General features: G+C 59.3%; 47 protein-coding genes (2 of these 47 cut by a window edge). 23 read left to right on the forward strand and 24 right to left on the reverse strand.

Annotated features, from left to right (window positions below; all coding sequences use genetic code 11):
- The 3 genes from HYPMC_RS18385 to HYPMC_RS23430 all read right to left on the reverse strand — a co-directional run.
- Nucleotides 1–728 carry the 5' portion of a CmpA/NrtA family ABC transporter substrate-binding protein gene (locus tag HYPMC_RS18385; protein ID WP_013949575.1) on the reverse strand. It extends 496 nt beyond the left edge of the window, so 728 of the gene's 1,224 nt are visible here — the first part of the coding sequence; it begins with the start codon at nucleotides 726–728; its stop codon lies off the left edge, out of view.
- Between the two features lie 2 nt (nucleotides 729–730).
- Entirely contained in the window at nucleotides 731–1,342 is a 612-nt protein-coding gene (locus tag HYPMC_RS18390; RefSeq protein WP_013949576.1) for an ANTAR domain-containing response regulator, read from the reverse strand.
- A 147-nt stretch (nucleotides 1,343–1,489) separates the two neighbouring features.
- Nucleotides 1,490–2,497, reverse strand: a complete 1,008-nt coding sequence (locus HYPMC_RS23430) for a helix-turn-helix transcriptional regulator (RefSeq protein ID WP_013949577.1) — start codon at nucleotides 2,495–2,497, stop codon at nucleotides 1,490–1,492.
- A gap of 283 nt (nucleotides 2,498–2,780) precedes the next feature.
- On the opposite strand from HYPMC_RS23430, the gene HYPMC_RS18400 reads away from it, so the two are divergent.
- Nucleotides 2,781–4,037, forward strand: a complete 1,257-nt coding sequence (locus HYPMC_RS18400) for a DUF1254 domain-containing protein (RefSeq protein WP_244420922.1) — start codon at nucleotides 2,781–2,783, stop codon at nucleotides 4,035–4,037.
- 134 nt (nucleotides 4,038–4,171) lie between these two features.
- Here HYPMC_RS18400 and HYPMC_RS18405 read toward each other — a convergent pair whose 3' ends face one another.
- The 3 genes from HYPMC_RS18405 to HYPMC_RS18415 form a co-directional block, all read right to left on the reverse strand.
- Entirely contained in the window at nucleotides 4,172–5,623 is a 1,452-nt protein-coding gene (locus tag HYPMC_RS18405; protein ID WP_013949579.1) for a porin, read from the reverse strand.
- A gap of 176 nt (nucleotides 5,624–5,799) precedes the next feature.
- Nucleotides 5,800–7,398 (reverse strand): sigma-54-dependent Fis family transcriptional regulator, encoded by a 1,599-nt coding sequence (locus HYPMC_RS18410; protein ID WP_041301111.1) that lies wholly within the window; start codon nucleotides 7,396–7,398, stop codon nucleotides 5,800–5,802.
- A gap of 101 nt (nucleotides 7,399–7,499) precedes the next feature.
- Nucleotides 7,500–8,843: a CmpA/NrtA family ABC transporter substrate-binding protein gene (locus HYPMC_RS18415; protein WP_013949581.1), complete on the reverse strand. Its 1,344-nt coding sequence runs from the start codon at nucleotides 8,841–8,843 to the stop codon at nucleotides 7,500–7,502.
- A 430-nt stretch (nucleotides 8,844–9,273) separates the two neighbouring features.
- On the opposite strand from HYPMC_RS18415, the gene HYPMC_RS18420 reads away from it, so the two are divergent.
- The 6 genes from HYPMC_RS18420 to cynS all read left to right on the forward strand — a co-directional run bounded on the left by HYPMC_RS18420 (nucleotide 9,274) and on the right by cynS (nucleotide 14,849).
- Nucleotides 9,274–9,825: an OsmC family protein gene (locus HYPMC_RS18420; RefSeq protein WP_013949582.1), complete on the forward strand. Its 552-nt coding sequence runs from the start codon at nucleotides 9,274–9,276 to the stop codon at nucleotides 9,823–9,825.
- A 60-nt stretch (nucleotides 9,826–9,885) separates the two neighbouring features.
- A complete protein-coding gene (locus HYPMC_RS18425) occupies nucleotides 9,886–11,061 on the forward strand; it encodes an acyl-CoA dehydrogenase family protein (RefSeq protein WP_013949583.1) in 1,176 nt (391 codons plus the stop codon).
- Nucleotides 11,058–12,404: an FAD-dependent oxidoreductase gene (locus HYPMC_RS18430; RefSeq protein WP_013949584.1), complete on the forward strand. Its 1,347-nt coding sequence runs from the start codon at nucleotides 11,058–11,060 to the stop codon at nucleotides 12,402–12,404. Before HYPMC_RS18425 ends, HYPMC_RS18430 begins: the two co-directional genes overlap by 4 nt.
- 70 nt (nucleotides 12,405–12,474) lie before the next feature.
- Nucleotides 12,475–13,383: a nitrate ABC transporter permease gene (ntrB, locus tag HYPMC_RS18435; protein ID WP_013949585.1), complete on the forward strand. Its 909-nt coding sequence runs from the start codon at nucleotides 12,475–12,477 to the stop codon at nucleotides 13,381–13,383.
- A gap of 55 nt (nucleotides 13,384–13,438) precedes the next feature.
- Complete coding sequence (locus HYPMC_RS18440; protein WP_013949586.1) at nucleotides 13,439–14,359, forward strand: ABC transporter ATP-binding protein; 921 nt, start codon at nucleotides 13,439–13,441, stop codon at nucleotides 14,357–14,359.
- Nucleotides 14,360–14,399: 40 nt separating this feature from the next.
- Nucleotides 14,400–14,849, forward strand: a complete 450-nt coding sequence (gene cynS, locus HYPMC_RS18445) for a cyanase (protein WP_013949587.1) — start codon at nucleotides 14,400–14,402, stop codon at nucleotides 14,847–14,849.
- 85 nt (nucleotides 14,850–14,934) lie between these two features.
- On the opposite strand, the gene HYPMC_RS18450 is transcribed toward cynS, so the two are convergent.
- The 7 genes from HYPMC_RS18450 to HYPMC_RS18480 all read right to left on the reverse strand — a co-directional run bounded on the left by HYPMC_RS18450 (nucleotide 14,935) and on the right by HYPMC_RS18480 (nucleotide 27,398).
- Entirely contained in the window at nucleotides 14,935–16,005 is a 1,071-nt protein-coding gene (locus HYPMC_RS18450) for a cytochrome-c peroxidase (RefSeq protein ID WP_244420923.1), read from the reverse strand.
- A gap of 121 nt (nucleotides 16,006–16,126) precedes the next feature.
- Entirely contained in the window at nucleotides 16,127–16,660 is a 534-nt protein-coding gene (locus HYPMC_RS18455; protein WP_013949589.1) for a hypothetical protein, read from the reverse strand.
- A gap of 61 nt (nucleotides 16,661–16,721) precedes the next feature.
- Nucleotides 16,722–18,935 carry a TonB-dependent receptor gene (locus HYPMC_RS18460; RefSeq protein ID WP_244420924.1) on the reverse strand — a complete coding sequence of 738 codons (2,214 nt, stop codon included), beginning with the start codon at nucleotides 18,933–18,935 and terminating at the stop codon, nucleotides 16,722–16,724.
- A gap of 389 nt (nucleotides 18,936–19,324) precedes the next feature.
- Nucleotides 19,325–22,672, reverse strand: a complete 3,348-nt coding sequence (locus HYPMC_RS18465; protein WP_013949592.1) for an error-prone DNA polymerase — start codon at nucleotides 22,670–22,672, stop codon at nucleotides 19,325–19,327.
- Nucleotides 22,669–24,210, reverse strand: a complete 1,542-nt coding sequence (locus HYPMC_RS18470; RefSeq protein ID WP_244420925.1) for a DNA polymerase Y family protein — start codon at nucleotides 24,208–24,210, stop codon at nucleotides 22,669–22,671. Before HYPMC_RS18470 ends, HYPMC_RS18465 begins: the two co-directional genes overlap by 4 nt.
- A complete protein-coding gene (locus tag HYPMC_RS18475; protein ID WP_013949594.1) occupies nucleotides 24,134–24,781 on the reverse strand; it encodes an ImuA family protein in 648 nt (215 codons plus the stop codon). The genes HYPMC_RS18470 and HYPMC_RS18475 overlap by 77 nt, the downstream gene beginning before the upstream one ends.
- 118 nt (nucleotides 24,782–24,899) lie before the next feature.
- A complete protein-coding gene (locus HYPMC_RS18480) occupies nucleotides 24,900–27,398 on the reverse strand; it encodes an EAL domain-containing protein (RefSeq protein ID WP_013949595.1) in 2,499 nt (832 codons plus the stop codon).
- Nucleotides 27,399–27,876: 478 nt separating this feature from the next.
- Here HYPMC_RS18480 and HYPMC_RS18485 point away from each other — a divergent pair, with 478 nt between their 5' ends.
- Entirely contained in the window at nucleotides 27,877–28,287 is a 411-nt protein-coding gene (locus tag HYPMC_RS18485) for a hypothetical protein (protein WP_013949597.1), read from the forward strand.
- Nucleotides 28,288–28,373: 86 nt separating this feature from the next.
- Here HYPMC_RS18485 and HYPMC_RS23870 read toward each other — a convergent pair whose 3' ends face one another.
- Nucleotides 28,374–28,547, reverse strand: coding sequence for a hypothetical protein (locus tag HYPMC_RS23870; protein WP_013949598.1), 174 nt, complete (start codon nucleotides 28,545–28,547; stop codon nucleotides 28,374–28,376).
- Between the two features lie 223 nt (nucleotides 28,548–28,770).
- Between HYPMC_RS23870 and HYPMC_RS18490 the strand changes: the two genes are divergently transcribed.
- From HYPMC_RS18490 to HYPMC_RS18515, 6 genes are all read left to right on the forward strand, one after another.
- The gene (locus HYPMC_RS18490) at nucleotides 28,771–30,054 is read left to right on the forward strand and encodes an FAD-binding oxidoreductase (protein ID WP_013949599.1); all 1,284 of its coding nucleotides are present in this window, start codon (nucleotides 28,771–28,773) and stop codon (nucleotides 30,052–30,054) included.
- Nucleotides 30,055–30,120: 66 nt separating this feature from the next.
- Complete coding sequence (locus tag HYPMC_RS18495; protein ID WP_013949600.1) at nucleotides 30,121–31,017, forward strand: ABC transporter permease; 897 nt, start codon at nucleotides 30,121–30,123, stop codon at nucleotides 31,015–31,017.
- Nucleotides 31,014–31,838, forward strand: a complete 825-nt coding sequence (locus HYPMC_RS18500) for an ABC transporter permease (protein WP_013949601.1) — start codon at nucleotides 31,014–31,016, stop codon at nucleotides 31,836–31,838. Before HYPMC_RS18495 ends, HYPMC_RS18500 begins: the two co-directional genes overlap by 4 nt.
- 41 nt (nucleotides 31,839–31,879) lie before the next feature.
- Nucleotides 31,880–32,944, forward strand: a complete 1,065-nt coding sequence (locus tag HYPMC_RS18505; protein ID WP_013949602.1) for an ABC transporter substrate-binding protein — start codon at nucleotides 31,880–31,882, stop codon at nucleotides 32,942–32,944.
- Nucleotides 32,945–33,001: 57 nt separating this feature from the next.
- A complete protein-coding gene (locus tag HYPMC_RS18510; RefSeq protein WP_013949603.1) occupies nucleotides 33,002–33,628 on the forward strand; it encodes a cupin domain-containing protein in 627 nt (208 codons plus the stop codon).
- The gene (locus HYPMC_RS18515; protein WP_013949604.1) at nucleotides 33,618–34,706 is read left to right on the forward strand and encodes an ABC transporter ATP-binding protein; all 1,089 of its coding nucleotides are present in this window, start codon (nucleotides 33,618–33,620) and stop codon (nucleotides 34,704–34,706) included. Before HYPMC_RS18510 ends, HYPMC_RS18515 begins: the two co-directional genes overlap by 11 nt.
- Before the next feature lie 22 nt (nucleotides 34,707–34,728).
- Here the strand turns inward: HYPMC_RS18515 and HYPMC_RS18520 are convergent, their stop codons facing one another.
- A complete protein-coding gene (locus tag HYPMC_RS18520) occupies nucleotides 34,729–35,502 on the reverse strand; it encodes a DeoR/GlpR family DNA-binding transcription regulator (RefSeq protein WP_013949605.1) in 774 nt (257 codons plus the stop codon).
- Nucleotides 35,503–35,635: 133 nt separating this feature from the next.
- Here HYPMC_RS18520 and HYPMC_RS18525 point away from each other — a divergent pair, with 133 nt between their 5' ends.
- From HYPMC_RS18525 to HYPMC_RS18540, 4 genes are all read left to right on the forward strand, one after another.
- Nucleotides 35,636–37,219: an amino acid permease gene (locus HYPMC_RS18525; RefSeq protein WP_013949606.1), complete on the forward strand. Its 1,584-nt coding sequence runs from the start codon at nucleotides 35,636–35,638 to the stop codon at nucleotides 37,217–37,219.
- Between the two features lie 90 nt (nucleotides 37,220–37,309).
- Nucleotides 37,310–38,689 (forward strand): NAD(P)/FAD-dependent oxidoreductase, encoded by a 1,380-nt coding sequence (locus HYPMC_RS18530; protein ID WP_013949607.1) that lies wholly within the window; start codon nucleotides 37,310–37,312, stop codon nucleotides 38,687–38,689.
- Nucleotides 38,689–39,963: an NAD(P)/FAD-dependent oxidoreductase gene (locus tag HYPMC_RS18535; RefSeq protein ID WP_013949608.1), complete on the forward strand. Its 1,275-nt coding sequence runs from the start codon at nucleotides 38,689–38,691 to the stop codon at nucleotides 39,961–39,963. The genes HYPMC_RS18530 and HYPMC_RS18535 overlap by 1 nt, the downstream gene beginning before the upstream one ends.
- The gene (locus tag HYPMC_RS18540) at nucleotides 39,954–41,378 is read left to right on the forward strand and encodes a glycerol kinase (protein WP_013949609.1); all 1,425 of its coding nucleotides are present in this window, start codon (nucleotides 39,954–39,956) and stop codon (nucleotides 41,376–41,378) included. Before HYPMC_RS18535 ends, HYPMC_RS18540 begins: the two co-directional genes overlap by 10 nt.
- A 75-nt stretch (nucleotides 41,379–41,453) precedes the next feature.
- Here HYPMC_RS18540 and HYPMC_RS18545 read toward each other — a convergent pair whose 3' ends face one another.
- The 3 genes from HYPMC_RS18545 to HYPMC_RS18555 all read right to left on the reverse strand — a co-directional run bounded on the left by HYPMC_RS18545 (nucleotide 41,454) and on the right by HYPMC_RS18555 (nucleotide 45,493).
- Nucleotides 41,454–42,941 (reverse strand): amino acid permease, encoded by a 1,488-nt coding sequence (locus tag HYPMC_RS18545; protein WP_013949610.1) that lies wholly within the window; start codon nucleotides 42,939–42,941, stop codon nucleotides 41,454–41,456.
- A 306-nt stretch (nucleotides 42,942–43,247) separates the two neighbouring features.
- A complete protein-coding gene (locus tag HYPMC_RS18550; protein WP_013949612.1) occupies nucleotides 43,248–43,862 on the reverse strand; it encodes a response regulator transcription factor in 615 nt (204 codons plus the stop codon).
- A complete protein-coding gene (locus HYPMC_RS18555; protein WP_013949613.1) occupies nucleotides 43,859–45,493 on the reverse strand; it encodes an MASE1 domain-containing protein in 1,635 nt (544 codons plus the stop codon). The genes HYPMC_RS18550 and HYPMC_RS18555 overlap by 4 nt, the downstream gene beginning before the upstream one ends.
- A 616-nt stretch (nucleotides 45,494–46,109) precedes the next feature.
- Between HYPMC_RS18555 and HYPMC_RS18565 the strand changes: the two genes are divergently transcribed.
- From HYPMC_RS18565 to HYPMC_RS18585, 5 genes are all read left to right on the forward strand, one after another.
- Nucleotides 46,110–46,346 (forward strand): hypothetical protein, encoded by a 237-nt coding sequence (locus HYPMC_RS18565; RefSeq protein ID WP_024276448.1) that lies wholly within the window; start codon nucleotides 46,110–46,112, stop codon nucleotides 46,344–46,346.
- Nucleotides 46,347–46,462: 116 nt separating this feature from the next.
- Nucleotides 46,463–47,830: an FAD-binding oxidoreductase gene (locus HYPMC_RS18570; protein ID WP_013949616.1), complete on the forward strand. Its 1,368-nt coding sequence runs from the start codon at nucleotides 46,463–46,465 to the stop codon at nucleotides 47,828–47,830.
- Between the two features lie 65 nt (nucleotides 47,831–47,895).
- Nucleotides 47,896–48,906, forward strand: coding sequence for an LLM class flavin-dependent oxidoreductase (locus HYPMC_RS18575; RefSeq protein WP_013949617.1), 1,011 nt, complete (start codon nucleotides 47,896–47,898; stop codon nucleotides 48,904–48,906).
- Nucleotides 48,907–48,912: 6 nt separating this feature from the next.
- Nucleotides 48,913–49,581, forward strand: a complete 669-nt coding sequence (locus HYPMC_RS18580) for a sulfite oxidase-like oxidoreductase (protein ID WP_013949618.1) — start codon at nucleotides 48,913–48,915, stop codon at nucleotides 49,579–49,581.
- A 131-nt stretch (nucleotides 49,582–49,712) separates the two neighbouring features.
- Nucleotides 49,713–51,677, forward strand: a complete 1,965-nt coding sequence (locus HYPMC_RS18585; RefSeq protein WP_013949619.1) for a hypothetical protein — start codon at nucleotides 49,713–49,715, stop codon at nucleotides 51,675–51,677.
- A gap of 31 nt (nucleotides 51,678–51,708) precedes the next feature.
- On the opposite strand, the gene HYPMC_RS18590 is transcribed toward HYPMC_RS18585, so the two are convergent.
- The 6 genes from HYPMC_RS18590 to HYPMC_RS18610 all read right to left on the reverse strand — a co-directional run.
- Complete coding sequence (locus HYPMC_RS18590; protein WP_013949620.1) at nucleotides 51,709–53,082, reverse strand: FAD-dependent oxidoreductase; 1,374 nt, start codon at nucleotides 53,080–53,082, stop codon at nucleotides 51,709–51,711.
- A 280-nt stretch (nucleotides 53,083–53,362) separates the two neighbouring features.
- The gene (locus tag HYPMC_RS24350) at nucleotides 53,363–53,569 is read right to left on the reverse strand and encodes a hypothetical protein (RefSeq protein ID WP_013949622.1); all 207 of its coding nucleotides are present in this window, start codon (nucleotides 53,567–53,569) and stop codon (nucleotides 53,363–53,365) included.
- A gap of 2,080 nt (nucleotides 53,570–55,649) precedes the next feature.
- Nucleotides 55,650–55,787, reverse strand: a complete 138-nt coding sequence (locus tag HYPMC_RS24355) for a hypothetical protein (protein WP_157135472.1) — start codon at nucleotides 55,785–55,787, stop codon at nucleotides 55,650–55,652.
- Between the two features lie 314 nt (nucleotides 55,788–56,101).
- A complete protein-coding gene (locus HYPMC_RS18600) occupies nucleotides 56,102–57,022 on the reverse strand; it encodes a PfkB family carbohydrate kinase (RefSeq protein WP_013949624.1) in 921 nt (306 codons plus the stop codon).
- Nucleotides 57,023–57,052: 30 nt separating this feature from the next.
- Complete coding sequence (locus tag HYPMC_RS18605) at nucleotides 57,053–57,409, reverse strand: chaperone modulator CbpM (RefSeq protein WP_013949625.1); 357 nt, start codon at nucleotides 57,407–57,409, stop codon at nucleotides 57,053–57,055.
- 3 nt (nucleotides 57,410–57,412) lie between these two features.
- On the reverse strand, nucleotides 57,413–57,671 hold the final stretch of the coding sequence (locus HYPMC_RS18610; RefSeq protein ID WP_013949626.1) for a DnaJ C-terminal domain-containing protein. The gene runs 689 nt beyond the window's last position; only the last 259 of its 948 coding nucleotides appear in the window; its start codon lies off the right edge, out of view — the gene reads right to left on this strand; it ends in the stop codon at nucleotides 57,413–57,415.

The following is a 57,671-nucleotide window of genomic DNA, read 5'->3' on the forward strand; positions in this document are numbered from 1 at the left end:
AGCGCGCGCAACAAGGCGGACAGCGCTTCAGGATTCTCTTGCGCCCAGTGCGCGCCGGCGGCGAGAACCTTCTCGGGGCTCGACCGCCAAATGGCGGCCTTCACGGTCGCTATATGGCCTTGCCCAAGGAGAGCCGCGGCAGAATTCCACGGCTCGCCGACGCAATAGCCGTCAATCGTGCCGCTCGCGAGAGCGTCCACCATCAACGGCGGGGGCACGATGATAATCTCGATATCGCGCGATGGGTCAATGCCGCAGGCGGCCAGCCAATAGCGAAGCTCGTAGTTATGCCCTGAGTGTGGATGGACGACCGCGAACCGCAACGGCGTCTTGTTTTGGGCCGTGCGCGTGCGAACGACTTCCTTTAGAGCCTTGCCGTTCGTCGCAGGATCGAAGTCAGCCTTTGCGCCGTTAGCTGCCATCGCGTCCCACAGGGCATTCGACACGGTAACCGCGTTGCCGCCCAGACCGAGCGCCATCGGAACGATGGTTGGAACCGCCAGCGGTGTCAGGCCAAGATTGCAGGCAATTGGCATCGGCGCCAACATGTGGGCGACCTGGAAATGCCCTACCGCCAGCCGATCGCGAATATTGGCCCACGACATCTCGCGCACGAGCGTCAGGTCGATCTCCTCGGCCTCGGCAAAACCCACTTCCTTTGCGGTTAGGAGAACCGCGCTGTCGAGGAGCGGCATGAACCCGGCAGTGATCTGATAAAGGCTCGCCATCGTCACTCCTCCTCGTCGGGTGGGGCGAGAAGCCCGGCTGCCGTTATCAAACTTTCGGCGATTTCGGAGAGCTTTCTATTTTGGTTCATCGCGGTCTTGCGCAGCAAGGCGTAAGCCTGGGGCTCGGAGAGACCGCGCGTCGTCATGAGAATACCCTTCGCCCGGTCGATGAGCTTGCGGTTTTCAAGCTCCGAACGCGCCTCTTCAAGTTCCCGGGTCATGCGCGAGAAGGCGTTAAAGCGACTGATCGCCATTTCGAGGATCGGCTTAACGCGCTCCTGCTTCAGTCCGTCAACGACGTACGCCGATACCCCCGCTTCGACCGCCGCCTCGATCGAGGCACTGTCCGAACGGTCGACAAACATCGCGATGGGGCGCTTCACGGCACGAGAAAGCTGGAACATGTTCTCGAGCATATCGCGGTTGGGATTTTCGAGATCGATGACGATGACGTCCGGCTCGATCTCGGAAATACGGCGCGCAATTCCCGTGACGTCGTGAACGACGGTGAGGTGATCATAGCCAGCTTCCCGCAGGCCCGCTTCGATGACCGAGGCGCGCAGACGGTTTTCATCTATGACCAAGATGGAAAGTCGTTTCGGCCCTGCGTGCATGCCCGTGTCCACCAAGAAGACTGTCTCGGGTACACGATTTCCGCGCGCGGTCAACTGCCTGCAAATTCTCAGGGCCGGAACTAGGGTCGCGACAAGGTCGGACGACGGACCGTTAATTGCACAGAAATTCGCGTCGGGCCGGTCTGCTCAAACGGCGCTGTTCCGATACCGTCGCGGCGATACGCCCGTCCACCGGCGGACGGCGCGGACGAAAGAGGGCTGCCCGGAATATCCTAGATCCGCGGCAACGTGGGTGATCGATTTCGAAGAACCGCTCAAAGCAACGAGCGCGCGCGCCCTTCGCGCTTCATCCAGAAGATCCGAAAAGCTCGTGCCTTCGGCCGCAAGTCGCCGCTGCGATGTTCGCACGCTGAAGCCACTCGCTTCGGCAAACCGCTCAACGGTCGGTTCGCCATCATCGAGCATGAAATCGATGAATGCCCGCGCCGTACACGCGAAACTGTTTGCGCTGTAGAGCGGATCCCAATGATCTTTAGGCCAATCGCCTCCAAACTTCCGGATGGAACTGGGGAACGGCCGATCCAGAACGTCGTCAGATATAAAGACTGTGAGCGCATTCGTGTCGCTCGGCGTCGGGTGTGGTCCGAGGCACCCGTTGAGATGCGACAAGCCGAATTCCGGATGCGGCGTGATCTCGATTTTGCTGAGCGGCTCGCCTGCGTAACCCGTCATTTTACAAAGTGAACGGATCAGTGCGGCCAGGTATTGTTGTACAGTGTGCCGCGTGACATCGTCCACATCGAGAGTGAGTTCCTCACGAATGAACGCTCCTTCGGCGGCAGACGTGATCGTTAGAAATTCGTGTGTACAATGACGGGGCATCGCTTCACAGACAAGAGTGAGTGCCTCGCGCGGCGTCCTGCCGCCAAGCATGAGCTGACCCAGCTCTCCGAGATCGAGAATGCTCGTGTCTGTCACGACGCGCGTCGCGATGTCGGGTCCTTCCTGTAGGGACAGCATCCGCATTACTGAAAGAGCTTTGATCAGGGAAATCGGGCGGGAGGTTGCGTCCCAAGGCGGGGCTGATAGCCCTCCGCACGCGAGCACGTCGTCGAGCGACCGTCCGTTTTTTTGAACCCATCGAACGAACGGCGCGATATCGGACGCGCGCACCAGCGGGAAGCTTGAGATCATGCGAGCAGCGATTCAAACAAGCGGACCTTAGCTATTTTACACCGTCTGGCGCATAAAGCGAATTATTACTCCGCTCGCACCGTACTCTCTCTGGAAAAATGTGAAATGGAGAGACAGCGTGACAATAAAAAATCAATTTAAAATTGCGTCGGCGACTCTCATGAGTGCCGCTTTTTTTTCATGCGCCGCTCACGCCTTGACGGTGGATGAGTCCAAAGCGATTGCGATGGATGCGTATATTTATGGATATTCGCTAATTACGACGGAAGTTACGCGCGTTCAAATGACGAACGTTGACAAGCCCGACGGCACGCGGGGGCCGATGGGCAAGTTCGTTAACATTCCGCGTTATCCGCCCGCGGACTATCGCGGCGTATCAGCGCCGAATGCCGATACGCTTTATTCTCTCGCCTGGATAGATTTGGAAAAAGGTCCGACCGTTTTCTCTCATCCGGATATGGGGAAGCGATACTATCTGTTTCCCATGTATAGTCTTTGGATGCCTGTGATCCATTCACCCGGCACCCGCACGACGGGCGGCGCAGCAGAGAAATTCCTGCTGACCGGCCCGGGATGGAAAGGCGAGGTGCCGTCCGGCATGACGGAGATCAAATCTCCCACGCGTTACATGCTGATTCTCGGACGGACGTATGCAGACGGAAGCGAGGCCGACTACAAAGCCGTGAATGCTCTGCAGGCTGAGTACGACCTGCGGCCGCTCTCGGCGGTCGGCGCTGATTACACGTATGTGGCCCCGCCGGTGGATCCCAATCCGGGCTTCTCCATGACCGACAAACCACAGGACGTCATTCTTGGCCTTGGAACCGAAGGCTACTTCAACATGATGGCGCGGCTGATGTGTAAGGATGCGCCACCAGCGGCTGAGGATGCGCCTATCCTCGCAGAGATGGCGAAAATCGGCATCGAGCCGTGCAAGACATTCAGCTTGGCTAATCTCGATCCCAATGTTCAGGCAGCGTTGAAAGCGTTGCCGCAGCAGGCGCTCGATAAAATCGGCGCGAACAAGGCTGCGATGGGAGTGGAGGTCAAGAGATGGATCTTCACCAAGGGGCTTGGTGCATATGGCACCGACTACATGAAGCGCGCGCTCGTTGCGGCTTTTGGATGGCCGGCCAATTTGCAGGCTGACGCCGTCTATCCTTATACGGAGGTCGACAACGCCGGACAGCCGCTCAGCGGCGCGGACAAATATACGCTGACGTTTGCAAAGGGCCAGGAGCCGCCGGTCAACGGTTTCTGGTCGATCACGATGTACCAAATCGATCAAGGGTGGTGGTTCGTACCGAATGCGCTGAATAAATTTACGGTCAGCCCGCGCAACGATTTAAAGGCCAATCCCGACGGCTCCGTTACGCTTTACTTCCAGAATGAATCGCCGGGCGCCGATAAAGAATCCAATTGGCTCCCGGCTCCGAAAGGTGCGTTCCTGCCGATGCTGCGGATGTATTGGCCTAAGGAAACGAGCCCTTCGATTCTGGATGGGAGTTGGAGTCCGCCCGAGGTCGTGAAGGTAAACTGAGCCGCACTCATCGGAATGAAAGATCGCGCATACGGCATTGACCTTGATAGCCTGGAGTTCATCAAGCACCCGCGAGCAGCCCGGGATTTAGCTGCTCGCTGGCATTCCGCCGAAGTTGCGGAAGAAAGCTTCGATCAAAAATTGATCAGTCCACCGAAGCTGACGAGGTCGAGGCCTTCGAGGTCGGATAGACTGGACACACCCGACACATCCGCATCGTAGTGCTGATATTTGACGTAGACCGTCATCGCTGCTGCGTCGATCTCCTGGGCTATGCCACCGCCGTAACGCTGGAACGAGCTCCCCGTGGCGCCAAGCGCCAGCGCAGCCGGTCCAAGCTGGTCATCGTATTCGGCATAATCGCCATAGACGATCGTCGCACCCAGCGGCGTCCAGTTCCGGCGAATACCCGACTTGATGTACCAGTGATGGCTGTCGGGTGCGGTCGCGCCGTTCACAAGCTTTGCGTCGTTGTTGTCCTCACGGCCGTACGCGCCGTGGAAGAACAGACCCGTCGGCATATGCTCGATGTAGCCGCCGGCCTGGAAGTATTGACTGTCCTTCGAGGTCAAGACTGCCGTGCCGCTGATGCGCTCATCAGAGTTCTCAGAATAGCCGACGCCAAGGTTGACCTTGAAGTCGTTCCACTTGCCGGCATAGCGCGCTGCAAGTTCCCAGTCGTCGTCTTCGCCCCAACTCGCCGAGACAGAGAAGCCGCCGAACACAGGTGAATCATAGCGCACCGCGTTCATCACGATGCCATCGCAATCGCCGCCGATCGGCGCATCCTGCGAATAACAATAAGACAGCTGCCCCCACGTCATGTTGCCTGGTGCATAGCCGCCGCCCTTCTGGCGCAGCTTGAACTGCGGAAAGCCGTCGAAGAACGTGTAGTTGTCGATGACCTGCGTGCCGGATTTGTCCGTGAACATCGCCGCGCTTTTTGAAGCGTTCGCCTGACGGCCGACGCTCAAGCTGCCCAACTGGTCGCTCTTCAAATACCAGAACGACATCTGGACATTGAGGCCTTGGTTGAAGTCCGCCGAGTTCTGGTTCATGGCGTCGCCGGTCGAGGCGTTGCGGCCAAACGGATTATCCGCAAGGTTCTGGATGCGAATCAGGTAGCCGGCGGTCCATCCAGGCAGGATCTGCGCCTTGCCGTTGAAGATCACATGCGTGGCCTGCGTCGGGCCGAGGCCGTGCAGGTAGACGTTGCTTTCAGCACCATCGTCCCACCAGGTCATCTCTTGAGCCACATAGCCTGAGATCGTCAGCGAGACCTTGCGGTTGCCTTTGCGCGCCGTCGTCGCTTCAAGCTCGGCAACGCGTTCTTCCAAATCCGCGCAGCAATCACCGCCAAGGTCGGCTGCCCGAGACGGGGTAGCCGCGGCGACACACGCTCCTGCGATAACGGCAATGCAAAGAAGTTCGGTAGCTCGTTTCAATGATCGACTCCGCGTCCAGATTCCATGCTTCGATTTGTGTCTGGCGGCAGTGTCGATTATCCGCTCGTTGTCGAGAGGCAGTAGCGGGCGATCAACCGACTCTCGGCTATCGAGAGCGGTGATCTCTGTGATGGCGTTCATGCTGTACCCCCCGGTTCATCCGTCGCCTGAGAGAGGGAGGTTGCAATCGATGTGCCAATTTTGGCCGAAGTGGCGGCAGCTTGTAATGCCTGAATTCAGGCGCTTATCAGTGAGCTTTTCGCGATGGCCGGCATTGTCTGCAAGACAAAGTGTCGACAATGTCAAAGTTTGTCGACTTAGAATTTCGTGCCTTCGGCCTTGAACTTGCGAAGCCGATACGAGAACTGTCGCTCCGTCAAACCGAGCCGTTGCGCGGCTCGCGATTTGTTACCCCCGGAGAATTCGAGCGCCCGTTTCAGATCGTCTGGTCCGTGCGACGCAGCCGGAAGATAGGGGCGAACGGGCATCACGGATGACATCGGTTGCCGCGTCTGATGGCGCTCGCTCGGCGGACTGATATCGAAGACGCGATCGGTCAACAAGGCGGAAACCTCGACACGTCCGAGAACTGGTGCGCTCGCGAGAAGAACGAGACGTTCGATGAAATTCGACAGTTGACGGACATTTCCCGGCCACGGCTGTTCGACGAGATAATGCATCGCGTCGGCGGTCAACGCGACCTCCCGCTTGTTCGCGACGTTCGCGCGGCTCAAAAAATGACGGACGAGTTCGGGAATATCGGACTGACGCTGCGCGAGCGACGGTAGAAGAATAGGAATGACGTTAAGACGGTAATAAAGGTCCTCGCGAAAGTCGCCGCTCTCCACCGCTCCGGCAAGATCGCGATTGGTGGCCGCCACCACGCGCATGTTGACCTTGATCTCCCGCTTACCGCCCAAGCGGACGACTGTTCCCTCTTGCAGCGTACGCAGCAACTTAGTCTGCATGAGCAGCGGCATCTCGCCGATCTCATCGAGAAAGATCGTGCCGCCGTTGGCTTGCTCGAACCAACCCATGCGGGCTTCGCTCGCGCCGGTAAAGGCGCCGCGCTCGTGCCCGAAAAGCTCCGATTCAAACAGTGTTTCGGGAATGGCTGCGCAATTGACTTTGATAAACGGCTTGTCTTTTCGCGGCCCGGCGACGTGTAGCGCGTGGGCGAAAAGCTCTTTTCCGGTTCCTGACTCGCCAAGCAGCAAAACGCTCGCGGTGGCGTCCGCGACCTGCTCGATCTGCGAGATCGCGCGCAGCAGTGCCGGCGAGCGTCCAACAATGCCGTAATGTGTTGCCTTGTCGCCGGCCGGTGCCGACGCTGCATCGCGCGCCTCGATGGCCCGCATCCGCCGATCAATGCGATCGTTGAGCGTTAGAAATTGACCGAGGATCGCAGAGAGAATTTTAAGAATGCGAACATCGTCCTGCAGCGGACGATCCCTATGGCGTATCCTGTGACAGGCGAGCGCACCGACGGTGCGGTCCTCGACGCGGATCGGGCAGGCAAAGAACGAGACGACGCCTTCCGGCAACTTGCTGCGTTCGACCGCGCGGCCAAGAAAGCTTGGGTCTTTATCAATATCCTGGACGATAATGAGTTGGCCGGTCTGAATGACGTAACCCGTGACGCCTTCGCCGAGTGCATATCGGCCGCGCGCAGCTTCTGCGGACGTCAACCCGTAGTAATAAGCGATGCGGTAGATGTCTTCGTCAGGCGACTTCAGCACGATGCGGCCGCGGTTCAGCCCAAGCATCTCCGAAAGCAGGTGCAGCACCCCGCGCGCAACCTGATCGAAGTAGAGCCCCTTCCCGATCAGGTTCGCGACTTCCTGAATCAGATAAAGCTCCTGAGCCCGCCAGAAATTGCTGCTCTCGCGTTGTGATTTCTTCTCGCTCGCCGTCATAACGCTTTCGATTGCATCTCCGGACCTTTCATAACGCGAAATCGCCCGCGCCGACGATGCGGCGCGGGCGTCCAGTGCCGAAAGATCGCGGATCGAGCGTTTCACCCGGCGCGACTTATTGCAAAGGACTTCAGATATTCGTCCGGCTTGGCGGGATCGAACAGCTTGCCCATGACACTGAACGTCTTTGTCGTTGCTTGTGGCGGCGTCAAACCTGCTTGTTTCATGGCCTTCGCCGCATCGGTCACAAGGTAGACCTCGCGCGCGACCGATTGATAGTCAACATCGCCCTTGATCTGGCCCCAGCGCTTCATCTGTGTCAGCGTCCAGACGGCGAAACTTTCGTAAGGGAACGGATCGAATGCGATGCGAGCCGGGTCCTTTTTAACGCCGCCGAGACCATCAGCGTAAGTCCCAGTCAATACCTGCTCGACCACAGTCAGCGGCTGATTTAAATAGTTCGTTGGTGCGATGGCCGCAGCGATCTCCTTGCGATTTTCCGCCTTCTGCGCATACGCCGTCGCCTCCATGATGGCGCGCAGCAACGCTGCGGACGTGTTCGGCGTCTCAGCGATCATCTTGCGCGACAGCGAGAAGCTGCAACAGGGGTGACCGTCCCATATCTCTTTGGAGAGAATGTGGATGAAGCCTACGCCGTCGTATACGGCGCGCTGGACGAGGTTATCTGGTGCCAGGAAGCCGTCGATGTTGTTGGCGCGCAGGTTGGCGACCATTTCCGGTGGCGGCACCAAACGAAGCTGCACGTCGGTATCGGGATCGATGCCGTGCTCCGCCAGATAGTAGCGCAGCAGATAGTTATGATTTGAGAAATCGTAGGGTATTGCGAACTTGAAGCCCTTCCAGTTCTTCGGATCGCGATTGTTCTTGTGCTTGTTGGCCAAACAAATGGCCTGACCATTGATGTTCTCGATTGCGGGCGAAACGAACGGTGCTTTCGTCGATCCGAGCCCGAGTGAGATCGCGAGCGGCATCGGCGCCAGCATATGCGCCGCGTCATATTCGCCGTTGATCGTCTTATCGCGGACGATCGCCCAACCCGGCGTCTTCATGAGCTGCACGTTGAGCTTCTGTTTGGTGTAATAGCCCATCGGCGCGGCCATGATGATCGGCGTTGCGCAGGTGATCGGAAGAAATCCGATCTTGAGGTCGGTCTTTTCCGGCTTGCCGGTTTCTTCCAGCGCTTCGGCCGCGGCCTTGACCGGAAAGAGATGATTGAGTGCGGCCGCAGCCGTTGTCGCGCCGACAGCCTTCAGGAAGTTGCGCCGCTCCAGTGGATTGGGAAACACAGCTCTGAAAAGTGCGCGCTCAGTCGTTCGCTCAAGGGCGCTGGCTTGGCCCGATGTCGCAATGTCATGCGCGGCTTGATCGTCGTGCCCCCCGCACGAACATCCGCTTCGACCGCCTGGCACTTTGTCTTTATCCATATTGCACCCCAGTTGTTGCATGGATCGGCGCTTCGCAACAGCTGTGCCAAGGCCTGGAGTTTTGAAATAGACGCGCAGAATCAATTGACTAGGTGAGGGCGACGCTGTGACCGGGTAGCCAGCCCCTGCCTCTTGTCGACCTTCGTCGACATTTTGTCAGCGCCTTGGCCATGGCTGGGGGCAGCCATCTAGAACTCCTCTCGCATGCCAATCCGCCAAGCAAAAAGACCGTCGACATTGTCGACAAATTGTTGGCGAGAGAGGCGCATTTGAAATGCGCCAGATATGGCGCCACAGTCAAGCTAACAAATTGAATATGTTTATGAATTTTTAGTTGTGTACGATTACTTGCGGTCTTGGCACGTGGCTTGCGGATATCCCCTCGAAGGCGACGGAAAGACCGTCAATCCACGAGAACCGAGGAAACAGCATGACCGCCTCTGCCCAGACCAAGACCATCGAAACCTATCTTCGGCCGATCGACCGCGACGGCCTGATGGCATTCGCCGAAAAGGGCCGTAACAACCCCGGCTCCCGCGGCACCAATGTCGTCAAGACGGTGTGCGAAGGCCAATACCGCACGCTCAGCTATGTCGGCGACCACACGCCAGTCGTCGTCGACGAGCCTCTGCATCTCTTCGGTCAGAACACCGCTCCAGCTCCGGGCGAGATCGTGCTCTCAGCGCTTGGCGGCTGCCTTGCCGTCGGCATCACGGCCGTCGCGACCTGGAAGAACGTGCGGCTGTCGAAACTTGAGCTGAAACTTGAAGGCGACATCGGGAACCCTGCCGCATGGGGTGCAGGCGGTGCCGAGCGTGAACCGTCGCAGATGGGCTTCCAAGAGATCCGCGTCACGGTCGACGTCGAGGGCGACGCCAGCCGCGAAGAGCTCGCGGAAATCGTGCGTCACGCGAACTATTTCTCGCCGGTCGCCAACACGATGCGCAACCCGATCCCGTTCAAGATCGCAGTCGCCGACTGATTGCCGATGAAGAGACCGGTGGCCCGGTCTCTTCCCCATTTCCTCAGCGGGAGTTCCACCATGCAGACTGTCCTCGCGTTAAAAAAGAACGCGCCGAGCGGCGATGCAGCTCCACCCGTAAGTGCGCGGCCAGACGACGAGATTCTGTCGCGCACGCGCACGATTGCCGAAGGCCCTTTGCGCGACCAGGCCAACGCCATCGACAAAGGACGCTATCCTCTCGACATGATGCGCGCCTTGGGCGAGGCCGGAGCTTTTTCGGCGCACCTCAAAAGCGGCGGTGAGCGCTTCGGCGTCGCCATCGAGGCGATGCGGACCGTCAGCAAGTCGTGCGGCTCGACCGGCTTTCTGACGTGGTGTCACGACGTATTTGGTCTCTATCTCGATCAGTCGCCGAACCGATCGCTAGCCGACCGAATGCTTTCCGCCCACGCGATGGGCGAGACCTTCGGTGGCACCGGCCTGTCGAACCCCATGAAGGCCTTCGCCGGGATCGAGCCAATGGCGCTGAAGGCCGTGCGTGCTCCTGGTGGATATCGCGTTTCGGGCACGCTGCCGTGGGTCAGCCATATCGGGCGCGGCCAATATTTTGGCGCGATCGCGCAAGTCTTCGATGGTTTTGGTGCCCCATTGCACGAGATCATGTTCGTGCTCCGCTGCGACGAGCCCGTCGAGTTGCGGGAGTGCCCGGCATTTTCGGGTATGGAAGGCACGAGCACGTGGAGTGTGCGACTGACGGACGTCTTCATCGACGAGTCGGATTTGATTGCCGATCCCGCGCGCCCGTTTATCGGACAGATTCAAGGGGCGTTCATTCTTCTGCAGTTCGGGATGGGACTCGGCGTCATTGACGGCGCGATCGAGTCGATGCTGGACGTCGAAGGCGTGCTTGGTCACGTCAATCAGTATCTTGCCGATCGTCCGGCAGACATAGTAGCGGAGTTTCAAGAGCTTTCGACCCGCGCATCGAAGCTTATCGAAACCCCATTCGAACGATCGAAAGACTTTCTTCTGGATGTCATCGACGTCCGCGCGCAAGCAGCGGAGCTGGCGTTGCGGGCGACGCAGTCGGCGCTGATGCATCAGGGCGCGCGCGGCTATCTGATGTCGGCCGCGCCTCAGCGCCGCATCCGGGAAGCGCATTTCGTTGCTATCGTCACCCCAGCGATCAAGCATCTGAGGCGCGAGATGGAACGCCTGTCGAAAGACGTGCAGCCAACGGAAGCGCAACCATGACCACCAAAACACGATCGATCGAACCAACCGACGGCCGCGGGCCGTGGAAGCGTTTCATCTGCCGCGTCTGTGGATTGATTTACGACGAAGCCGAGGGCGACATCGACAGCGGACTTCCGCCGGGCACGCGTTTCGAGGACATTCCAGACGATTGGGAATGCCCGATCTGTAACGTCACCAAGGTTGATTTCGATCCCTACGTGCCGCGTGCGATTACGGATATGCCCGCATCGACTGCGGTGCGGTCGCGCGAAACAGGCGTCGTCATCGTCGGCGCGGGTGCTGCCGGATGGGCAGCGGCGGAAGCCATTCGCGCCCACGACGGCACGCTTCCGATTACCGTCGTTACCGGCTGCAGCGGGGATGTCTATTATAAGCCTGAGCTTTCAATTGCATTGACGCGTGGTGCGACGCCCGAAAGCCTGACGCGAGAAACCGGCAGCGAGGCAGCCGCGCGCCTTGGCGTTCAGTTGCTGCCGCAGACCTATGCAGTCGGTCTGTCGCCAAATCTCGGAATGCTGCGGACCACGCGCGGCACGCTGCGTTTTACCGATCTCATTCTCGCGCAAGGAGCGCGCTCGGCAGCGCCCGATTGCTTGCCGCCGGAGCTCGTTTGGCGCATCAACGATCTTACCGCGTGGAGCGGCCTTTATCGCGCGCTCTCCACCGGTCCTCAACGTGTCGTCATCGTTGGCGCTGGAATGGTTGGATGCGAATTGGCCGAAGATCTTGCGCGTGCAGGCCATCACGTCACGCTCTTGGCGCCGGACAATCTGCCAATGCGGCCCTTTTTACCGGTGCCCGCTGCCTCGCGGCTTGCCGCTGGGCTTAAAAGCGTCGGCGTGACGTTCCTGGGCGAACAGACTGTAAAACGCGTCGCACGAAGTACCCACGGTAAACTGCTCGTTGCGACCATGAAGGGCGACACGATCGCAGCCGACCATGTCGTCGCCGCTACCGGCTTGGCAACGGAGCAGCGGCTATCGCGCAGCGGCGGCATTGCATTCGACCGCGGCGTCATCGTCGATCCGAAAACGATGAGAACGAGCGCTGCGCACGTCTACGCGCTCGGAGACTGCGTGACCATCGGCGGCGCGCCATGCCGCTATATCGAGCCGATCCGCGGCCAGGCGGAGGCAATTGCCAAAGCTATCCTTGGACATGAGCACGAGGGCTACGTTCATAAAACGCCGACCGTTCGCCTGAAGACGCGATCGACGCCGATCGTGCTTGAAGGATGGATCTCGGCCCATGGCGAGTGGCGCATCCTGCGCGATGACGCAAGTGCGCTGATCATGGAACAATGGGTCGGAAGCGAACGCGTCGCCAAGCTCGCCGCATGACGTTGCCGCTCACCGTAGACACGCAATCTCCCGCTAATGCTGCGCGGGAACTCCCACGGAGACTTTGAAGATGGCCACGACAGATATAGCCGACTCCGCCGCTTCCTTCCGGCGCAAAGAGCGCGGAGGCCTGCCGAAGTTTCCTCTTGGCATACGCGCAGCGTGCCTATCGCTTGTCATCCTCGCCCTGCTGGTTGGCGTCTGGCAGCTCGCAACGGCGCCGGCCGCCAGCGTCGCGACAACAGTCGATCCTGAATACGCTGCTCTCGTTTCCGGCGCCGCTGCCGAAGGACAAAAGACCGGCTTTCCGACGCCAGCCGATTTTGTCTCGACGCTCTGGGGACAAATCAAAAATCCGTTCTATGTTCATGGCGCCAACGACCAAGGCATTGGCATTCAGCTCGGCTACTCGCTGGGACGCGTGCTGCTTGGCTATTTTCTTGCGGCAATCGTCGCGATTCCACTGGGGTTCGTGATCGGCATGTCGCCGCTCATCCACCGCGCGCTGGATCCCTTCATTCAGATCCTGAAGCCGATTTCGCCTTTGGCCTGGATGCCGCTCGCGCTCTACACGATCAAGGATTCCAGCATTTCAGCGATCTTCGTGATCTTCATCTGTGCGCTCTGGCCCATGCTGCTCAATACCGCTTTCGGTGTCGCAAGCGTGCGGAAGGAATGGCTGAACGTTGCCGCGACCCTTGAGGTCAGCCCGTTGCGCAAGGCGTTTCAGGTCATCTTGCCCGCGGCCGCGCCCACGATCATGACCGGCATGCGGATTTCGATCGGTATCGCGTGGCTCGTTATTATCGCAGCCGAGATGCTCGTTGGCGGTACCGGCATCGGATACTTCGTCTGGAACGAGTGGAACAATCTCTCGATCTCCAACATCCTGACCGCGATCTTGCTGATTGGTCTGACCGGCATGGCGCTGGACGTCATCCTGGCGCGCGCGGCCCGGCTGGTCGCCTATCGGGAATGACGTCCGCCAGCGGAAGATTGCAATCACTCACCCCAGGCCCGAACACGAGGACGCTATGGAAAAGCCACTGATCTCCATCGAAGCCCTGGCTCGGCGCTATCCCAAGCATGGCGGCGGCGAGACTACCGTCTTTGAGAATATCTGGCTGCCGATTGCGAAGGGCGAGTTCGTCTGTCTCATCGGGCATTCGGGTTGCGGCAAGACGACAATCCTCAACGTTCTAGCGGGCCTCGACAAACCGTCCGATGGCGTGGTGATCGTCGACGGCCGCGAGATATCGGGACCGAGCCTCGATCGTGCTGTCATCTTCCAGGGGCACTCGTTGCTGCCGTGGATGACAGTCCAGCAGAACGTCGCATTCGCGGTGAAGTCCCGTCATCCCGATTGGCCCAAGGCGAAAATTCTTGCGCACTGTCAGACGTATATTGATGTTGTCCATCTCAAAGGTTCTGAACAGAAGAAACCTGCCGAGCTGTCGGGCGGCATGAAACAACGCGTCGGCATTGCCCGCGCGCTCGCCATCGAGCCAAAGATGCTGTTGATGGACGAACCGTTTTCGGCGCTCGATGCGCTGACGCGCGGCTCGTTGCAGGACGAAGTCCGCCGCATCTGCACCGAAACGCAACAGACCGTCTTTATGATTACGCACGACGTCGATGAAGCATTATTGCTCGCCGACAAGATCGTGCTGATGACGAACGGTCCGCACGCCAAGATCGCGGAGATCGTCGAGAATACGCTGCCGAAAGACCGACAACCGGCGACGATGCATCGGCATGCCAATTACTATCCGATGCGGAACCATCTTCTCGATTTCCTCGTCAGCCGCTCGAAGGCATTCGACCAGGAAATCGCGGGCAAGGCCCACAATCCCATGCGGCCTCCCATCGTGCGCCCAACGGCAAAACCAATGCGGGTCGATGCCGAGAAAGATGGAGCCGCGTCCGCCGTCGACCGCGCTGCCGTAACAGCCTGAACCGAAATCCTTAGCCATCCAAACCAAAGGAGTGACGCGCATGAACCGCGCCGAAGTGACCGAACTTGTGCTTTCCGCAAAACGGATGAAGGGCCTGACGTGGGCAGAGATTCAGCAAACCGTGTCGGTCTCGACGTCACCGATCGTCGTCACAGCGGCTCTTCTCGGACAGATGCGTCTGGAGCCTGAGGAAGCCGAGCGTGCCGCGAAGCTGCTGGATCTTCCCGAGGAAGCAAAGATCATTCTGACGGAAATTCCCTACCGCGGATCGCTCCCGCAAGTGCCGCCGACCGATCCGCTGATCTACCGCTTCTACGAATTGGTTCAGGTCTATGGTACGACGTGGAAGGAACTCATTCAGGAGGAGTTCGGCGACGGCATCATGTCGGCAATCGATTTCGATATGACGCTGGAACGTCAGCCCGACCAGAAGGGCGACCGGGTGAAAATCGGCATGTCCGGAAAGTTCCTCGGCTACCGCCGCTATTAAAGCGGCGTGACCGCTTCCGCCCTCGCACGACAGGACGGATCAAACAGGGCCATCGCACGGATTTCCGCGCGATGGCCATTTCGTTTCAGTTGTCGACGAGAGATTCGTAGTTCCGGTCCGTCAACGTCTTCAGGAACGCGATCAAAGCATCGACGTCGGCGTCTGACAGCGGTCGCGCCTTCAGATTGGAGATTGCGAGATTGGCGCCGTCTTCCGGTGCGTTCCACGCTGCTCCGGTTTCCGGATTAATCTTCCCGACGCGGCCGTCTGAAAATCTCAAGTGAAACACGACGGCGGTGCGCAGCTCCTGAAAGGCGCCGTTGTGCATGTAAGGGCCGGTGACGGCAATATTGCGTAACGTCGGGACCTTAAACGCACCGTCATAGGTCGGGTCATTCGCTGCAGGATTTTGCATGAGACCATGGTCGACGCGTTGAGCGGCGCTTCCGTTCAGACGGCGAACCGCAACATTCTCCGGAACTCCCAGATTATAGTACCGGAAGTTCGTGAATGCGTCGTTGCGCGAATCTGCGACGCCCGTGCTCGAATGACAGCGGGAGCATCCCGCCCCGTTCGCGGCGAAGAACAAGTCGCGTCCCTTGGCTTCGTTTTGCGAGAGCACCGCTTCGCCTCGGAGCGACTTGTCATACCTGGAATCGAACGGCGCGAAATCGGACGTCTTCAAATAGGCGGCCAATGCGGTCTGAAGTGCCGCGAATGCCTTTGGCGTATCGTCCAAGGCGCCAGGTCCGAAAACTGCAGGAAAGGCCGCTTGATAATCCGCGCTTTCGCGAAGCCGCGCGACGACGCTTGCCTCATCTGGCATGCCCATCTCTATTGGATTGAGGATTGGGTCGCGCACTTGATCCGTTATGGTTCGCGCTCGGCCGTCCCAAAACATTCCACCTGCCGCCGTGTGCTCTGCCGAGATATGAAACGGTGGCGTCATCATGATGTAGCTGAGTGTCGGCGAATTTCTATCGCCGAGCGAGTGACCGTCTCCTCCGCGAGAAACCGCGCCTTGCACATCTCCTAGCGCACGTGGATCGGTGAACGCCAACTCCGGCGAATGACAGCTTACGCAGTTCTGCTTGCGGCTGAACGAAAGGTTTCGATCTGCAAAAAGCGCCCGGCCAAGTTCGATCGGCGTACGCAAGCTTGCGGCCTCGACAGAACGGGATGCTACCGCGGTCGCGATTGATGTGGCCGCCAAGAAGCCGATGAAGGCCCACCGTCGGCTCTTACATGCCACTGCTATGCTGCGGGACGCATTCACTTCATTTTTTTTCCGCGGCATGGATGGTCAACTTCATGGATTTATCCGGCGCCCCGCTGATCTGAATGATCGCAGGCCCAGCGCCAAGATCGTACTGCACGCTCTTGCGCAAACTTTTACAATTCTTGTCGCCGGAAAATGCGACCGTGGAAACCAACGCATCGTTCTGGACGACATCAATCCAGGCGTGGCTGGGAATCGTGATTTGATAGAGCCCGGGCTTGCCCACATCGGCAATCGAGAACCAGCCGGAAAAGCTGTTTTTCGCTATGGCTTGTTTCTTGATGCCAGGTGTCGCCGGTAGCTTGACTGATGGCGAGGGTTCGAGCGTCAGCTCGATCGCCTTATCAGGGATCGACACGATCTTGCCGCCTGTCTCCACCGCTTCCGCGTCCGGCGCGGCGACCCAACTCAATTCGGTCGCAACGGACCATTTAAAACCGGTGCATGTCTCGGCGGAGGCTACTCCGGAAAACGCCGCCACCAAGGCCGCGATCGGTAAAAGAGATTTCAGTAATGGAAAATTGCGCGACATCTCTATTCCTTATCGAAGGCCGGCGCTATCGAAGCGCCGGCGATATGTTGAGATCGTGATCCTAGAATTGCGTGCGCATGCCGACGTAGAAGTTGCGTCCCTGCTCGGGATAGCCGTCCGTCAGCGTGTAGTTCTCGTCCGTCAAGTTGCGAGCGTTGAAGATAAGGCTCGTCTTGTCGTTGATGTCGTATTCGGTCTGAAAGTTCGCCAGCGCGAATGCCCCAGTTTCGTAATACACGGTGCCGGCGGTGTTGACCGTCCAGCGATCAGTGGCGAATTCAACGTTCGGCGTGATGCTCCAGGCGTTGGTGATCTTGTACGTGGCGTAAGCAATGCCCTTCACCGCCGGCAGGCCGGTCAGCTCGAATGATGGGTTCTCGGGATTATGCACGTCACGGCGGATCCAGGTGATGTTGCCACCGACGAGCAGCGAGTCGTTCATCGCATAATCGATTGAATATTCTATGCCGTAGTAATGGCCGTCGCCGACGTTCTGGCTTTGAGTCACTGCCTGCCCATCATAGATGAACGGCACCGATTGAATGAGGTTGGTGACATCGCTGTAGAACACAGCAGCCGACATCTGGCTGTTGCGCGCGAAATTGTTGGCCCAGCCCACTTCGTAATTGATCGAACGCTCAGGCTGAAGACCCGGATTCGACGTGGCGCCGCCGAAGCGTGAGCTGAAACGCTCGAAAATCGTCGGGAATCGAGTGCGGTCGGAAACGCTTGCGTGCACCGTGCCGGTATCGTTGTAGCGATAGACGATGGCCGACTGCCAATTGAGCGCGTCGGTATCTTTCTTTGGATATTCGAACAGACCGTCGGTCGTCGTGAACTCCTGGGCCTCGTAAAGCCTGCGCCAGTCGTAGCTGATGCCAGACACGATATCGATGCGATTGGTAGCGCGGAGCGTGTTCTCGAAGGCGACGGAATAGGTGTCTTCCAGATCAGTTTGATCAGGTTCCCAGAAGCAGGGCGTGGTTTTACCGCAAGATACGCCCTTGACGTTGTAGCCTTGCGATTCCGTGTGGTTATCGCGCCGATAAAGGAAGGTTGACTTCAGCGTGTCCCACGGCGTGATGTCGAGGCCGTACAGGATGCTGCCGCCGCCCGCCCAGTCGTTATAAATACTATCGAAGGCTTTTGGAGTCTTCTGCGTGGTCTGAGCCGCATCGTCGTAGCTCATCAGGTTATCGCTGAAAGTCGTGTAGTAAACTTTGGTTTCGACGAACGACGCCGGAGAGAGTTTCGTATGTGAAAGCCAATAGATGTTTTGCTGCGTGGTGTCCGGCCAATCCCAATAGCGCTGCGTCGAGACGGGATCCGTTACGTGGTAGGGCGCGCCCTTGGAATTGTTCATTCGCACGTAGTTGATCGAATAATCGTCGGTCGCATTCGGGGTCAAACCGATTTTGGCGTTGGCTTCCCAATTGCTCTTGTTGGAATGATCGCGCTCGCCGCCGTTTTCGACCGACGTCGGCTTGAAATTGTCCGACAGGTACCAGCCATCCAAATCAAGCACAGAACCGCTGACCTGCGCATAGTATCCGCGCTGCCGCGTTCCGAACGACGCGTAGGTTCTATAACCCTCGTATTGTCCGTCACCGCCGAACATCATGCCGCCTTCGATCTGGCCTTCGAACGGTTTGGTCGGCTTTTTGGTCACCATATTGATCCAGCCACCCATGCCGCCGGGTCCGTTGAGAACCGACGTGTAACCCTTCGCAATCTGCACTTCGGACAGATTGGCGGTCAGGAAGCTTGAGAAGTCGATGCGGTTATCGGCGGGACGATAGATCGGGATACCATCTATCGAGATCGGAACCTGCCAGCGGTCAAAGCCGCGGACGAAGATCAGCTGTTCGTTGCGCGTGCCGCCTGAATTCGATGCGGCGACGCCGGGAGCCAGCGACAGCGACTGATCCAAGGTCGCTTTCGAGAACGTCCACATAGCGTCGTTCGTGATCGCCGTGCCACCGACCATATCGATTTGGCCGAGGGTAAAGACGCCTGCCGATCCTGGCAGGCCCTGACTGGACGCTGCGGTATCGGTGCCGCCGTCGGCTTTTTTAGATTTGCTGGCTGTACCTTTCGACTTGCCGTCGTCGGTGCCCGCGGATGTGCTGCTGGGCTTTTGCGAAATGCGCTGTTTCGGAGCTGCCACCACGACGGGCGGCAAGGCGACGGACGATGCATCCTGAACGTTTTGTGCGGCTTCTTGGGCTTTCAGGTTTCCAGCAGATGACATCGCAAAGGCAGTGAACGCTAACACACGAACTTTTCGCCGGCACATTCGCTACTTCCCCCACTCAAATTACGCAAACGATATAGCCGAACGACTAGGTCGAAAGTTGCGGGGATGCAATACGCATGGCCAAGGCGATGGCGCCTATCGGATGCAGTGTGGCCGTTTGGTGTCAATGAACAGATTCAAATCAGTGAATCGAAATGTTGCTTCCACGTTGCCCACTTGCCGAAGACTGCGTGTGTTCGTTCGCAGTCGAGGCATGCAACTGGGTCACGGCTTCGACGACCCGCGGTGGCGTCCTGTTGCTCTCCGACACGTACTTGATTTCTACGAGCCACATGGTCCTGCCTGTTTCATGGCGCCTGCGGCTGTGATCTTGGGAGGCCAGGTCCTTCGTTGAAAGGGGCGTTCGATTAATGAAAATCTCGCGAGCCCGGCAGAATACGGACGTCGCGGGGATGGCGTGCGCGGGATGGCTGCGGATGCAGGAATTCGTCGGCGCTCGATATTTCGATCGTCGGTTCGTAGGCATCTGAAAGGCGAGAAAGCTCCGCCGTCCGGTCGATGACGCGCGCCGCCATGAGATGGATGACGTTTTCGGGACTGCGCTGCACCTTGCCTTCGATCAGCAGCAGCCGGGCGCCCATCACCTCCTTGCGGAATTTCTCGAACGTACGCACCCAAAGCACGGCGTTCGTAATTCCCGTCTCGTCCTCCAAAGTTATGAAAATGGCATTGCCCTTGCCCGGTCGCTGACGCACGAGAACAACTCCGGCGACGCGTCCTCGGCTGCCGTCACGTTGAGCTGCAAGCTCGGCGCAGGTGGCAATGCCTTCGCTGCGGAAGATATCGCGCAGACATTCCATCGGATGGCCTTTGAGCGACAAACGGGCGGTCTGGTAGTCCACCGCGATGTTTTCGCCGAGCGACATTGATGGCAATTGCGCATTAGGCTCGTCACCCAGATCCGGCTCGCGTGCGGCAGCGAACAACGGCAGTTCGTCCGCTTCCGGCAAGCGCCGCGCCGCCCATAACGCGTCTCGGCGATGAATGCCGACAGAGCGGAAGCAATCGGCATCGGCAAGCACGCGCAGCACCCGCTGCGGCAGACGGGTGCGCTGCGCCAGGTTATCGAGGTCGGCATATCCGTTGCGGCGCAGATCGATCAGCCGTTTGCACCACGCCTCCGACAAGCCGTCGACTTGCCGGAAACCGAGACGCAGCGCCGTTTTCCCGTCGCTCCCGGCGCATAGCGTATTGTCCCAGTCGCTTTCATTGACATCGACCGGATAGACTTCGACGCCGTGATCGCGCGCGTCGCGCACGATCTGTGCCGGGGCATAAAATCCCATGGGCTGTGCATTCAAAAGCGCGCACGCGAAAGCTGCCGGATAGCGGCATTTGATGAAAGCAGAGATATAGACGAGCCTGGCGAACGCAGCGGCGTGACTTTCGGGAAACCCATATTCGCCGAAGCCTTTGATCTGCTCAAAGCAGCGCTGTGCGAAATCGCGATCGTAGCCGCGCTCGACCATACGCTCGACAAGCATCGACTCGAATTTATGGATCGTGCCGACATTGCGGAACGTCGCCATTGCGCGGCGAAGCTGATTGGCCTCGGCGTCGGAGAACCTTGCCGCGACCATCGCAAGTTGCATCGCCTGTTCCTGAAACAGCGGAACGCCAAGCGTTCGCGACAGCACGTTGCGAAGCTCATCAGGATCGTGCGGCGGCGTGGGCGATGGAAAGGTTATCTCTTCCGTATTTTTGCGTCGGCGCAGATAGGGGTGCACCATGTCGCCTTGGATCGGACCGGGCCGCACGATCGCGACCTGGATGACGAGATCGTAGAATTCTTTCGGCTTCAGGCGCGGCAGCATGTTGATCTGCGCCCGGCTCTCGACCTGAAAGACGCCGATGGAATCCCCCTTCTGCAGCATTTCGTACACCTCCCGCTGCTCGGCAGGAAGATTTGCGAGATCGAAGCTCTCGCCTTCGTGCAAGCGGATCAGGTCGAACGCCTTGCGAATGCAGGTCAGCATGCCCAGCGCGAGAACGTCGACTTTCATCAGGCCGAGAACGTCGATGTCGTCCTTGTCCCACTCAATGAAGGTCCGCTTATCCATCGCGGCATTGCCGATTGGAACGAGGTCATCCAGCCGTCCCCGAGCCAGCACGAAGCCGCCGACATGCTGCGAGAGATGGCGCGGAAAACCGAGGATGCGTGTCGCAAACGCGATCGCCTGGCCGATAACCGGATTGCGCGGGTCTATGCCGGCTTGCCGGAGATGCGCTTCGGACAGTTTCGATCCCCCGCTTCCCCACACGGTTCCGGCGATGCGGCTGGTGATGTCTTCGCTCAAGCCCAGAACTTTGCCCACTTCGCGAATGGCGCTGCGCGGGCGATAGCGGATCACGGTCGCCACGAGACCCGCGCGCTCGCGTCCATAGCGCTCATAGATGTACTGGATGACCTCTTCGCGCCGTTCATGCTCAAAGTCGACGTCGATGTCCGGCGGCTCGCGCCGCTCGCTCGAAATGAAACGGGCGAAAAGCAAGTTATTGCGCTCAGGATCGACCGACGTGATCCCGAGCACGTAGCAAACGGCGGAATTCGCCGCCGAGCCTCGTCCCTGACACAGAATTTTCTGTTCATTGGCGTAGCGGACGATGTCGTAAACGGTGAGAAAGTACGGTGCATACTCACGCTCCGCGATGAGTTTCAGTTCGGCCGCCACCTGATTGCGCACTTTATCCGGGATGCCTGCCGGATAGCGCTCGGCCGCCTTTTGCCACGTCAGATGGTCGAGCCATCCTTGCGGGGTCCAACCGGGCGGAACGGGCTCGTCGGGATACTCATATTTGAGCTGCCCGAGTGAAAAGGTGATGTTTTGAAGCAATTCCTGCGTGGCGGAAATGGCGGAAGGACAGTCGCGAAATAATTGCACCATGTCCGCAGGCCGCTTGAGGTGGCGCTCGGCGTTGGCTTCCAGCCTCCTTCCTGCCGTTTCGATGCGCAAGCCTTCGCGGATGCACGTCAGGATGTCTTGAACCTCCCGTTGCTCCGGGATGTCATACAGCACGTCGTTCGTGGCAATCAGCGGCACATGCGTTAAAGCAGCGACGCTCATCAGATGATGCAGCTCTTCCCGATCGTTTCCGCGCAAATGCATTGCGGCGGCAAGCCATGTTTTTCCGGGCGCTGCTGCCGAAACAGTCCGAACATGCGCTTCAAGGCCATCGCGCACCAACGGCGGCATGACGATCAATTGCAGATCGGCGCAATCCGATAGCAAATCTTCACGTTGCAGGCTGCAATCGCCCTTCTTGGCCTTTAGCTTGCCAAAGCTGAGCAGGCGGCAGAGCCGCGCCCAACCGGCGCGGTTTTCCGGATAAGCGATGATATCCGGGGTGCCGTCGATGAAGACGAGGCGTGCACCGACGAGCAGCTTGAAATTTTTTGCGCGAGCTTTGACGGCTTCTGAAATGCCGGCCCAATCGTCGGCGTTTGCATCGTCGATCCAAGCGTATTCGCCGGGACCGGAGCCTTCGCGGACTTTTTGCGGAGCGGGCAATCCTTCGTTCCGCAAGTCTTCGAGAGCGCCGTAAGCTCTGACGACACCGGCGAGCGTATTGCGGTCCGCAATGCCTATCCCCGTATGGCCAAGAAGGACGGCGCGCGCGACGAAATCCTCAGGGTTCGATGCGCCGCGCAGAAACGAGAAATTCGTGGTGGTAGCAAGTTCGGCATAGGGCGTCATGGAAACACTCCATGCAGGAACCACCGAGGCTGCCCATCGGCCGCCGTTACGGCTGCGCGGAAAATCCAGAAGCGCCGCCCTTCAGAGCTTTCGACACGATAGTAGTCGCGCACGCCATAGTCTGACTGTGGGCGCCACCATTCTTCGGCGATGCGCTCCGGACCGATCGCGTTCGCGATGCGATGCGTAACGCGGCGCCAGCGGACGCTTTCCAGCCTATCGTTTTTATCGGCTTCGACGTCGATCGGATGCGGACGCGCATAGATCAGCGGCGGACGCAAACCGACCTTGCCCTGGATCGTCCCCTGCTCCCATTCGTGTGGCGACGCGGGAAGTGCAGCCGGAACCACAGCCTGCGCCCGTTCCGGAATATGGCTATCGACCGGCTGCAATCGCATTACGCGCTCACGTCCGAACATGATGCTTAGCCGGTCGATGAGCTGAGCGACCTTGTCTTGCTGGTCGTCTTGCGCATTGAACGTGCCCTGGCTCTCAGTCCACGGCTCAGCGCGCGTCGCCTCGAAGCAAATGAGGTCGAAGCCGAAGCCAGGATCGAGCGGGTCGGCGAGGCCATCGAGACGGTCGCGGTAGAGGCGCAAGATCACTTCAGGATCGCGTGTCGGGCGGCTGGTCTCGACGCGGATGCGGCGGATAGCGCCGTCAGCCCGAAAAAAAGTTCCCGTAAAGATGCGGCCGCCGACGCTTCGCGCTGCCAATTGATCGCAGACAGACGCAGCCAGATCGGCAAGCATATTGGCGATCACCTCATGGCTCGCCACCGGCTCGGCACAGCGCTGCTCGGCCCTGTAAGGCGCAGGCTGGCGGCGAGGCGCGATGCGCCTGTCTTCCTCTCCGAGCACGCGGGCGAGTTTGGCCGTGAAAGCCGACGAAAAACGGGCGGTGAACAGCAGCGATGGCCGGTCGGCGATCTCGGCGACAGTCCTCAGCCCGGCGCGCCTCAAGGCGGTTGCGTCTTCTTCCGCGCATTCGAGTGCCGCGACAGGAAGTGTCCGCACAAGCCTAGCGTCCTCGACAAAGCATGGATTGACGGCAGAGAAGCGCGCCAGTGCGCGCGCCATATCAGGCGTCGGAGCGACGGCAAGTTTCGCGACTGAGATGCCGGCCGTGTGCAAAACCTTCTGCAGGCGCGCGGCAAGCATCGTCTCGCCTGCGAAGAGATGGCTGCATCCCGTGATATCGAGTGCCAGACCGTCCGGCAGATCCAAGGTGACCGACGGCGTAAAAGCCAGTGCCAGATCGGCAAGATGCGCAACGAAAGCGGTATCGGCTGAGGGATCGGCCTCAATGGCGCGCAATCGCGGCATCCGCGCCCGCGCGTCGGCGAGCGTTATTCCGGCTCGCAGGCCGACGGCTAGAGCCCGGGAATCGACGGCGGCCAATTGCGAGACGCCCTTGACTTTGGCAACGAAGACCAGCGGCAGAGGTGCGCCGCCGCCGTTGTCACGCTGCCAACGATCCGACGACAGGAACGGCATCCAGAGGCATAGATACCGTCTGCGCGAAACATCGCCGCTCATGATCCCACTCCACGATACAGCTTCTCTCATCGAGACCTGACGAGCTTTTCAGCACGAACACGTCGAAGGCTGCCCGCCGCGGGCCGTTCGGCTTCATCTGAGGTGCACCCTGCACGCGCCAGCGGATTTGCGCGGCATTGGGGGCGACGCGGCCACCGTGCCGAATGAGCACGATCTCGACTCCCGACTTCTCCGCAGCAAGCTTCAATCGTCGGCTGGCCGTAAGGTCGATCGGAGTCACCGTCTCCAGGATGACGGCGTGCAGCGCACTGCAACGCGCGCCTTCGAGAGCGGCGCGCAACCCGTCAACTGGAGAACGCGCTTCCATAACGATGCAGCGCTCGGGCGACAGGCCAAGTGCGGCCAAGCCCGGACCATAGGCGTCTCCGGTTTCCGCGATTGCCGCTGCCTCGCGCACCCACAACAACATGGCATCGCGCGGCGCTGCTGCCTTCGTCTGGGTCGCCAGCATCAGGCCGAAGCCGACAGCCGCAGCAGCATGCCCCGGCCCGGCGACGACTTCGCGAAGAATGACAGGAGCTGAGGGGGCGCAAATCGAGAGCGGCAGCATGGCAAAAGAGAAAGAGCCTCAGACATAATTGTTCTCTTTTTGTTCTACAGCAGGATAGCCGCCCTGTCCAGTCCTGCTTTTGCAGTCGACAAGGCGGCGATCTCGCGAGAGATGCCGTTCAGACAGCCTCTTTCTCCAGCTTCGGTGTCCGGTGCGCCATCAGAGACAGAATCTCATCCGCCGGCCGTGGCTCGCTGAAGAGATAGCCCTGCACCTCGGTGCAGCCCTCATGGCGAAGCTGAAGCAGTTCCGCTTCCGTTTCGACACCCTCCGCCGTCGTCGCCATGCCGAGCGCATGGCCGATGCTTGCAACGGCGCGCACGATGGCGATGGAATCCGGATTGGCCTCAAGATCCTGAATGAACGACCGATCGATCTTGATCTTGTCGAACGGAAACTTCCGCAGATAACCAAGGCTCGAATAGCCCGTGCCGAAATCGTCCATAGAGATGCGGACGCCGAGGGCGCGCAGTTCATTCAGCATCGCAACCGTTGCATCCGTATCGCGCAGCAGAACCGTCTCGGTGATTTCAAGTTCGAGGCGATGCCCAGGCAGGCCTGATTTCGCCAGCGCGCCGACAACCTGAAGAACGAGCGCATTGTTCTTGAACTGCAGCGGCGAAAGATTGACAGCGACCTTGACGTCTGATGGCCATTTCATCGCATCTGCGCAGGCTTGGCCCAGCACCCAGTTGCCGATGACGCCGATCAAACCGATCTCTTCGGCGAGCGGAATGAATTCCACCGGAGAAACCATTCCGCGCGTCGGGTGTTGCCAGCGCACGAGCGCTTCGAAGCCGCTGACTTCGTTCGTGTCGAGAGAAATCAGCGGCTGGTAATAGAGTTCGAGCTCGTTACTATCGATTGCCCTGCGCAGATCAATTTCGAGCGCGCGACGTTCCTGCAGCTTGGCGTCCATACCGGGCTCGAAGAAGTGATAGATGCCGCGGCCCTCTTCTTTGGCGCGATAGAGCGCCATATCGGCGTTCTTCATCAGCTGCTCCACAGTGTCCCCGTCTAACGGGGCCATTGCGATGCCGATGCTGACGCCGACGGCGACCTGATGTCCCAACACTTCGAACGGCGCGCTCAATTCGGCAATAATGCGCTGCGCCAAGACGGTGACGCCAACAGGCTGATCGGCATCGATCTGCACAATCGCAAACTCATCGCCACCGAGACGCGCGATGATGTCATGTTTCCTGACGCAAGCGCGCAGCCGATCCGCTACAGCCTGAAGCAAGGCGTCCCCGACGGGATGCCCAAGCGTATCGTTGACCGTCTTGAAGTTGTCGAGGTCGAGACAAAGAATTGAGACGGTGTGATCGTGCTCGGCACCTTTAAGCGCCATTTCCATAGCCTCGTGGAACCGCACTCTGTTGGGAAGGTCGGTCAGAGCATCATGATGTGCCATATGGGCGATTTTCGCGTCCATCTTGCGCCGCTCGGTGATGTCTTCATGAATTGCGATGGAGCCGCCGTCGCGCATCGGCTGATGGGAAATAGCGATGACCTGGCCATCGGTCAGTTCTTCGATCCGATAGATTGGATCGCGACCGGTGGCCGACTCGATATGATCGACCAAAGCCATTTCCTGGAATTTCGAGAAACGGCCGTTCTTGCGGCGCTCCCGCAATATCGATCGAAGGGGCGTGCCCGCGACGGTCAGCTCGGGCTTCAGACCGTAAAGCTCGGCATAGCGCCGGTTGCAGATGATGAGATTTTGCTCCGCGTCGAACATGCAGAGCCCCTGAGGCAAATTGTTGATCGCAGCATCGACGCGTGCGTATTGAACAGCCAGCGACTCTTGCGCCTCGGCAAGCTTCGTCAGCATCGATTGGAACGAACGCGCCAGCGTTCCGATCTCGTCGGAGCGGCCGAGCACGTTCTCATCGAGATCCAATGACATCGCCCCGCCTTCGCGAACGCGCAGAGCAGCTTCACTGAGATGACGAAGGGGACGCGCCTGCGAATAGTGGACGAGTGCCAACGCCAATATGACGATCAACGACGTGCCGATCGCCAAAATCGCTACGATGACCTCAGACATCGAGTTCTGCTCGGTTTCCGCCTGAGCAAGAACTTCACGCGATTCAGCGCCGAGGAGATTGGTCAGCCGGTTCATCTGCCCTAGCGCGTCGTCGAGCGCCGCATCGAAACGGAGATCGAGCATTTCATCAGCGCGACGTTGCTTGTCGCTTGAGAGGATCGCATCGCGAAGCGAACGTACGGTGCCTTCGAGATACAGCAGCTTGCTCTGGATGACGTCGCAATCTGCGCCACGCGCGGGGAAATAATCGGCGACGGCGGAGATCCAGCGGCGTGCAGCCGCGATTTGATTGATGGCTTCTCGGCTGGCCATCCGCGCATCGTCCAAGTCCGATGCGGACATGCTTTTATAAACAGCCAAGCCGACATCGTTCAGGGCCGCCTTAGCATCGGACAACGCGAGGCGCGCGGGTCCAACACGCTCAATCATTGCGCGATTAACCCGATCGAGACTTTGCGCCCCTTCAAGCACGAAGAAGTTAGCGAGCGCCGATAGCGCACCAAGGGAGACGATAAGCACCGCGGCTTTGGCGGCGATGCCGAAGCGGAAAACGATAGGCACTTTCATGAGAATCTATGCTGCCAGTTGGACCGGCGCCGGCATTAGAGCAAAAGTGTTTTATCTTAACTAACGTGTTGAAAATAATACCTAATTCACTTTCCAATATGTCAGTTTGATGACAATGAAAAACGCGCAGAAAAATGATGTCTAGGCGGAACATGCCGAGCAATCTCTTCGGCGTCGGCGCGTCGCTCGCTACTCCGACGGCGGCCCTCATGCAGGTCTTCCAACCACCACGAGGTCGACGCCACGTAGACAATGATCGATACAAGCGCAGCTTAAGAATGTTGCGTTAGCGCCAACAAAGAGCGTCACGCCGGGCTCAAACAAACGTGAACCGATATGGCCAAGCGGCTTACTTTTTTTCTGCAGCGGACATCATACGTCAAACAGAGCGATCTTAAATTCCCGCTCGCGCAGCTCGGACGGGGCGCGGGGAGGTTTTCAGGTCGCCGAAGCCAACTTGCCAGAATGGAGATCCCCCATGTCTCGTCTGAAAATCAGCAGTGGAATCGCCGCCGCTTCTCTTATGCTGTTCGCCGTACCGATGTCGGCCTACGCCCTCGTAGAGAATCCTTCTAGCACCATGTCGCAAACGCCGCCTTCGGTGATTGTGTTCAACCAGAAACCCAAAGAAGGCCAAATCAACGTCACTTATGCGTTTATGCCATCGGCTGGGCACTTCGTGATTTACGGCTCGAATGGTTCGGGCAAAGCCAATGACTCGATCGTCGGCAGTGTGAAGCTCGATGCAGGCGCGCACAACGACTTCAGCGTCAAGCTCGATAAGGATTTGCCCACTGGCACATCTTTGTGGGCTTCGCTCACAAACTCCGACAAGCAGCCCTTCTGGAAAAAATCGCTCCCGCTGCAGAACGAATTTTTGATCAAGTAACAAGGCTGCAAAGCCTTTGTGCATGACCGCCAGATCGACACAACGTCGGAGCGAAAGCCCCGGCGTTTCTTTTGCATAGCCTGCTGTCACTCGCGGATCGTTTCGGCTGCTACGAGTTCCGTGCGGAATTTCAGCCAGAGAACGACAGACAGCATGGCGAAAGCGCCCAGCGTCGGAAACATCGCGGCGTAGCCGAATTGTTGCGCCATCCACCCGCCGATCGCGGGACTGAGCGCGGCGCCGACGCCTTGTGTCGCCATCACAGCACCTTGCCCGGCGTTGATGCGGCCGGTGCCGTAAAGGACGGATTATCGATCTTTCCGAGGGCGCGGCGCGCCAACTCGGCTCTGCCGATTTGATGCGGGTGGAAATTTCGGCCCAATAGCCCGCGACCGAATGTTCGCGAGCCCGTCAGGTTCTTTACAAGCTTTCATATCAATGAAAAACTTTCGCCATTCTTCATTTAGGAAGGATGGGGACATCGTGACAGCTTTCACGACCGCTTCGGCATGGGCCGACACGTCTTCAGAGACGCTTCCCGACGATCCGCTGCGGCCGGACGAACATTGCGACCTTGCGATCGTCGGTGGCGGGATTCTCGGACTTTGCTCTGGCCTTCATGCGGCGCGACAAGGGCTTGCTGTCCGTATTGTCGATGCGGCGCGGATTGCCGACCGCGCTTCGGGTCTCAACGGTGGGCAGGTCATCGCGGGATTTAAGTACGATCCTGATTGGCTCATCGAGCATTTTGGCGACAAGCGAGGATCAGCACTGGTGTCCTTCGGTGCGTCGACGCCCGATGCTGTCTTTGGGCTCATCGAGCGCGAGAGACTTAACGTCCCACGACAAGCCAAAGGCTGGATCCAAGCTGCGCATTCTGAAACGGCCTTGAAGGCCGCGGAAGATCGCGCGGCGCAGTGGATCGCGCGCGGTGTGCCGGCAAAAATTCTTAGCGCCGATGACGTGACACAGATGACCGGAGCACAGGGCTATCTCGGTGGCTGGCTAGATCCTCGCGGCGGAGCGATCCAGCCTTTTGCGTACACACGCGAGCTTGCGCGGATCGCCGTGGCGGCTGGCGTTCGCATTGCGGAAAACACGCGGATTTCGCGGTTGCGGCGCGAAAATTCGTCATGGGCGCTTGCGACGGCAGATGGAAAAACGCTGCATGCGAAATCCGTTATCGTTGCGACGAACGCCTATGCAGACGGTCTTATTCCGGGCCTCGCGCGCACCCTGTTACCGCTGCACTCATTCCAGATCGCAACCGAGCCACTCCCCTACGAGGTGCTCGCAAATATTCTGCCCGGCGGCCAGGTCGTTTCGGATTCGCGCCGCATCGTCACCTATTACCGCAGAGGACCGGACAATCGCATGCTTCTCGGCGGGCGCGGCTCAATGGCGGAGCCAACGAGCCCAAAAGCCTGGGCGCACCTCGAACATGCGCTGAAGCGGCTCTATCCCGCTCTCAACGATGTAAAAATCGAAAAGCGCTGGTATGGGCGCGTCGCCGTCACGCTCGATTACCTCCCCCATGTTCACGAACCGGAGCGCGGCTTGATGGTCGCCGCTGGATGCCAAGGGCGCGGCGTCGGCCTGATGACGGCGCTCGCGCCGCGTCTCGTCGACTATCTCGCGTCACGCGATCCCGAATGCATTCCGCTGCCGATCACGCCGATAAAGCCGATCCCGTTTCACACGTTTCGCAACATCGGCATCGGTGCAGCCATCGCGTGGTACCGGCTGATCGACATGCTGGAGCGCTGAGTAATACAGCGATTGACTTTTTCGCAAATGTGAAAAACTATCCTGCCAGTTCAGGATTGCGAGTTGATGAACGCTTCCGCCGAAACTGACCACGCAATACCGGCGGCCTCGGCGCGCCACAGACGGCTATTCCAGCTTGGAATGTCGGCGCCGGGTGCGCTGGCGACATCCATCCTCGTTCTCTTTGCGCTCGGCGTGGTGCTGTTTCTGAGCTTCAGAACGAATGATGGTTCCCTGCTCGGCGGCGCTTTCACGCTCCGCAATTTTTCAGACACGTTATCCGATCCGCTTTACGCGACGATCATCCTGAGATCGCTGGCGATTGCCGGTTTCGTCACGCTTGCGACCGTCGTGACAGCCTATCCGGTGGCGTACTATCTGGCGTTTCACGCCGGCAAGCATCGCGGGTTGTTGCTCTTCATCGTCACGCTGCCGTTCTGGACCAGCTACCTGTTGCGCGTTTTCGCGTGGAAAGTCGTGCTGGCGTACAATGGCGTCCTGAACTCGGTCCTGCTGACGACCGGTCTCACGTCGGAACCGATCCTCGCGTTTCTCAATACGCCGGCCGCTGTCGTCGTAACGCTGGCCCATGCCTATGCGGCGTTCGCAATCCTGCCGATTTACGTCGCGCTTGAGAACGTGCCGCGTTCTCTGATCGAAGCCGCAGAGGATCTTGGTGCGCGGCCGTTCACAATCTTCCGCAAGATCATCCTGCCGATTTCGATGCCAGGCGTCATGGGGGCGGCGCTCGTGGTGTTCGTGCCGACCGTTGGCGACTACGTCACGCCGGCTCTCGTCGGCGGTCCGAGCAGCACGATGATTGGTTCGATGATCCAGGCGCAGTTCGGCAAGGCGAACGATTGGCCGTTCGGCGCGGCGCTTGCGGTAATGGTGATGCTGGTGATCCTCACGCTCGTCGTAGCCGTGCGGCTCGCGGATAAGCGTTTCGGGAGCCGGACATGAGCGCAGGCGCGGCTTCTTCGAAAAACGCGATGTGGCTGAAGGGCTATATCCTTGCCTACGTGCTTTTTCTCTATCTGCCGATCGCGATCATTCCGATCTTTTCGTTCAACAATTCGATCCAGGCGGCGTTCCCGCTGTCGGGTTTCACGCTCGAGTGGTACCGCAGCCTCGTCAACAATGAAAATCTTCACCGCGCCTTCGAGACGAGTCTGATCGTCGGATTTTCAGCAGCGTTCCTGGCGACGTCCATCGGCATGACGGTCGCCTATATGGAAATTTCGGCAGGCGATCGCGTTTCGCGTACGATATCGGCGCTGGCGCGGCTGCCCATTCTCATTCCAGGCGTCATCGTCGGCATTGCGCTGCTCATTCTGGTCAATCTCGCCGGACTTGGCCCTTCGCGCACGGCCATCGTGCTGGGACATACTCTCGTGGCGCTCCCGACCGCCGTCGTCATCATGCGGAGCCGGTTCCTGTCGCTGCCGAAAAGCTACAGCGAAGTCGCGATGGATCTCGGCGCGCACGAATGGACGACCTTCCGGCGCATCATTCTGCCGCTCGCCGCCCCCGCCATTGCGTCGTCGTTCATGCTGTCATTTCTGACGTCGTTCGACGAATTCATCGTCGCGTTCTTTCTTTCCGGAACCGAGCCGACGCTGCCACTCTACGTCTGGGGTCAATTGCGCTTTCCGAAATCTCTTCCGAGCGTCATGGCGCTCGGCTCCGTCATTCTTTTGGCTTCGGTCGTCATTGCGACGGCCGCCGAGATCATCCGGCGGCGCGGCGCATCCGCGACCGAACTTCCCATCTCTTTCAAATGAAGTGTGCCGAGCTCTTGAACGCAAACAGGGAGTATCAAGTTATGCAGGGATTGACGTTACGAAACACGCTGCGCAAGGCCGTGGGCCTGGCGTCTCTCGTTGCGGCCATCGCAACACCGGCGCTTGCCGCCGACAAGCTCACCTATTTCACATGGTCGGGCTATGAACTGCCCGCCTTCAACAAGAGCTTCCTGAAAGAACATCCCGACGGCGTCGAAACGTCGGTCTTCAGCGATGACGATGAAGCTTTCACGAAAGTGAAAGCCGGTTTTCATCCCGATCTCGCGCATCCCTGCTACGACAAGATCGCGCGCTGGAACAAGGAGGGCCTGCTGCAGCCGATCGATACGAAGCGGATCAAGAACTGGGATACGATTTTCCCGGTCTTCAAAGATCTTCCCGATATTCAAGCCGGTAATGGCAAGGTCTGGATGGTCCCTTGGGATTGGGGCAATACCTCTATCCTCTACCGTACCGATCTCGTGAAAGATCCCGCTCCGTCGTGGAACCTGCTGTGGGACAAGCAATACACCGGACGCCTTGCGACGATCGACGCGGTTCACGATACGCCTGTCGTCGCGGCCATCATGGCCGGCGTCAATCCGTTCGACATGTCGCCGGCCGACCTCGAAAAAGTCGCTACGAAGCTGCGTGAACAGCGCCCGGTGCTGCGCGCCTACACGACTGACATGACCTCGGTCGAGCAATCGCTCGCCAGCGGCGAGCTTGTCGCGGCGATGACGTGGAATGCTTCGGCTACCGCCCTTAAAAAGCAGGGCGTAAAGGTTGAATTTATGAAGCCGAAGGAAGGCATGCTGACGTGGGCATGCGGGTTCGTGATGCTGAAGGACGCCAAGAACGTCGATCTCGCCTATGACTTCATCAACAGCCGCCTTGAGGGCGACTCAGGCAAGGAGCTCATCACGCAGTACGGCTACGGCAGCGCTTCGAAGGCGGCATTCGATCTCGTTCCGAAGGAAGAGCTTGACCGTCTGCAGCTTCCCGCCGATCCGAACGTCGTTCTGAAGAGCACGGTTTTCACTGGACCGATGAAGCAGAACGACGAGCTCGCCAAGATGTTCGAGAAGATCAAGGCCGGCGGCTGATCGCGCGCCAATCGAAGACAAAAGATGCATCTCTTTTTCAGATAGAGGGTCACGACTGTGGCGCGGACGAAGGTAAAAGAAGCACGCAACGAGGCTTCCGATCAGACTCCCTCCGAGGCGGACATTCGCCTCGGCCGCCGCATTCGTGCGCTCCGACTCGAACGAAAGCTCGGCATCACTGACGTTGCCCAGCGCGCCGGAATTTCCGTCGGCGCGCTGAGTCAAATCGAACGCGGCTTGACCTCGCTGAGGATTCGCGTGCTCTGGCCGTTAGCCGCTGCACTCGGCGTCGAGCCGCACAGCCTGCTTGGCGACGACGAGAACAAGAGCAGCGATCTTTACGTCGTCCGTGCGACGAAGAGAAAGGAAGTGCCGGTTCGATCGCAGGGCATGCGTAAGGAGTTGCTGTCTCCGCCGGGTTCGGTGCTGACGGGTCTTCTGGTTCATGTCGAACCGGGCGGGGGGACGGGAGAGTCCTACAGTCATGCGGGCTACGAGTTCGGCCTCGTCAAAAAAGGCCAGGTCGAGTTGACGATCGATAGCGTCGTCTATCTTCTTAAGGCTGGCGACAGTTTCGCATTCAAGAGCACGCTGAAACATTCGTTCCACAACGGCGGCAAAGAGCGATGCGAGATCGTTTGGATCAACACGACAAAGACGACCGAGATTCGTAATGGCGACTAATTCACTGCTGCGCCTCGATGGTGTTTCCAAAGTTTTTGATACTGGCACGGTCGGTCTCGATAACGTTACGCTCGACATCGCTCATGGCGAGTTCATTAGCCTTCTTGGCCCCTCAGGGTGCGGAAAGACGACAAGCCTGCGCGTGATGGCGGGCTTTGAAGCGCCGACCGGTGGCCGCGTCCTGCTCGATGGCAAAGACATCACAGCGCTTCGCCCCTACGACCGGCCGCTCAATACCGTTTTCCAGGACTATGCGCTCTTTCCGCATATGAACGTCGCGGAGAATGTCGGGTTCGGGTTGTCGCTGCGGAAGCTTCCGGCCGGTGATGCAAAAAAGAAAATCGCCGAGGCGCTGGATTTGGTCGGGCTTGCCGACAAAATCAACGCACGCGTTTCGATGCTGTCGGGCGGTCAACGCCAACGTGTTGCACTGGCGCGAGCGCTGGTGTGCTCGCCGCGCGTGCTTCTTCTCGATGAACCGCTGTCGGCACTCGACGCGAACCTGCGCGAGCAGATGCAGATCGAATTGAAGCGGCTGCAATCACGTCTCGGCACGACGTTCGTGATGGTCACGCACGATCAAGCGGAAGCATTGTCTATCTCGGACCGCATCGTCGTGTTGAACCGCGGGCGCATCGAGCAGATTGCGTCGCCGTCGGAGCTTTACGATGCACCTGCGACGCGCTTCGTGGCGGATTTCATCGGAAGCATGAATGTTCTTGACGCCGAGATCGTGGAGGCGACGACCACGGGCGTGCGCGTCGCTGCGGGTTCGATGATCCTCGAAGTTCCAGCAGAATGCGTTCGCGCTACGCCAGGCCGAGGCGGGCCGGTATTGGTATGTGTGCGCCCGGAGGAACTCACCGCTCATCCGGATGCAACGGACAACACGGTCGCCGCGCAGATCCTATCGACCGTCTTCTATGGTCCGACGCTCCGGCTGTTCGTCGAAACAAATGCCGGCCAGAAGCTGATGATCGACATGGGGCGCCGCCGATCGACCGAAACGTTCGACGCCGGGGCGACCGTACACGTCCGGCCCGTTCGCGGCTCCGGGCGGCTTCTCGACAAGGATTAACGTTATGCACGGGGCTGCCGGGTTACGAGGCCACGATGATCTCGGCTCCGGCACCCTTCAGAGCAGCTGCGATATCGTCGGGTGGCTCCGCTTCGGTCACAACCCGCGCGACGGCATCGAGCGGCGCAACCCTGATCAAGCCGCCGCGCCCGAATTTCGTCGCGTCAGCGAGCACCGTCACAGATTTGGCCTGCGCGATCATTGCCCGGGCAACATCCGCTTCCCGGACATCGTAATCGAGAATCCCGACCGTCTCGATGGAGCCGACCGCCAACACCGCGTGAACCGCGTGAAACTGACTGATCTGTTCGACCGCTAGCGGACCAAGGTTCTCGGTTCCGTCGGCGCGGTATTCACCGCCGATCAGAAACGTCGAACTCGATGGGCCTCGCGCCGCGAGTGCAGCGATGGCTGCCGAGTTGGTGATGATCGTCAGGCCCGTCGCCGTCGAAAGCTCTTCGGCAAACCACAGCGTCGTCGTGCCGGTGTCGACGAACAACGTATCTCCAGGTTGAAAAAGCTGGATCGCGCGGCGGGCCACGGTGCGCTTGGCATCGGCATTTTCTAACAGTCTGCCCTGAAACGATCCTTCGATGTCAGCGTCGGGAAGTCGTGGCTCCGAGATCGTCGCGCCGCCGTGAATCTTCCGTACACGCCCCCTTTCGGCCAGATCGGTCAGATCCCGGCGAATGGTTTCCCGTGAGGTTCCAAGGAGTTCGGCTAAAGCATCGACCGTTACCCGCTCACGCTCGCGAACGACCTGTTCGATTCGTTCCCGTCTAATTGTAGGTCGCATTTCGCCTTGCCCGTTCGGTCATTCTATTTGACTGTTCAGCTATTCTGTCGGACCATACAAACAAATAAAGTGCCCGAATGGGCAAATTTTTGTTTTAACGGCCACCGATCCAATCCACAACCAGGGGTTGAGCATGACTCACGACGAAGACACTAAGGTCCTGCACTCAATGGGCTACGCGCAAGAATTATCGCGGCGCATGGGTGCCTTTTCCAATTTCGCGATTTCGTTCTCGATCATCTGCATCCTCGCGGGCGGCATCACGTCGTTTCCGCTCGCGATGGCGACCGGCGGCGCGTTCCAGGCGACGATCGGTTGGATCGTCGGCGGATTGTTCGCAATGCTCGTGGCTGCATGTCTCGGCCAGATCGCTTCGGCCTATCCGACGGCCGGCGCACTTTATCACTGGTCCTCGATTCTCGGCGGACGCGGCTGGGGCTGGGCCACAGCGTGGATTAACCTGCTTGGCCTCATCTTCGTCGTGGCGTCCGTTGACGTCGGCGTATGGCAGCTCTTCCGCGACCTCGTCGTCGCCGGTGTGTTTCATGTCGACGTGACGTCCTGGACTGCCTTGTCGACCGATCCGCTGCCGACCGGCATGACGCTCGATCAAGTCAACGCCAACAATGCGCACGCCTATTATGTGCAGGTGGCGGCAGTCAGCCTGATCGTCATCGCGCAGGCGCTGGTCAATCACTTCGGCATCAAGCTGACGACGCTGCTGACCGACTTTTCGGGCTACCTGATCCTTGTGGTCGCGGTGGTGCTGACGGCTATGTTCTTCATCTGGGGCGCGGGCAACTACTCGCACGCCTTCACCTTCACGAACAACACTGGCGATGCCGGCGGCGGTTATGTGCCTGCGGCACGGACTGCGATTGTCGCATTCCTCGTCGGCCTGCTCTACCCGCTCTATACGATCACCGGCTTCGATGCCTCGGCGCATACTTCCGAAGAGACCAACGATGCGCGGCGAACCGTGCCTCGCGGCATGATCCACTCAGTGTTCTGGTCGCTGGTGTTCGGCTTCGTGATGGCGGTCTCCTTCGTTGTTGCGAGCCCCGATCTCGCTGCGACGGCGAAAGATGGCGCCGCAGCGTGGTTCAACATGTTCAACAATCTTCCGGCTCCGACGCCGCTTAAGGACGTCATCGCGATCTGCATCGTGTTGGCGAACTTCATCTGCGCCCTTGCCGGTCTCACTTCGACGTCGCGCATGATCTATGCGTTCGCGCGTGACGGCGGCCTTCCCGGCTCAAGCGTGTGGAAGCGCGTCAGTCCGCAATGGCGCACGCCCGTTCCGGCGATCTGGCTGGCTGCGATCTTGTCTATTGCAGCCACGCTCTACTCTCCGGCCTTTGCTGCACTCGCGGCCGGTTGCGCCCTCTTCCTTTATGTGTCGTACGCTATGCCGGTCGCCGCCGGTCTCTTCGCTGAAGGAAAGACGTGGACCGAGTTTGGGCCGTTTCGGCTCGGCGTGTTCTCGAAGCCAATGGCGGTTCTGGTGATAATCGGCACATTTATCCTGATGTACGCCGGTATCCAGCCTCCGTTCGACATCCTGATCAACTATGCGATCGGCTTGATCGTCCTCTTGGTCGTGCTGTGGTTCGGCCTCGAGTCGCGTCGCTTCAAGGGCCCGCCGATCGGTGCGGAAATCGCGAAGCGTCAGGCGGAGATTGCAGCCGCCGAGCGTGCTGTAGGCGAGTCGTCCTAATCACGTCACGACAACGGCCGCGGGCAGTGATGCCCGCGGCTTTTCTATTTTCATTTCGGCGCGGACGCCGAAGCTTAGAGGACGAAGATTATGTCGGTCGCAGACGTCGCCATCGTTGGTGCGGGCGCCGTAGGCTGTGCGATGGCGCGACGGTTTACTCTTGAAGGCGCGCGCGTCATCCTTCTGGAGCGCGGCGCCGACCTGCTTTCCGGCGCCAGCAAGGGAAACAGCGCCATTCTGCATACGGGCTTCGATGCGCCTCCGGGCAGCGTCGAGCTGAGTTGTATGCAAGCCGGCTATGCCGAATATCTCCAAATCCGTGATGATTTTAACCTGCCGCTGCTGGACACCGGCGCGATGGTCGTCGCGTGGTCAGAGGCAGAGCGCGCGGCGCTCGATGGCATTGAGGCGCAAGCGAAAACAAACGGCGTCAATGACGTTCGACGCCTGACGGCGGCAGAAATTCGCGCCCGCGAACCTGAGCTTTCTCCGCGCGCCCTCGAAGCGCTGCTGGTGCCGGGCGAGCATGTGATCGACCCCTGGTCGCCGTTTCTGGCGTATCTGAAACAGTCGGAAGCGCACGGTGCCGAAATCGTATTCGGAGCAGAGGTCGTATCCGGAGCCTTCGATGGAACGACTTGGACGCTCCAGACCACGCGTGGCGCGCACCGGGCTCGGACCGTCATCAATTGCGCGGGTCTTTACGGCGATCGGCTCGATGCCAAGCTGCTCGGGATGGCGTCATTTCAGATCAAGCCGCGGAAAGGCCAATTCGTTGTCTTCGACAAGGCGGCGTCAAAGCTTTTGAAGACGATCATTCTCCCGGTTCCGTCGGAGCGGACCAAAGGCGTCGTGCTGACGCGGACCGTGTTCGGCAATGTGCTCGTCGGACCGACTGCGGAAGAACAGGACGACCGTGATCGCGCGACCGTCGAGGAGGAAGCGCTGCGCGGCCTGCTTGCCAAAGCCGAAGAGATGGTCCCCGCGTTGGCAACCGTCGATGTCACGGCGATATATGCGGGCTTGCGTCCAGCGACCGAGGAGAAAGGCTATCGCATCAATGTGCGCGGTGATCGCAACTGGATCACGGTCGGCGGCATCCGCTCGACGGGGCTTACGGCATCGCTCGGCATCGCGCAGCACGTTTATGGCCTCTATCGCGATATGGGACATCAGCACGCCGCCATTATCGACCCCGTGATGCCGCGCGTGCCCAATCTCGCCGAGCATCGGCCGAGGGATTGGCAGACCGCCGGATACGGCGAGATCGTCTGCCATTGCGAAATGGTGACGTTGCGCGAAATCGAAAAAGCCTTGTCGGGGTCGATCCCAGCAGGCGATTTCGGCGGCCTGCGGCGGCGCACGCGTTGCGGCATGGGACGTTGCCAGGGCTTTTACTGCAATGCGCAGCTCGCGCTTCTGACGGCAGGCTGTTTCGCATCGCCTCTCGCGGTCGGAGACGCAGGGTGATGTCGGCACCATTCGAAGTGCGAAGCGCCGATGTTCTTATCATCGGCGCGGGTCCAGCCGGACTGTCCGCAGCGACACAGCTTCGCAAGCTCGGCGTCGCCAACGTCATGGTGGTAGAGCGCGAACCGATGGGCGGTGGCATTCCGCGTCACTGTGGCCACCCGCCGTTCGGCATGCGCGAATTCGGTTGGGTTATGACAGGACCTGCTTACGCGCGACGGCTCGTCGATCGGGCAGTGAAATCCGGCGTCGAGCTTCAGCTTGGCTGCACGGTCGTCTCGATCGACCATGCCGACGATCTTGTCGTCACATGCGCCAGCAATCGCGGCCTGCTCACAGTCGTTGCGAAACGTGTCGTTATCGCTACGGGCGTTCGCGAACGGCCTCGCTCGGCACGGCTTGTTTCGGGCGAACGGCCAATCGGCGTCATAAACACCGGCGCGCTGCAGGAATATGCCTATCTGCAGAAGCTTATTCCATTTCGACGCCCGTTGATCGTCGGGACGGAGCTCGTCTCTCTTTCTAGTCTGCTGACATGCCGGAACATCGGCGCGAAGCCCGTCGCGATGATCGAGAGCCGTAACCAACCGACCGTGCGCCCTATTTCCATGTGGCTACCGCGATTGCTCGGCGTTCCCGTTCGCTATGGAACGCATCTCGTCGACATCAAGGGGCGGTCACGCGTGGAAGCCGTCACGCTGCTGTGCCCGGACGGAACGCATGAAGACATCGCATGCGACGGTGTGCTGTTTACGGGGTCGTTCAAGCCGGAAGCCTCGCTTGCCCGCTCTGTGGGATTGGATATCGACGCGGGAACAGGTGGTCCTGTCATCGACCAATTCGCGCGCACGAGTGAGCCGCGCATCTTTGCTGCGGGAAATATATTGCATCCCGTTGAAACAGCCGGCTGGTCGTGGCGCGAGGGCCGGCGCGTCGGCGGCTTCGTCGCCGATGATCTCAACGGCCGGCTGCCCGCGGCCAACAGCGCGATCCGCCTGAAACCGGGCCCTGGCATTCGGTATGTTGTGCCGCAACGGATCGTTCCGGGCGGCGAAGGCCTGTCGCATCTTCAGTTGCGTGCAGCGGATAGCGTTTCGGGATCGCTGGTCGCAAGCGCCAACGGCCAGATTATCTGCAAGCAACCGCTGACCTCGTCTCCGGAGCGGCGAATCCTGGCGCCTATCTCGGCATTCGAGAATGCCAATTCCGACATCACTATCGGTGTCGAGGGAATGCAAACCACTGACATTCGGAGCCGTTCGACATGCGAGTAGCCGCGATCGACCAAGGAACAACGTCGACACGTGTGCTGGTCGCCGACACGGATGGGAAACTTGAGATTGCGTCCTCGGTGACGCATCAGCAATTCCATCCGCATCCCGGTTGGGTCGAGCACGATCCGGAAGAGCTGCTGACAAACATCCGGCGCTGTCTCGATGCGGCAGGCAAAGTCGATGCGATCGGAATCGACAATCAAGGCGAAAGCTGCCTTGCCTGGGATGCCGAAACCGGCGCGGCGTTGTCACCCGTTATTGTATGGCAGGACAATCGCACCGCCGATGCCGTCGGGCGCTTGAAAGATAAAGGCGCGGCGTCACTGACACTCTCGCGTGCGGGGTTGCCGCTCGACGCCTATTTTTCTGCATCCAAGCTCTCCTGGATCGTCGCCAATATCCCGGCGGCGAAGGATGCCCTGGCGGCGGGACGTTTGCGGCTCGGCACGACGGATGCTTTCTTTCTTGATCGCCTCGCTGGAACTTTCGCGACCGACGTGACGACGGCATCGCGGACGTCGTTGATGGACCTCGAAACCGGCAAGTGGGACGCCGATCTTTGCGAGCTGTTCGGCGTACCGATCTCGGCGTTGCCGGAGATAAGACCGACGGTCGCCGATTTCGGCCGGATCAACGGCGTGCCCATCACCGCTTCGGTCGTTGATCAGCAGGCTGCACTTTTCGGTCATGGTTGCCGTGAGCCGGGAGATGCAAAGATCACATTCGGGACGGGGGCGTTCGCGCTGGCCGTGACGGGCAAAGAGATCGCTCATGCGCCGGAAAAGGGACTATTGCCGACCGTCGCCTGGTCTATCAATGGGACAATGACCTATGCGGTCGACGGCGGCGTTTACGATGCTGGTTCGGCGGTCGAGTGGGCGCGGCGTATCGGACTGATCGCAGACATCGAGAAGGATCTCGAATGGTTCGACGCCGAGCCGGCCATCGACCGTGACGTCGTGTTCGTTCCTGCGCTTTCAGGACTGGCTTGCCCGCACTGGGACCGGACGGCGGCGTCGTTGTTTGTGGGCATGTCGGCGGCAACGACACAGGCAGACATGCAGCAGGCGCTGCTCGAAGGTATCGCCTTGAGCGCTGCAGATGTCATCGCAGCCATGCACGCGCACGTCCCGATCGGTGGATCTATTGCAATCGACGGCGGCCTTGCGCGCAGCCGGTATTTTGCACAATTCCTGGCCGACATGATCGGGCGCGAGGTTATCGTCGCGGATTTCGATGAGCGCACAGCGTTCGGAACGGCTAAGCTCGCGGCGCTCGGCGCCGGCATATCGCTGCCGGATGCCAAGAGCACCGCTCAAAGCTTCCATCCCCGAATTGCCGATAGCTCGGCGACGCGCCGGCGTTTTCATGACGCAGTTGCGCGCTGCAAGAGTTGGCGCGATCTCGGCGAATAATTTTCTGCCGGCTCCAACAGAAAATCGCGCCGCTCTATCCCGAGCGGCGCGACGCGTTTCTGCCGTTGATGCCGATTAGTGCGTCTTATATTCGGCCGTACCTTTGGAAAGCGCGAACTCTTCCTCAGGTGAGAGGATGAGTTTGTGGCGGCCTATTACAGCGAAATAGATAATACCGACCGCGAACCAGGCGATGACGCCGTAGATGCCTTGCTGATAGGTGCTGTCGCCAAGCTGGTACCACAGCGTAACGGCGGCGATGATAATCGTCAGAACGGCACCGGGAATACCGAGCGGACTGCGATACGGACGCTCGATGTTTGGCATCTTGATGCGCAGCAGGATGAACGAAATCGCCTGCAGCATGTAGGAGCACATGGCGCCGAACACCGCCATATTGAGCAGCGTTGTGCCGATCTGATCCTTGTTGATGAAGTAGATGATCGTCATCAAGATCAGGCCGACGGCCGAACCCGTAAGCATCGCGACATAGGGCGTCTTAAGCTTGTGCCCCGTGATCGAGAGGGCCGTCGGGAAGTAGCCCGCGCGGCTCAACGAATAGACCTGCCGGCCCATGGCGTAGAGAATGGTGTGAAAGCTCGCGATCAGGCCGGTCAATGCGACGATGCCGAGCAGCACGACGGCGCCACTGCCGTAGATTGCACGGAAGCCATCGAGCAAAGGTTCGCCTGACGTCGAAAGCTTAAATGCACCGACGCCGATGACCGACGGGTTCAGCAGCACGATCATGAAAGCCGAGACGATCAGCGTACACATGCCGAGGATGATGCCCTTCGGCATGTCGCGTTTCGGATCGACCGATTCCTCAGCTGCGAGTGGAAGCTGCTCGATAGCTAGGAACAACCAGACCGCAAACGGCAAGGTTTTCAGAACGCCTTCCCAGCCGTACGGGAACATGGGGCCGTTGCCGTTCGGAAGCTCCGTGCCGTCAGGCGCGATGTTGAGCGCCCAGCGGTTGAAGTCCATGTTCGGAATGGCGCTGATCCAGAACACGACCAGGATCGCGAGCGAAAGCAGCGTGACGATCAGGGTCACGCGGAACGACAGCGCGACGCCGAAGATGTTGAGCGCGAGGAAGACGACAAACGTCGCTATCCATAAAAGTGGCTCTGGTTGAGCACCTATTCCCGCGGTTTCAAGGATTCCGTTCAGATAGGAGCCGATGAAGTAGCAGACGACCGTCGGCGTGACGACGTATTCGACGTTTTCGCAAAGGCCGGTGATGAAGCCGCCCCATGGACCCATCGACGAGCGGGCGAAGGAGTAGGCGGCGCCCGTGTGGGGCAGCGCCGGGCTCATTTCGGCGATGGAAAACACGAGGCCGAGGTACATGACGGCGATGATGCCACCTGCGACCAGCATGCCGCCCCAGCCACCTGTGCCGAAGCCGAAGTTCCAACCGGAGAAGTGTCCCGAGATCACCGCGCCGACGCCGAGCGCCCACAGTGACCAGATGCCCGCATATCTCTGAAGGCCGCGAGCCTTAAAGTATTCGTCACCTACGCGTTCGTAGCTGACGCCTGACGCACTCTGATCGTCCATGATTGTCTCCCCACATGAAGCTGCCGACCAGGCGCGGAAGAGAGCCGAATTTTGGATGAAACTCCCCGCGAGGGAGATCGAGCGCCACGAGGATGCGGAGCTTGCCGGCTTGCGCCGTCAATGCTCAAACGCATGCGCGTCCTCTGCATGCCACCCCCTGCGCCAGATCAGCGTTCGAAACTGAACACCGAAACAATTGCAGCTTTGCACCAGAGTCCTGAGCGCGATAGCAGGGAGAGGATACTAGAGTACAATTACTCTATCGGCCCAGCATAACGAGCTGGCCGTTCGCATAAATCAGCGATTTCAATGATCCCGTACATGGGTTCCGTCGAGCCAAGTTGCAAGTCTTACGAGTTCGGCGAGGTTGCGCGTGCGCATTCTTTCCATCACCCATGCTCGGTAGTTTTCGACGGTGCGGGTGCTCAAGCCGAGCTTCAACGCAATCTCCTTGTTGGAGAGCCCGAGAACAAGATGGTCCATGACTTGCTTCTGTCGCGGTGAAAGCTCGGCAACGCGATTTTGAAATTCGGCGCGCATGTCGGCATCAACCTTTTTGCGCACGCCGACATCGACGGCATGACGGATGCTGGCGACGATCCGTTCGTCCGAGAACGGCTTTTCGATGAAATCGAGCGCCCCGTTCTTGACCGCCGTCACGGCCATCGAAATATCGCCGTGACCGGTGATGAGAATGACGGGCAGACTCGGATAGCGCTGCGCGATCTCGTGATGCAGCTCGATCCCCGTCATGTTGGGCAGGCGTACGTCGGACACGACACAGCCGATGTCGCCCTCATCAGCCTCCGACATGAAGGCCTCGGCGGACTGGTAGGAACAGACGTCAAGCCCCGCGCCTTCAAGGAGCTGACCCAACGAATCCAGAACGGCAAAATCATCGTCGATAATAGCGATCTTCATGTCGTCGTGCTCTTTGCCTCCTTGCCGACTTTCGGCAGCGTGAAAGATACGCGTGCGCCTGCTGTGTTCCCGCCGAGCGTCAACCGTCCGCCGTGCGACTGAATTATCGAACGGCTCAGCGACAATCCAAGCCCCATGCCGTCGGGCTTGGTCGTGGTGAAGGGTGAGATGGGGCGTTCCAATAAAACTGGCTCGAAACCTGGGCCATTGTCGATGACGGAAATGACGATGAAGGCCTGTCCGTCGTCGGTGACTTCTATCTGGATTTTACCATCTGCAATGCGCGAGGCCGTGATTGCCTCGGATGCGTTCTTGACGAGATTCGTGACGACCTGTTCGATCTGCAGGCGATCGACACAGACGTTCGGCAAATCGCGCGGGACGATCGTATCAAACGTGATACCGTGCTCTTCCAGGTCTGCTCGGCACACCGATTCCGCTCGTCGGACGAGATCGGGCACCGAGACAACTTCGAAGCGCGAACTGCCCGCGCCAATGAAATCGCGAAGCCAGCGGATGACAGCAGCCGCGCGATCGACCTGCTCGATAATTTGTTCGGTCGTGCGGACGGCGGCAGCCTGATCGACGACATCGCGTTGCAAGTTCTGACGACCCACGCGCGCGTAATTGCCGATGGCGGCCAAGGGTTGATTGATTTCATGCGCGATTGCTGCCGCCAGCGCACCCAGTGCTCCGACGCGAGACGCGCGGCCAAGGGCTTCGCGATGCAGCCACAGCTCACGCTGGGTGTTGCGCTGCTCGGTGACGAGCGCGCCGACGATCAGTCCCGTCAAAGCCAATGCGAGCATCATCGTCTGCAGCGCTGTGATGCTCACACCGCTGTGTCCGGTAAGCTGGATCGCGGTAATCAGCAGCACTTGCGTCACGACCAGTGCGCCCGTCACCGCCTCCAATCCAAAACGCACGGCAATCCAAATGACCGGGAGAAACAAGAGATAGAAAAGCTGCGACGGATTGGTCGTCGCGGTTCCGAAAATCAGGAAGAGCGCACCGACCATGACTGCAAACGGCAGTAAAAGCTCAGCCGAATGCGGGAGGATCGTGCGGCCCGCAAAGAGAAACAGCAGAAATGGCGTCATCACGGTGATGCCGATCATGTCGCCGACCCACCAGCCGAGAATTCCTCGTCCGATCTGATCGACGCTGATGATCGACATCATCGCGAGGAGCGTCACGCAGACGGTAGCGGCCACTGCCGCCGCAATCGCAGCCGTCCCCAGCAGCCAAATCAGATCCTGCCTCAATTGAAGCGCGCCTGAAAATGGGCCGTCCTCGCGCGTCAGAAACCAAGCGGCGGCCGAATAGGTGCCTCCGATGATGAGGACCACTGAGACTTCGGCGCCGAGCGGCAGAGGAAATTGGCGCAAGAGACCATCAGCCACCAGAGGCGCGAGGAACAGCCAGGGGATGAACGAACGGCCGAATGCCAGTACCAATGCGATACTGACGCCTGTCGTCGGATTCCAGGGCGTTATCCCGAACGCGCTCAGGGGATCGACGAAGCTCAACCAGTCCAGTGCGACGTATGCTGCAAGATATGCGGCGCCCAGCGCGACATACCGCGGCGGCGGCATGCCGATGACCGTATCTCGCGTCAACGCCTGAAGCATTCCGCGCACCCTTTGGGAGCGACCCCATGCCGGCTCCCGTAGAGTTACTCTAGTTCGATCGCCAGCGATTCACTACTCACGCACTTGCCCAGAATTGCATCATCCTGCCGACTACGGTGTCGTTATGGCCCATGGAGCCGTGCACCGACGAGCCACGGATGTGCGGCAAGCCATGCCCGGATCACGTATTTTTCGTGGGTCGCCACAAGGGTTCGTGATCCGGTTTATCTTTTCCTCGCGAGGCCGCGATGCGTTCAAGCGTCAAAAGCGATGGACAAAAATCGCCGCTTCGGCGGCGTCCCGTGAGCCTCTCGGATTATCTCGACGCCGATAACGGCGATAGCGCCGCCGAGTTTCAACGGCTTACGGCCTCCGACCACCAGCCGGACACGATTCACGGAGATGGCCAGCGCGCCGGAGAGACGTCGTCTAATTCAGCGACGTCGAACGGCAACGAGGCCGATTCCGCACGACGCCGAGGAGCACACACAAGGGAGACGTGAAACGCACAGCCGGGCGCCGGTGGTTAGCCGGGGTATCGGCATTAAATCATTTATGGGGAGGACGTAATGTCATCGGCGGGATCGAAACGCATCGGCACCTCGAATATTTTTTATTGCATGATGCCAAACCGACAGGGCCGTCCGTCGGCATTTACGCCAACAGCGATATTCCGGCCTCCGTCGCCGACGATTTCGGCCGGCGCTATACTTTTGCGGGCGTGGCGCCGAGACGGACGAACGGCGATTTTGATCTCGATGCCCTCCGAGCCGGAGAATTCATTCTGAAGCCGGGGCTGGTCTATCGGATGGAGCATTTGCCTCAATCGTGGTTCGAGGCGATTTTCAGATAGCCTAAGCGCCTACGCTTAACGACGGGACCGCAGCCGGGGGGTGGGCGCTTAGGCGCTCGTGCAAAAAGCCAGGAAGCGGGATAAACACGGCGCCTCGCTCTCAAATGAGGACGCTCGTGACACGGTCTATCGATGCTCTTTCGTCGGCTTTTCCTTCAGCCGAGGCGCTAGCGAAGGGAAAAGTTCGCTCATCTCATACGCTGATCTTCCGGCCCTATTGGTGGAATGCGCTGCCGGCGGAAGATAACGGCGGCGAAAAGCCTGTTCCGGAAAAATGCGATGTGGCGGTCGTCGGCTCCGGCTTCACGGGATTGTCGGCGGCGCTGACTTTGGCGCGCGCCGGGCGGGACGTCGTGATTTTCGAGCGCGGACGAACCGGATTTGGCGCCAGCACCCGCAACGGCGGTCAAATCGGCAGCGGCAACCAGAAATTCCGCGTCAAGACGCTCATCGCATTGCGGGGACGGCGAAAGGCAGAGGACATGCTGCGCGAGGGCACGCGCATGCTCGACCATATCGCGTCGCTGATCGAGACCGAGAAAATCGACTGTCATTTTCGCCGCTGCGGCCGCTTTCGCGCGGCCATCCGACCTGAGCACTATGATGCGATGGCTGCCGACATGCAGGATCTCAAGGCGATCGCGAGCGTCGAAAGTTTCATGGTGCCACAATCAGAGCAAGCGTCGGAAATCGGCTCCGACATTTTTTATGGCGGTGCGGTCTTGCCGAACGATGCGTCGCTGCATCCCGGCCTCTACCATGCCGGTTTGGTGGCGCGGACGGCCGAGGCTGGCGGCAGGATTTTGGACCAGACGGCGGTCGCCCATATCGAGCCGGTATCGGGCGGTTTTCGCGTACGAACGCCTCGCGGCGAGACGATTGCCCGAAGCGTCCTTATTGCGAGCAACGGCTATACCGACGGTCTCGTGCCAGAACTTGGGCGACGGATCGTTCCCGTCGGCTCGGGCATTATCGCGACCGGGGAAATTACGGAGCAGCTTTATACGCGCCTGCTGCCCAAGAACCGGGTCTACGGCAACAGCAATCGCGTCTTCTATTACTTTCGCGGAGCGCCGGACGAGCGGCGCATTATCTGGGGTGGACGCGTGGGGCGGTTCGCGTCGAATACCTCGCCGTCAGCGTTCGGGCACCTGGCACGCGACATGCTGCGCGTCTTTCCGGACCTCAAAGACGTGCCGATCACGCATGCCTGGGACGGCAAGATCGGCTACACCTACGACGAGATCCCCCACATCGGCCGGACTCCAATGGGCATCCATTATGCTCTGGGCTACTGCGGTACGGGCGTTTCGCGCGCGACCTATTTCGGCAATAGGATTGCGTTGCAGATGCTCGAAAAACCGGAGGGGCGCACGGCCTTCGACGATTTGGCTTTTCCGCCGTTTCCGGTGCATCCGGTTGCCCGGCGAGCGGTGCCGTTCGTTGAGGCATGGTATCGCGTCCGCGACACCATGAATTTCTAGCAATCCCCCCGGATTGGCATTCTTGCAGGCGCGAACCTACATCATGCGTCAGCCTGGAGGATGTCATGACGGCCATTTCCATTCTCGATCTCGTTCGCGTTACGCAAAATACCGATGCGCGTGGCGCGCTCGATAACGCGCGCGATCTCGCAGCTCACGCCGAAAAGTGGGGCTATCGCCGGTTCTGGGTGGCCGAACACCACAATATGCCCGGCATCGCCAGCGCCGCGACGTCGGTGGTGATCGGTCATATCGCGGCCGGTTCGAAGACCATTCGCGTCGGCGCCGGCGGCATCATGCTTCCGAACCATGCGCCGCTCATCATCGCAGAGCAGTTCGGGACGCTGGCGCGGCTGTTTCCGGGCCGGATCGATCTTGGGCTGGGCCGGGCTCCCGGCACTGACCCGCTCACCGTCCGAGCTTTGAGGCGACAGCCTGCGGCCGCCGATACGTTCCCGCAAGATGTTGTAGAACTGCAGTCCTATTTCGCGCCGGCGCAGCCAGGACAGCGGATTCAGGCCGTACCGGCGGCGGGAACGAATGTACCGCTGTGGATCTTGGGTTCCAGCACGTATGGCGCCTATCTTGCGGCCGAGCTTGGCCTGCCCTACGCGTTCGCCTCGCACTTCGCGCCGGAACAATTGCTGTCCGCGCTTGAAATTTATCGCTCACACTTCAAGCCGTCTCAGCAGCTCGACCGCCCGTATGCGATGGTCGGCGTCAATGTCATCGCAGCGGAGACTGACCGCGAAGCCAAGCGTCTCGCGACGACCCAGCAAATGTCATTCGCCAATCTGGCCCGTGGCGCGCGGCAGCTCAGCCAGCCCCCCATCGACGACATCGAGACCTACTGGTCGCCAGGCGAAAAGGCGCAAGCGACGGCTATGCTCGCACGCTCTGTCGTGGGCTCACCCGAGACCGTTCGCGCCGGCCTCAAGGCGCTCATTGACGAAACGGCAGCCGACGAGCTTATGATCGTCTCCGACATCTACGATCACGCGTTGCGGCTACGTTCGTTCGAGATCATCGCCGATACGCAGAATGCCGACGCGCGGCAATTGTGTCCGGAGACCTGAGCCTCGATGAGCGACGACAACAACGACCTGCCGGAACCCAATAAGCTGACGCGGACGAAACAGAAATGGGCGCGCGAAGGACGCTTCCTGACCGGAAAGACCTCGCGGCCCAATTCGGAGAGGTTACCTCCGGGCCAGCATCTGGTCCGCGACTGGCCGGTGCTCGACCTCGGACAGCAGCCGGAGATCGCGCTCGATCAGTGGCGGTTGGTCATCGACGGCGCCGTTGAACATCCGACGACCCTCGACTGGGCAAAGTTCCAGCGCGAGCCCAGCAGCGTCAAGACGTCGGACATCCATTGCGTCACGACCTGGTCGCGCTACGACAACCGCTGGACCGGTGTTTCGACACATGACCTGCTGGATCTCGTGATGCCGACGCCTGAGGCGCAATTCGTCATTCTGCATAGCTATGACAGGTACACGACAAACATTACGCTCGCGGATTTCGCGTCCGAGGATGCCATCGTCGCGCATAGCTGGGAGGGCAAGCGGCTGACGCGCGAGCATGGCGGACCGGTTCGCCTCGTGGTGCCGCACCTCTATTTCTGGAAAAGCGCGAAGTGGCTGAAACGCATTGAATTTGTTGCGAGCGATGCGCGGGGATTTTGGGAAGTGAACGGCTATCACAATCGAGCCGATCCGTGGAAAGAGCAGCGTTACTCGGACGATTGACCCGGTTAATTCGGCAAACTCCGCATTTTTATCATCAGTCGGCGGCAAAGAATTCCGGCTCTGCCATCGTTTGGGCAAGGCTCTCGCGGTAGTGTTCCAAATCTAGGGAGCACAAAACGGGGGTTAGTCGCTTGTTTCCCCAATTCCGATTGCGCCGAATTGCGCCTGCGATAATCCTCGCGGCAGTGGCGATCTCCGCTACCGCCTCGCCGTCTGTCGCCCGCGCCAAGGATGGCTTTTCTGCCTGTGACGCCGAGGCGGGGCTCGCGGTTCTCGCTTCGCCGATCTCCCCCTGGAAGGGCATGCCGCTGCGGATCATCTTCACGGCCGAAAAGCCGCTTGATGGAGTGCTTTCCCTCACCTCTCCCGACGGCAAGGTTGCGGTCACGTCCAAAGAGCGGCACGGCGGGCCGCCCTATTTCTGGTATGCGGATGTGCAATCGCCGTCGGCCGGCACCTGGACCGCTACGCTGACGCGCGAAGGCGCGAGCGCAGAATGTGCAACCGTAAAACGAGAATTCGCCGTGGCGAAGACGGCCGGCGCTCCGCCACGCGCGACATCAAAGAGCGTATGGCCGATCCGCGGCGCGTGGACCCGCGAGACCGAAAACCTCTATTCCGCCTGGATCGAAAAGCTCTTCGACGATCCGATCGACGCCCAGCCATCGTGGCCTGCGTTGCACGAAGTCTTGCGCGATCCGACGCGCAACATGCTCTTCAACTCCATGGGGCTCGGCGAAGACAGCAAGAAACTCATCATGAAGCCGGACTGCGCGGACCTTCCGTATTTTCTGCGCGCGTACTTCGCCTTCAAGACCGGGTTGCCGTTCGGCTATTCCAAATGTACGCGCGGCGGTGGCGGAAAGGCGCCACGCTGCCCGCAGTGGTTCAACATTCAGAAAGAAGACAGCCCGCAAGACGAGGCGAAGCAAAAGCCGATCCAGAGTGCGAGCAATTCACTTTTCGGCGTGTTTGACTCTGCGTCCGTTTCTGAGTCGGCGCAGCGAAGTTCATCCCGGCCTCAGGCGCTTCTGCCGGGCTTTGGATATTACATCCGTACTGTCGTCGCCAACGCCGTCCATTCTGGTTCCGGGCGAACCGCTGCAGCAGACAACAACACCGATTATTATCCCGTACCTTTGACGGCCGAAACGCTGCGACCGGGGACGATTTATGCTGACCCTTATGGCCACGTTCTGGTGCTCGTTAAACGCGTTGCACAGACGAACGATTCGGCGGGCGTCTTCCTTGCCGTCGACGGTCAGCCGGACGGAACGGTGGCCCGGAAGCGCTTCTGGCGCGGCAATTTCCTGTTCGCCCAAGATCCTTCCCTCGGCAGTCCGGGCTTCAAGCGCTTTCGGCCGATCGTCGCCGACAACAATGGTACGCTGAGGCGATTGACGAACGCCGAAATCACGAAAGATCCCGATTACGGCGATTTCTCCCTCGAGCAATCGAAGCTCGGCGTCGAAGATTTCTATGATCGCATGGACGACGTGATGTCGCCCGAGCCGCTCGATCCGGGGCGCGCCATGAAAGAAACGATCACTGCCCTCGAAGAACAGGTGAAGACGCGCGTTACGTCTGTCGAAAACGGACGGAAATATCAGAACGGCGGTGGCGCCGACGTCGCAATCCCATCTGGGCCGTCAATATTCGAAACCACAGGCGCGTGGGAAGACTTTGCGACACCGTCGCGCGATTTGCGATTGCTGATCGCAATCGACGTCGTTCGCGGTTTTCCGGATCGCGTTGCCCGGCGTGCTGATCGATACGCGATGCCGAAGGGCGAAAGCGTCTCCGACGTAAAATCGGCGCTCGACCAAACTCTCACGACGGAAATCGCGTCGCGGAAGTTCTCTTACACGCGAAGCGATGGCTCGCAATGGACACTGACACTCAAAGACGTGCTGGACCGTTCGAAAGGGCTGGAAATGGCCTACAACGTCAATGACTGCGTCGAGGTTCGCTGGGGTGCCGACCCCAAGAGCGAGGAGGCTTCGACGTGCAAGCGGCATGCGTCGTCCGCACAGCGCGCAAAAATGGAAGACTATCGTCCCTGGTTTCACGAACGGAAGCGACCAGTGCGGCAGTGAGTGCGATGGTAGGCGGTAACAGGCGAGCCGTTTAGCGCGCGGGCACACGGGTAAAAAGCGGACCCAGACCCTCCGCCATTGTCGGATGCGCGATGATGGCGTCACGCAAAGACGTGTACGGCAGACCGGCGAGCATCGCCGTCTGCACAACGGCCATCACTTCTCCCGCCTCCGGACCAACCATCGCAAAGCCGACGATGCGATCGTCATCACCAACTAGAGCTTTCATAAAGCCGCGTGTCTCGGAAATTGTGCGAGACCTCATAATGCCAGCCATCGGCAGCTTTGCGATACGCACATTAATCCCTATGGCTTTTGCCTGCTTTTCGCTGATCCCCACGCGCCCAAGCTGAGGGTCCGTAAACATGCAATAGGGGACGAGGCGATCCTTTTTGCTGCGCGAGCCGCCGGCCAAGTTATCGCGAACGATGCGGAAATCGTCGAACGACACATGCGTGAATTGCTGGCTACCGGCGCATTCGCCGATTGCCCACGTGTCCGGCGCGGTCGTTTCGAGCTGATCGTTGACGACAATGTACCCGCGGCTGTCGAGTTCGACGCCGGCGCTATCGAGACCGATGGCATTCGTATTTGGCGTGCGCCCGGCGGCCACCAGCAGATCGGTACCTTCGAAGCGACCACCAGATGTCGTCACGACGACATTTGTGCCGGAGCGGCCCTCAACGTTCGTAATCGCAACGCCCGTCTTGATGGCGATGCCTTCGGAGCGAAGCGCATCGGCGATCTCAGCGGCGACGTCAGCATCTTCCTGTGCCGCAATCTGCGGGCTAGCTTCGAGAATGGTAACTTGAGAGCCAAAGCGGCGAAAACTCTGCGCGAGCTCCAGACCGACATAGCCGCCGCCGAGTACGATCAGATGCCTCGGCAAATATTCAAGCTCGAGCAGTTCGACGTTCGTCATCGGCTTTGCCGCAACGAGACCCGCAATGTTCGGAATCGAAGCGTGCGTACCAATATTGATGACCAACTTATCGCCGCTGAACGTGGCGTTGCCGCCATCATTCAGCTTTACCTCAACTGTTCTTGGCGCGACGAAGCGTGCTTCTCCCATGATGAGTTCCGCGCCGCTGTCCTTGAAAAAATCGAGATGCATCTTGATGAGACCGTCGACCATTTCTCTCTTGCGAGCGACGACTCTTCTCATATCGGTCGCAACTGCGCCGGTGATCGATCCGAATGCGTCGGCGTGATGAGCAAGATCGGCGACTTTGGCGCTCCAGATCTCGTTCTTGCTCGGGAGGCAATTCGTGTTGGGGCAAGAGCCGCCAATAAGTTTGCGCTCGATGACGGCGACTTTCTTGCCAGATCGCCCCAGATGCCAGGCGAGAAATTTTCCGCCTTCGCCGCTTCCGATGATGAGGACATCATATGAATTCGAAGACATCGGTTCTTCCTCCCGCGTGCACGTTGGGGCGCGTGTTTAGCCAGATTTCATGCAAGCGCAATCGCAGATTTGCATCGAACCGCTTTGCGAGTTCAATTCGCCGCAAAAAAATACGACGTATGCCACGCAGCTTTAGATGTCCGGCCTGCAGACACGTACAAAGCACGATTTGTAGGGAAGATAAGCCGCATACTACTTTGTCCTGACGGACGCTATCGCCACAAACCAAAAACGCGCCGTTTCCGGCGCGCTTTTCCGTGGTGCGTGTATCAACCGCCAATTAATCATTGTACGGCGCGCAGTACATATCGTAATTCGTATCCGCACCGTGCCAGCGACAGAATTCAGCCGGTGTTTCCGTCTGCATCTCGGTTCGAGCACGTTCCATCACTCGACTGTGTGAGGGAGTGCTCAAGCTAGCAGCCAGGGCGCCAGTTGTGCCGGTTGCGAGCAGGATCGCCGACAGGGCCATTACAGACTTTCTCATTTTTCTTCTCCTTATCTCGTCTTCATCTCCGCTCCCTTGAGCGGCTTGTCTTGAAGAGCTGATAAGAGAATGGGCGCCGCCATCTTATCATTCCAACGCGATGTTCGATTGGTTTCGATCGCTTCAATCGATCAATGATATGCGGCGGAACGAAAAAAAAGGCTCGGTATCGACGTTCTGCTGAGTGGGCGTGCCCGCGGGGAAGAACAAATAAAAAAGGGCGCCCCTTGCGGACGCCCTTCTTTCAATTTGCCGATTGTGGTCGGCGTTATTTCGTTATCGCGCACGCCACGCTGGATGCGGCGCCGGTAGACTTGAAGTCACCGCTGCAGTGAGGCGCGGCAAATGCCGAAGCGCTGGCCGACACCAAAATCAGCGCGCTGAGAGCTACGAGTTTCATCACTTTTCTCCATAGCCCACTTGGCGAAATGCGCGAAAGCAGGCTCTCCATCGAGGGATAGCAGCGGTTAGATATGAAGAACGCGGAGCGAAACCATTATCTGAAAGTATGATCTGCCGTTTGCCGGCAGGACGTTTTGGCGCTTCCGTTGTTGAAATGCGCCGGAAACCCGGCGCTTTCTGATCAACCGCGCATCGTCCCTTGACCAGCACGCAGAGCAGAACGTCACTATTTCCATAGCTGTTAGACGATCAGCTCCAGCGAAAAAAAGGGCGCCGCGGAGCGCCCATTCTTCGCGTGTTTAACGCTCGACTTATTACTTCGTGACGTCGCAAGCGGCGCCAGCGGTCTTGAAGTTGCCCGTGCAGGCAGGAGCAGCGAACGCGCCCGAAACGCCAGAAACCAGCAGCATCGTAGCAAGGACAGCGATCTTCATTGTCATTCTCCATTCATCTCTTTGCGCCGGCAGCCCGCTTGTGTGGGCGGCGCTTGCTGAAAGCCTCACGAGTTAGATACGCTCTCTCACCCGAAAAACATTTCATCTCTAAGTATGTTTTCGCGGCTTATCCGTTTACGGCTTTGGCGCCTCAAACCATCAAAAACACCCGCATTTTCGGGTGTTTCGCGCGACACGAAAACGTGTCGTGATTTAAACGCAGAGCTGACGCACGTCATTTCGATATCTGGCTAAAATTCTTCAGCTTGCGTTTTCCGAAAAAAGGGCGCCGCGAGGCGCCCCATTCTTCGAACTTTTTTACGATTGATTTAATTTACTTCGTGACGTCGCAAGCAGCGCCAGCGGTCTTGAAGTTACCGGTGCAGGCCGGGGCAGCGAACGCGCCCGAAACGCCAGAAACCAGCAGCATCGTAGCAAGGACAGCGATCTTCATTGTCATTCTCCATTCATCTCGTTTGCGCCGGCAGCAGCCCTGGCTTTCAGGGCGGCGCTTGTTGAAAGCCGCGTGCCCTACATACGCTCTTCGACCCGCAAAACATTTCATCTCAAAGTATGAGGAGATGGCCTATCCGTTTGTGGGCAAGACGTTCGTCCATCGAAAAATGCCCGTGTTTCCTGGCGTTTCTGGCGTTTTGAAAATGTGTCGTGATTGAAATGCAGTTCTGGGTGACGCCATTTCGATGCCTTGCCCACAAATTCCGCTGCTCGTTTTTCGGCACAAAAAAAGGGCGCCGCGAGGCGCCCCATTCTTCGAACTTTTTTTACGATTGATTTAATTTACTTCGTGACGTCGCAAGCAGCGCCAGCGGTCTTGAAGTTGCCCGTGCAGGCTGGGGCAGCGAAAGCGCCCGAAACGCCAGAAACCAGCAACATCGTAGCAAGGACAGCGATCTTCATTGTAGTTCTCCATTCATCTCTTTGCGCCGGCAGCCCCCCTTTTTTGTGGGCGGCGCTTGTTGAAAGCCGCACAACAGAAATAGGCGCCTGCCGTCGCCGGCCCCATTATCTGTGGGTATGATCAAACCGATGAAATCGGGAGCGAGCCGCGATGCGAACTTCGAACAGCGCCCATTTATGGGCTTCCGCGTTCGGTTAACCGGCTAAACCTAAGTTTAGGCGCACGCAAAAATTTCCCGCCAGAGATGACGGGATGCGCGTAAGGAGGTGCGCCGGATGGAGCTATCGGCGCACGTTCTTCGTGTGGTTCTGCTTCCGGCGAAAGGCTATTCGCTGCGACTTGTAAGCTTGCGATTATTGCGATGGTGGCGGCTGGAATAGAAAAGCAGCAGCCCCGTTCCGACGGCTCCCAAAATGAGGAGCCCTTCAAGGGCGAAGATCATGGTGTAAGCAGAATCGGGCATTGCACATCCTCTTATTTGTTATTGTTCAATGAGACCCCGATATTCGCCGGAATGCCAGTGCCGCCTGCGGCAAATACACGTCTGATCTGCATCTGGGTTCGCGCCGCACAAAAAGGAGCAGCGGGCGCGCCACGCAGGTGGATGCCAATTCGACCAGTCCGTACGCGGCGTTAAGGGAGCGTGCTGTCTCAAGGATTGATCGGCAGCAGACCAGTATTTTTTCGGCGCTGCACCTACGGCGGCGCAGCAGAAAACGCGGATTTTCTCAAACCGGCCCGATTTGAAGGAAGAAATCTCTCGATTGTTCGCGACGTTCAATTTCTCTGCTGTGGTCGCTGCGAAAGAAAGCTTTCCACTTCATCATACGTCGGAAGAGCGGCGCGGGCCCCGAGACCCGTACAGCTCAATGCGGCTACGGCCGAAGCGATCCGCGCGCAGTCGGCGTCCGCTTGGTTGCGCGCAACGCACCAGGCAAACGCTCCGTGGAAGGCATCGCCCGCGCCCGTCGTATCGACTACGTCGACCTCATAGGCAGGTTGCCGGCCATGCTCTCCGCTCTGCGATGCCCAGAGATACCCGCGTTCGCCGCTCGTTACGCCAGCGTGGCGAATGCCCGATCGGATCAGCCGCGCCAAGCGGTCCTCGTCGCTGCCGCCATGGGTGAACTGCTTGAATGCGGGGGCCGAGAAGATCGCGTAATCGGCCAAGCCGATGACCTTGTCGAGCAACGGACCGCCGTTCAAGTCGATATCGAGCACGGTCGGCACGCCGCGGTCACGCGCGGCCTGGAACAGCGCCAGCGTGCCTTCAAGCCACGTCAAATCGCTGAGGACCACATGTGCCGTCTCGACATGCGAGACCGGCAACCAATCGGCGGCGAGCGGAAATTCATGATCGTCCTCGCTAATGACGAGGCGCTCGCCGCGCTTGTCGACGATCACCGCTGCCGTCGCTGACGAAACGCTTTCGAAGGCGCGAACGTGGCTTATGCCGACGCCGGCAGTTCTAAGCTGATGCCGGATAATTCCCCCGGCCGCGTCATCGCCGATGCGCGCCCACAGCGACACGTCTCCACCGAGACGCGCGATCGTGGCGGCAGCATTCGCAGCCATGCCGCCGCCGCTCGCGACATGCTCGGTCGCCCGCAGTTTCGTTGCCGTCTTCGGAAATTCGTCTATTCGGTAGACGTAGTCGAGCGCCGCGTGTCCGACGGCAATGATGTGTTTGCCGGCCATGTGCATCACTCACTGTGTATGGAAGCAGGTCTACCGGCTATCGTCGCTCGAATGGTCGATGAGCGAGGAGTGCGCGCTCGTCAAGACATGGAGACGGGCTTTGAGCCGATCAATCTCATTCAAGAGGTCGAAGACTACGGCGATGCCAGCCGGGTTGACGCCGAGATCACGGTCGAAGCGTTTGGCTTTCGCCAACTGCACGACGCTGACGCTCGAAAATCGCCATTCGGAGACGCTGGCGCCGCGTGCCTCGATGATGCCATGCTCAACGAGTTCGACGACCCAAGCAGCTTCGACTTTGCAGATGCCGGTCAGCTCTTCGAGCGAATAGATAGGTTCGGTGCCGATTTCTTCTGCCGATACTGCGCCGGTGCTTTTCTCTGTCATCGCTTAAACTCCAAGACCTGCACGCGGATCGAACGCCAATTCCTTCGCCATTTCTTCATAGATCTTGCGGGCCTTTTCATCCGTCGCCGGAGGCCAGACGATCTTGAGTACCGCGTACAAATCGCCCGGTTCCTTGGCGGGAATGCCGCGTCCGCGGATGCGAAGCTCGCGGCCGTTGGCCGAACCCGCGGGCACCTTCAGCATAATGGCGCCGGACGGCGTCGGCATCTTGACGCTCGCGCCGAGCGCGGCTTCCCAAGGT

This window comes from Hyphomicrobium sp. MC1 (genome assembly GCF_000253295.1).
GTDB lineage: Bacteria > Pseudomonadota > Alphaproteobacteria > Rhizobiales > Hyphomicrobiaceae > Hyphomicrobium_B.

Excerpts from the sequence above, each read along its gene's own strand:
- HYPMC_RS18390 (WP_013949576.1), bottom strand. The coding sequence starts at position 1,342 with ATGCACGCAGGGCCGAAACGACTTTCCATCTTGGTCATAGATGAAAAC.
- HYPMC_RS23430 (WP_013949577.1), bottom strand. The coding sequence starts at position 2,497 with ATGATCTCAAGCTTCCCGCTGGTGCGCGCGTCCGATATCGCGCCGTTC.
- HYPMC_RS18400 (WP_244420922.1), top strand. The coding sequence starts at position 2,781 with ATGACGAACGTTGACAAGCCCGACGGCACGCGGGGGCCGATGGGCAAG.
- HYPMC_RS18405 (WP_013949579.1), bottom strand. The coding sequence starts at position 5,623 with ATGAACGCCATCACAGAGATCACCGCTCTCGATAGCCGAGAGTCGGTT.
- HYPMC_RS18410 (WP_041301111.1), bottom strand. The coding sequence starts at position 7,398 with ATGACGGCGAGCGAGAAGAAATCACAACGCGAGAGCAGCAATTTCTGG.
- HYPMC_RS18415 (WP_013949581.1), bottom strand. The coding sequence starts at position 8,843 with ATGGATAAAGACAAAGTGCCAGGCGGTCGAAGCGGATGTTCGTGCGGG.
- HYPMC_RS18420 (WP_013949582.1), top strand. The coding sequence starts at position 9,274 with ATGACCGCCTCTGCCCAGACCAAGACCATCGAAACCTATCTTCGGCCG.
- HYPMC_RS18425 (WP_013949583.1), top strand. The coding sequence starts at position 9,886 with ATGCAGACTGTCCTCGCGTTAAAAAAGAACGCGCCGAGCGGCGATGCA.
- HYPMC_RS18430 (WP_013949584.1), top strand. The coding sequence starts at position 11,058 with ATGACCACCAAAACACGATCGATCGAACCAACCGACGGCCGCGGGCCG.
- ntrB (WP_013949585.1), top strand. The coding sequence starts at position 12,475 with ATGGCCACGACAGATATAGCCGACTCCGCCGCTTCCTTCCGGCGCAAA.
- HYPMC_RS18440 (WP_013949586.1), top strand. The coding sequence starts at position 13,439 with ATGGAAAAGCCACTGATCTCCATCGAAGCCCTGGCTCGGCGCTATCCC.
- cynS (WP_013949587.1), top strand. The coding sequence starts at position 14,400 with ATGAACCGCGCCGAAGTGACCGAACTTGTGCTTTCCGCAAAACGGATG.
- HYPMC_RS18455 (WP_013949589.1), bottom strand. The coding sequence starts at position 16,660 with ATGTCGCGCAATTTTCCATTACTGAAATCTCTTTTACCGATCGCGGCC.
- HYPMC_RS18465 (WP_013949592.1), bottom strand. The coding sequence starts at position 22,672 with ATGACGCCCTATGCCGAACTTGCTACCACCACGAATTTCTCGTTTCTG.
- HYPMC_RS18470 (WP_244420925.1), bottom strand. The coding sequence starts at position 24,210 with ATGAGCGGCGATGTTTCGCGCAGACGGTATCTATGCCTCTGGATGCCG.
- HYPMC_RS18475 (WP_013949594.1), bottom strand. The coding sequence starts at position 24,781 with ATGCTGCCGCTCTCGATTTGCGCCCCCTCAGCTCCTGTCATTCTTCGC.
- HYPMC_RS18480 (WP_013949595.1), bottom strand. The coding sequence starts at position 27,398 with ATGAAAGTGCCTATCGTTTTCCGCTTCGGCATCGCCGCCAAAGCCGCG.
- HYPMC_RS18485 (WP_013949597.1), top strand. The coding sequence starts at position 27,877 with ATGTCTCGTCTGAAAATCAGCAGTGGAATCGCCGCCGCTTCTCTTATG.
- HYPMC_RS23870 (WP_013949598.1), bottom strand. The coding sequence starts at position 28,547 with ATGGCGACACAAGGCGTCGGCGCCGCGCTCAGTCCCGCGATCGGCGGG.
- HYPMC_RS18495 (WP_013949600.1), top strand. The coding sequence starts at position 30,121 with ATGAACGCTTCCGCCGAAACTGACCACGCAATACCGGCGGCCTCGGCG.
- HYPMC_RS18500 (WP_013949601.1), top strand. The coding sequence starts at position 31,014 with ATGAGCGCAGGCGCGGCTTCTTCGAAAAACGCGATGTGGCTGAAGGGC.
- HYPMC_RS18505 (WP_013949602.1), top strand. The coding sequence starts at position 31,880 with ATGCAGGGATTGACGTTACGAAACACGCTGCGCAAGGCCGTGGGCCTG.
- HYPMC_RS18515 (WP_013949604.1), top strand. The coding sequence starts at position 33,618 with ATGGCGACTAATTCACTGCTGCGCCTCGATGGTGTTTCCAAAGTTTTT.
- HYPMC_RS18520 (WP_013949605.1), bottom strand. The coding sequence starts at position 35,502 with ATGCGACCTACAATTAGACGGGAACGAATCGAACAGGTCGTTCGCGAG.
- HYPMC_RS18525 (WP_013949606.1), top strand. The coding sequence starts at position 35,636 with ATGACTCACGACGAAGACACTAAGGTCCTGCACTCAATGGGCTACGCG.
- HYPMC_RS18530 (WP_013949607.1), top strand. The coding sequence starts at position 37,310 with ATGTCGGTCGCAGACGTCGCCATCGTTGGTGCGGGCGCCGTAGGCTGT.
- HYPMC_RS18535 (WP_013949608.1), top strand. The coding sequence starts at position 38,689 with ATGTCGGCACCATTCGAAGTGCGAAGCGCCGATGTTCTTATCATCGGC.
- HYPMC_RS18540 (WP_013949609.1), top strand. The coding sequence starts at position 39,954 with ATGCGAGTAGCCGCGATCGACCAAGGAACAACGTCGACACGTGTGCTG.
- HYPMC_RS18545 (WP_013949610.1), bottom strand. The coding sequence starts at position 42,941 with ATGGACGATCAGAGTGCGTCAGGCGTCAGCTACGAACGCGTAGGTGAC.
- HYPMC_RS18550 (WP_013949612.1), bottom strand. The coding sequence starts at position 43,862 with ATGAAGATCGCTATTATCGACGATGATTTTGCCGTTCTGGATTCGTTG.
- HYPMC_RS18555 (WP_013949613.1), bottom strand. The coding sequence starts at position 45,493 with ATGCTTCAGGCGTTGACGCGAGATACGGTCATCGGCATGCCGCCGCCG.
- HYPMC_RS18575 (WP_013949617.1), top strand. The coding sequence starts at position 47,896 with ATGACGGCCATTTCCATTCTCGATCTCGTTCGCGTTACGCAAAATACC.
- HYPMC_RS18580 (WP_013949618.1), top strand. The coding sequence starts at position 48,913 with ATGAGCGACGACAACAACGACCTGCCGGAACCCAATAAGCTGACGCGG.
- HYPMC_RS18590 (WP_013949620.1), bottom strand. The coding sequence starts at position 53,082 with ATGTCTTCGAATTCATATGATGTCCTCATCATCGGAAGCGGCGAAGGC.
- HYPMC_RS24350 (WP_013949622.1), bottom strand. The coding sequence starts at position 53,569 with ATGAGAAAGTCTGTAATGGCCCTGTCGGCGATCCTGCTCGCAACCGGC.
- HYPMC_RS24355 (WP_157135472.1), bottom strand. The coding sequence starts at position 55,787 with ATGCCCGATTCTGCTTACACCATGATCTTCGCCCTTGAAGGGCTCCTC.
- HYPMC_RS18600 (WP_013949624.1), bottom strand. The coding sequence starts at position 57,022 with ATGGCCGGCAAACACATCATTGCCGTCGGACACGCGGCGCTCGACTAC.
- HYPMC_RS18605 (WP_013949625.1), bottom strand. The coding sequence starts at position 57,409 with ATGACAGAGAAAAGCACCGGCGCAGTATCGGCAGAAGAAATCGGCACC.